Raw genomic sequence first — 48,975 nt, forward strand, 5'->3', positions numbered from 1 at the left:
GGATAATCGCTTGCCTCTTGCCCCACCGTCTCGCGGCCGGAAGATCAATATATCATGATCTCAAAACCAATACTGGTGGAATTCCACACAACAATCTACAACATACAACATTCGCTTTCACTCTTCTGTTTCTTCTGCCGATTCGAACACATTTTGCCGCGGTACCTGCGTCATCGCCATCTCCTGTCTAGTCCAATATTCGATATTCGAGTACAGCTCAGCATCATCTAACTCAACTTCAGCCGATGGATGATTCATTCCATCGCGTGTATCCGGGTTGTTATGGATCAATTCGCGTTCCCTCCATATGAGAAGTGTAATGCCCGTGTCCATTTATGTTGTCCATCTTATCGTTTTTATGAGCAGCAATACCCTAAGAACATCACAAAGCCATTTACACCAACAATCAACGACCGTAACCTCTAAAAATCAGGAATTTATACTCGTATTTAGTTATGGTTATCCTCCCCAATTATCCGAAATGGACAAAATCAGGTTGTGTGTAGACATGCGCTTGGGGAAATCCTATGCATGAAATCCTGCTTTTTTGCTGTATGCTATCGGGCAGGCAGGATGCGCGCTTAGAGGTTTGCATGGTCAATGAGGGAACGCGGACGGTAGCGGATTTCGGTTCTTTGTATATCGAAGGGGCTAAAGATGAGGGCACAACCATTCCTAGAGTGATCATACCATCCGATGCATGCGGGAGAATGGAACCATAAAAAAGCAGAAAACATGGCCGTCAGCCTGTCTCTGCCGCACAACTTACGTTTCCCGCATATCCTTCGCTATAAATCCTTGCTGCTTCAATGTCTTCGCAACATCCGGATAGCCGCCGTTGTAGTGAGAGCCTGCGTAAAAATCGGCAACACGCTTCGTCCAATCGGTTTCCGGCATGCCTTGCGCTGCCAGAAATGAGCGGTAAGCCGCATTATATTCCCGTAACCGGGAAGACAGATCATCCGAGCTGTACGTCTCTTCGTGGCGTACCAGCTCTATTGGCAAACGCGGCTTTTGGTCAGGTTTTTCGGATGGATAACCCAAACACAGACCCGCAATCGGGATAACATATGAAGGCAGCTCCAGGAAACGGGCAACCTCCAGCATCGAACGGCGAATGCCGCCGATCGGAATAATGCCGAGTCCGAGCGATTCGGCAGCCGCGATCGCATTGCCCATTCCGATGCCAACATCCGTGGCTCCTACTAACAGGACATCTACATCCTCGATTGCCGCAAAGGAGCCGCCTTCTATCTCGCTCGCCGCGAAAGCGCGCTGAAAATCAGCGCAAAAAACAAGAAAGACAGGCGCTGACGCAACATGAGCCTGATTGCCGGACAGCCTGGCCATCTCCTGTTTGCGAGCCTCATCCCGAATGACCACGACAGAAACTTGCTGACCATGAATCCACGATGGCGCTGCCTGTACCGCGCGCAGAACCGAGTCCAGCACTCGCTCAGGGACAGGTTTATCTGCATACTGTCTGTAGGAGCGATGATTCATTAATGTACGAATGACATCGTTCATGTGGTCATTCCCCCTCTTCGTCTGTAAACAAGCCAGGCAGGCTCATATACCGCTCGCCAGTATCCGGCGCGATGCAGAGCACTCGCTTGCCCGGACCAAGCTCCTTGGCAAGCTGCATGGCAGCCCAAACGGAGGCGCCTGAGGAAGGGCCTACCAAAATCCCTTCTTCACGAGCCAAGCGACGCGTTGTAGTCAATGCATCTTCATCCGTGACCTGAACGATACGATCGTATACGGCTGTGTTCAGAATCGGAGGAACGAATCCCGGGCTTGTCCCGACAAGCTTGTGCGGTCCGGGTTTTCCCCCGGACAACACGGGCGAGCCCTTAGGCTCGACCACATGAACAATTAATTCGGGCAAATGCTGCTTCAGCACTTCTCCCGTTCCGGTAATGGTTCCCCCTGTTCCCGAAGTGGCGACAAATCCATCCAATCTTCCGTCCATCTGTTCCATTATCTCCAGCGCGGTCGATTTGCGATGAACATCGGGGTTGGCCTTATTTTCGAATTGCTGCGGGATAAAGCTGCCCGGTATTTCATCGCGCAGTTCCATGGCCTTCGCGATCGCGCCAGGCATACGCTCTGCTGCCGGCGTAAGCACCACCTCTGCGCCGTAAGCCCGAAGCAAATTGATCCGCTCCATCGTCATGTTGTCAGGCATGACCAAAATCGCCTTGTACCCTTTCGCTGCGGCATTCATAGCCAAGCCGATCCCTGTATTTCCGCTCGTTGGCTCAATGATCGTCGATCCGGGTTGGAGCAAGCCGCGCTTCTCCGCTTCTGCAATCAAATTCGCTGCAGCGCGGTCCTTCACGCTTCCGCTAGGATTAAAGTATTCCAGCTTCACGTATATTTCGGCTGCCGGAGAAGCGATAATCCGGTTTAACCGCACAGCCGGCGTATCGCCAATCAACTCATGCACCGAACTTACCATGCGCGGACACATGCAGGCCAACTCCTTAGCTGTTGTTGTGGTTTCGAGACAACTTGTCCATGGAGAACTCATCGACAATCCCCTCAGGACCGTAAGCCAGTTCGCCGTCCCAGCTCAGCATGCCTCCCAGGAAATTGTGAACCTTTTCGAATCCATTCATTTGAAAATACTTGGCCACATTAAAGCTTCTCTGACCGCTGCGGCAAATAAACACATATTCCGCGTCTTTGTCAAAGTGTTCGACCAACTCCGGTATATGCCCCATAGGCACAAGCGGAACGCCCGGAATATGTCCGGAAATGAACTCCTCGGGCTCCCTGACATCTACCACATAAATATCGGATTTCTCCGGATCATCCAGCAGCTCCGCAAGCTCATTGCGATCCAGATGCGAAACACCTTGGATTTCAGTCGACATATATCTCCTCATCCTCCTGACTCCATTCTCATTAGCAGTATCGTAACATGATCGATTCCGAAACACAACGAACAAAAGCCGGGCAAAATCTCGGTTGATGTCCGTGTCTTTCGAGCGCATTTTTCTGCGCAATCTGATATGGAAACAACGAAAAACCGCAGTCCACATATACATGAAGCTGCGGTTACCTGTTCTATTAGAAAAAATCAGGGTTGCTATTTCTTCAACCACGCGATGGCTTCAACCATTTCTCCAGCTCACTTACTTGCCGATGCTCCCTTCTAATCAGCGCTTCCCATTCATCAGACAGGCGATCAAAACTATCCCGTTCATGACGCGAGATGGCCATCGCTATCCCATAACTGAATGCATCCCAAGCTTTAGCGAGCTCGTCAAAGCGTTGAGCATTCGGATAGCCAACCATTTCCGCAAAGTCCCCTATTTGTTCTCTCTGCTTGATCAAAATGCGCTGAAACCCGATGATCTTGTATATCTCGTTATGCAAATTTCGTCCATCGTCATGCAGATACAACTTGCGCAAAAGCGTCACGTACGAATGTCCTGCTTCCAGGTTCGACTCAAGCGGATAGTCCGCCGCAGCTTCAGCCAGCGATGCTAGCATAGTCATACGCGCCAGCTCGCTTCGGCTCTCCTCCGGATCGTGCACAACAATCGTAAGGAAGGGGGCAAACCCCTCACGCGTACGATAGTTAAACGGTGTGTCAATCATCAAGCGAAAACGCTCCGCATCTAACGGATAATCCTTGCCATGAAACGTGTCAAAAGCTAAAAACTGCCCGCTCGAAGCATCTCTTCCAAGCAAGAGCTGCATATTCCAATAGTCATTATCAATGGGAGCAGGGTCCAGAGCAGAATAACGCAAGTTGATAAAAAAAGGAAGAACTGCATGCTGGGCTAAATAGGTATCCGCATAGGCGGACGCATGATCGGGAGAGCCGATATCCGGATACACAGCTTCCGCGCCGATTCGGCTTAGCAAACGGACCATGGCTTGTTCCGGATGCTCCGACAGGAGAAGAGGTTCGTGAGGCAAGTGCTCAAGCTTGAAAAACTTTGGAGTCAGACAAAGGCAAGCAAAGGGAAAAGACACCTTTACATGATGCATCAACACATTATAGGCACAGGCTAACACGCAATTATAAGAGGATTGAAGCTTCGTCTTTAGCGGCAACATATCATCCCGACCTTTCGCTTTTCAGACTTGCAGCAAAAAAGTCCGCAATCGCGGCGGCTGCTTTATGCTCAAAGGCTAGCAGCTCAGTTAACTCCGATTCAAGCCTCCGCCAGTCTTCCAGCTTTCGCCTCACGAGTGCGAGTCCCAACGAACGCTTGAAGGCATAATGCCGATCCAGCCACTCTTCCAGTTCCCCGGTTGGCGGGTATCCAAACCGACGTGCCGTCTCACAGAACAGGAGTCGAATACGCACGACAATGTCTTGAAAATTCATATACTTGTACTTCTCTTCTGCTGTCGGTGCGGCTGCGGTAAATCGCTTCATCGCCATCATTGCTGCCTTGCCGTTTTGCAAATTTTGCTCGTACGGATAGCCGCAGGCAATAGCGGCCAGCATAGATGGCCGAACACGAAACCGCTGCAGCTGCTCCTGCACGAACAGCGGAGGGTGCGTAAATTCGATCTGCATAAAGGGCGTGAATCTTGACCGAAATCGTCTGTTATAAGCTGTATCTATGGCCTTCTTCAAATGAGCGGCGCTCATCTCGTAATGGACGTCTTCGAACTGGTCATACATTTTTAGCCGCTCGCCTTGTCCCCTGCCAGTGATCAAGTGATAATGCATCATGTCATTATCGAAGGAAAGCGGTGTTAGAATATCATATTTCAGATTAATGTTCACGGGCACGACAAATCCTTGTGCAAGCTTGCGGCAGGCGAAATCAAGCGCTTCCTCGGGATTGCCGACATCGGGATAGCACAATCGAATGCCGATGCGTTCAGCGAAACGCTCCGCTGTAACTTCTGGAGATTCAGGAAGCAAATAGAGATGATAGTGATATAAATGAAGCAAGGTTTCTTGCAAGACTATGGATTCGAACTCTAGCTGCAGCTTGTGGTTGTGCTTCAATAAATGATAAAGTGATGCCAGCATGCAGTTATAGGCGGACTTCCATTCCATACGCTCCTCCTTTCCCGCCGGCAGTCGCGGACACATAGTGCTCCATAATGGGCTTGACCTTGGCGTACCACTCATCCAATGTCCCGTCATAATGCGCGAAACTCGTGGGAATGAGGGAAAAAGGTGTTTCATCCAGCCAATCCAGCTTTTCCAGTCGATTGAGCCGATAGAAGTCCTCCATGCCGGACAAAGGCCGGTTCAGCAGCGATCCGGGACTGGCAGCCCCTGCCGTGCTTGCCTGCGCGGCATCCTTCAGCGCTTGTACGATGAGCGGAGTGGTTCGTTCATAGGAAAACGCAGCAGCCCGCTCCAGGGCCTGCGCGGCAAAAGTCTCATGCTTCTTCTTGTTCTGAAGCAGCTGAACACAGTACTCGACTACTTGACTGCGATCCATTTGGGGCAGACTGCCCTCCCAACTGCAATCTACCAAGTAGCCATCCTCGCCGTGGCTGACGATCTCTCTGAATCCGTTCCAACTCGTACAAACGACTGGCAAGCCCCAGGCTTTTGCCTCAATGAGATTGTAGCCGAATGTTTCTCCGATATCGGTAGACAGATTCAGCAGGACAGCCGCATGGCGAAAAAGAGCATCCTTCCTCTCCCCCACTACTGGTCCCGTCAACTCTACTGATGGAGCGAGCTGCAATTGCCGGATTAAAGCGTTCACTTTTCGTTCATACTGCTCCACCTGATCGTCTGAGTGACCGGTATATTCTCCGGCAACAATCAGCTTCGCATCCGGCACATGCTGCACAATGCGGGCGAAGCATTCCAGCATGATATGAATGTTCTTCACATCCTCCAGTCTACCGATGGACAATATCGTAGGTGTCCGTCCGATCTCCTCCATGCTCACCTCGTTCCGCACTGGCTGCCGAATGCCAAGCGGGATTTTGCGGGCAAGTTCGTACTTGGACGACAGATTCGTCAGCGCCTGCTTGCTGCTTTCCGAACTGACCATAACCACGTCGCGTTCTGTTAGCCAGGGAACAATGCTCACCCACAGCTTTAGCCAAAAGGCGGATCCAACGCAATGGGCGATGCAGCTGACACCTAGATCAAGCCCGGCATGATTTCGAGCCATCAGCACGACGGGGATCGTCGTCGGGAGATTCAGATAGAGCATATTAATCCCGTAGGTAGAACGTATTTGCTGCAGGACCGCTGCAGCATGATCCAGCGAACCTGGAAGCCCGTTCACCAAGCTCTCGAACGACGCTCCGAACAATTCACGCACATAACTAGGAGGAATGACGGTCACCGGCATATACTCGCGCAAATTGTCCAACCATTGCTTCTCGACTACCCGCTGGTTGATGCGCCTCCACTGTCTTCCCAAGTAACCGACAGCTGCTTCATTATTCATTTCATCTCACTTCCCGGTTATTCTAAATGCCAGAGCCTCTACCAAACGGGACAGCTGAGCCTGATCCGCAAGCAATATACTGTGGTGAAATACAATGCTATTGGCATACGCATACTCACAATTGGCCAGCGGTCCGCTTTGCCGCTGCAGCGCTTCCATGTACGCTGCGCCAATTGCATGGCGCCTCGGGTGCGGCCTGAACAATGGGTTGCGGTAAAGCGGCTTATACGCGGAATGCAGCAAAAAATCTCCCATTTGCAAATCCTGCTGCAAGTGCGCAATAAGGTCATGAGCGGATATTGGGCACTCTTGGGGGTCGAGCTGCAGCACGTAACCGTAATAGGTGCGCTGCTTGATTCGCGGATCCTTACGCATTACTTGGACTCCCTGAATTTGCGAGCATTGATGATCCAGCCAACCCGCATGTGCTTCACGCATCCGATTTTGCCGATCTAGCCTGGGCAGCTGGTCGAGCAGCACGGCTGCCTGAAATTCGGACAGGCAGCGATTCGTGCCGAATCTGGGCATGCCCTCGTCCAAAGACATCGGGAACAACAACTGTTCGGAAGGCGCAATGCGGGTGCGTGCATTCCAAGCCGAGGCCTCCAGCCGATCTTTAAGCTCATCCTCGTCTGTAATAGCCGCTCCCCCTTCCCCGCAAGTCAACACCTTTCCCTGCTGCATCGAAAATACGCCAATATGCCCCAAGCTGCCGGCCATTCTCCCGTTCCAGCTGGCTCCGTGGCTGTGTGCAGCGTCTTCTATCAGGTACAGCCCATGCTTCTCCGCCAGTGCCTGCATAGCGTCCATATCCGTCATATTGCCATACATATGTACAGCGAGAATGGCTCGGGTACGCTTCGTCATAACTTGTTCAACCGCGTGTACATCCATACAAAGCGTATCTCGTTCTACATCAGCGAACACCGGTACAGCATTGACCGAAATTACCGCCAAAGCAGGGGCGACCCAGGTAAGACCGGGCACGATTACTTCATCGCCGGCTCCTATATCGAGCGCTTCCAATGCAGCGATCAAAGCAGATGTCCCATGATCCAGCGTTACACACCAACGGACGCCGTTGTAGGCGGCAAATTGCTCGGCAAACTGCTGCTCCCTTGTAGGCTCACCGGTATAGGGCCCGCTGATCGCCCACCTGCCGCTTTCCAGAACCAGCCTAAGCTGCTCCAATGTCTCTTCATCCGCAATCGGCCACCGCGGCCACCCCTGCTGCTTAATCGACATGGCCATGCGCCTTCACCGCCTCTTGACTGCATGCCATGGCATGCACGGCTTCCCGAACTAGCGACTGGGGGACGAATGTTATGCTGGAGCCAGACTCCTTGTTCATTCGGCCAAGCCCATTCAGCAAGACGAAGCCAATGTGATCAGGCTGGCTTTGCCTGTAACCCCTCTTGTTGTCCTTAAGCCAATAAGCTTCCATTTCCGCCATCTGCTGCGCGGACACTTTGACCTTGACCCCGATCTGCCGCAACAAATCTTCGTGTAGCCGGACTTCATACTCGGAGAGCAAGCCGAAGCGCTCCGCAATGTAGGCAGCGCATCTCATGCCGAATCCCACGCACTCCCCATGAGAATAGCGCCCTTTGCAGGCTAATTCCAAAGCATGGCCTACAGTATGGCCATATTCCAGCACGAGCCCTTCGTTACGCTCGTATGGATCATGCCTCATGACTTCCGTTTTGGCATCGATGCAAAAATCAATAAACCGCTCCATCTCCTGATCCGTGTAGGGGCCAAGCGGGCGAAGCAAAGTTCGGAACTCAGGAATCCGTTCCGGCTTGATTGCCAGCAGATTCTTGACAAGCTCGCACAAACCAGAGCGAATTTCGCGCATCGGCAGCGTGCGGAGAAATGTCAGCTCTACACAGACGGCACGGGGCGTATAGTAGGTGCCTACGAGATTTTTGCCATGCCGCAGATTGACAGCTTGCTTCAAAGATAGAACAGAATCAGATGCAGCCATTAATGTAGTCGGAATATGAATGAGCGGCAAGCCGCGATACAACAAAGCTGCCGCCATGCCTGCCACATTGCCGGCCACCCCGCCGCCCAGCGCGACCACCGCTGTGCGGCGGTCCGCCCCCCATGCTACGGCTTGCTCGCAAATATGCTGCACGGTTTGCAGATGTTTGTTGGCTTCGCCAAACGCCGTTTCGATAAGGTGCACCTTCCCATGTTCTTCAAAGGCATGCAGCGTACGCGCTTTAATAAAAGGAGGCAGCTCCTTGTCCGCAATCAGGATAAACCGATCCGCTGATAATGCCGCGATGGCCGGACTAAATTGATCGAGCGCACCGTCTCCGCATAGAAAGGCATAAGCATGGGCACCGAACTGAATCGTCCTTTCTAGCATAATATCCCTCCCTTATTTGGATTTGCTGTGAATGATCATTTCAGCAATGCTGGTGACCAATCTCTCGCCAACCGTTGCTTTTCCACGTCCTTTCAAAAATGGCCCTTTGCTGCTGATTACCTCAAAGGAAAGCTCCAGGCAATCGCCGGGTACGACCGGATGGCGCCACTGTATTTCCTTCATGGATGCGATCATGCCGATTTTGCCGGGATGGGCGTTCTGCGGCGCCGCAAACGCCGCAATCTGCGCAATGGCCTCTGCAATCAGCACACCAGGCATGATCGGCTGATCCGGGAAATGGCCCGGGAAGAACCATTCGTTCCTCGTCACAAGCTTTATGCCTTTTGCAGCTTTCCCAGGCTCGCATAGCGTAACCCGATCAATAAAGAGAAACGGATACCGGTGGGGCAAAACTTGCAAAGGATCCATCAGGACACCTCCTGCTTATAGTTGGCTGTTAGTTCGCGAAGAAACTGAATTTCTGATTTCAGCAAGGTTCCATCAGGCAGGCCAAACCATTCCAGGGTTACGGCGTCTTTGTAGCGATAGCGGCATAACCCTTCCATTACAGTGCGGATGCATACCTGGCCTTCGCCTAGAGGACGGAGCTCATCGAAACAGCCAGACGGATGGTACACATTGGACATGGCGAATTGCTTTGTCCGTATAGCCGCATTTTTCACGTGCACATGACGAATATACGGATGCCATTCATCTAGAACAGACTGGGGGTTCACCCCGAATTCCCAGACATGGTAGGCGTCAAAATTGATGCCGATCTGCTGCCAACCGTTGCGGGAAATAGCTTGGCAGAAGCGGTCCACGCCGGCTGCCCGGTCGAGCAATGTGCCCGGATGCGTTTCGAATGCCACTTGTACGCCATAAGGCTCTGCGACACGATTGATGCCCTCGATCCGCCTGAACCACTGCTCCCAATCCCGTTCTACGGCCAAGCTCGAGGACAATGTGCCGCTGAACAGGCGAAGCACCGGAATCCCCAGCTCGCGGCACGCATCGAGCTTGTCGAGCAGACGCTGTTTCCATCCGAGCAGAGAAAAGTCTGTTAAATCCAAGTAAGCGCTCATCGCATGAATGGGGAATGCAGAGGCAAATTGGCGAATATCCGACCGATGCCGCAGCCAATGCGGCTCCCACAGCTCCAGTCCGTCGCTGCCGCATTCTTCGGCAAACCGGATGATCTCCCGATACGAATGCAGATGATAGCGAAACGTCACTGTGGCAATCGTCCATTTCACTTCAGGATCACCTTCCCTCCCTAACAATATGGCTTTCATCCAGCTTTGCGCGAATAAAGTGTTCCATTCGTTCCAAGGATTCGAAGTGGCGAAGGTCGACATGCCTATAGTCAATCGAAATCGCAAAGCGTTCTTCCAGCGCATCGATCAAAATAATCAGCGACATCGAATCCAGCACAAGCGGCTCGCTTGAACCCCACTCTTCCTGCATGCCGCTGAAGAAGCACGAGGAGGATACGATTTCCTTCAATTCCTGTCTAAGATCCGGCTGTTCCATTGCTGCACTCCTTCAACAATTCCGAGCGAATGATCTTGCCTGCCGCCGACAGGGGGATTCGCTCGACGGAATGAATTTGCTTGGGAATTTTATAATCGGATAAAAAGCGGCGCAGCCAATGCTGCAGCACGGAAGCGCGGACACTCCCCCGCTCGTTCCAGACTATGAACAGATGCAGCACCTGTCCTCTTGTTGAATGCTGCGTGGCTGCCGCACAACATGCATCAACATGCGGATGGCGCAAGGCCGCCTGCTCAACTTCCTGCAAACGAACTTTCAAGCCGCCAATGCTCACGACATCATTCGTACGGCCTCGAATATAGAGAAACCCTTGCTCATCCTGATCGACTAAATCCTCCGTCAGCAGCAGGCCGCCAGCCATGCCCTGCTCAGCATGCCAATTGGATTGAGCCTGCACATACGGACAGCAATCCAGTTCAATAACCCATTGCCCATCCTCTTCACGCCTCATTCCCTTCAAGTGAGCAGCAGGTCGGCCGACAGAGCCCGCAGCTGCACCGTAAAAGTCAACCGAAATATACCCTACTTCGCTCATCCCGTACTGCTGGCCAATCGACATGCCGAACCGGTCGCGATATTCGGCAAGCATCGATGGGGGCAGGCTGCCGCCGGACGACAGCAGAAGCGCTGACCGCAATACCTGGTCCCGATCCTGCCGGGAGGCTTCCAACCCTTGTGCAAGCAGCTGATAATGAAAGGCGACACCGTAGACGTGAGTGATAGGCCATTGCTGCATGGCGGCTGCGAGCGCTTTCGGCTGAAGAGCGGTTGGAAAAAGCACCGTTCCGCCTTGGCGCAGCGTGAATAATGCTGCCGAGATCAGCCCGAAAGAATGGCTGATGGGCACGAGACAGTACGTCACGGACGAAGCGGCAGGGGCCCCGGGCTCTTTGCTGTACTGCGTCCATTCGGCTTCCAGAGAAGCGAAGCTGCGGATGATTCCCTTTGGCATTCCTGTAGAGCCCGAGCTAAAGAGCATGATGGCGGCATGCTCCGCTGTTGCGGACTCCCGTGCTGCAGCCGCTTCCCTCTCTGCCAAACGCGGGCCTTCCTTCCAATGCCAAGGTACTTCCATTTGAAAGGCGTGCAGGCGATTGGCATTTCCCGGGGACACGATGAAAGCATGCGGTGAAAATTGATTCAGCCGCTTCTCCTTGTCCTGGTCAGTCAATCGCTGGTCGAGAATCATGATACAGCAATTCGACTGCCATGCAGCCAGAACCCATTCCAGCAATGCAACGGAATCCGGAATATCCAGGGCGATTCTCGAGATATGGGCTCCTGCCCGCTGCAGGATGCGAAGCTTGTCCGAGATTCCCGCTGAAAGCCGGCCATAGGTGACCCGATTCGTCCCGCATACCAGGGCAATTCGATCCTCTCCATATGCCGGAAGCTTCATGATTCGCCTTCCTCCCAGCAAGAGCCCAGCAATCCGCGATGCGCAGGCAATGCCGATTTATGGCCTACATAGCGCTGGCGAAACTGCTGCAATGACAGTGCGCCCTGCAATCGTCCACGGCCCAAGGCATGTTCAGTCCTCTCCAAAATGACTGTCATCGCTCCACCGATCCAGCCGTCAGCAGTTCCCTGTGCCTCTTCCCATGCGCGGCTTCGCAGTGAGGGAACGTCACATGCCGTCAGCACCACAATGTCCGCGTAATCGCTTGTGATCCAATCCGTTGCCATATCGAGCATGATGCTCCAATTGTTTCGGCTTGAACCCAGACAAGTCATCGGCCCGTGTATCGCCAGCTCTCTTGTCAGCAAGCCAATTATGGCGCTAGGCACCGATTGCGGGAACATGATCGGGCTCAGCTTCTTGCCCTGCAAAATATCATGCCAGCTCTCTTCCTCTGTCACCGCATCTACGAACATGCTTCCCAGAGCAATGCCGACTCGTGCAGGATCGGGCCAGCCCCCTTCTTCCCTGCCGGCTGCGCGCACAGCTTGCTGCACGCTGTGATAAACAAGCGGATTGAATGGGGACCGTACGAATCCTCTGATTTCCGGCAGCGGATCGCCGGCCCGTTGCTGATGAACCACAGGAATGACAGCGCCCTCATTTCGTGCATGCACTGGTTGCCCATTGTGCCAAGCCTGTTGCTGTGCCGCTATACGGTTCACCCTGTCCACCTCCTTCTGAACAGTAGACTGCAATTGTTGCCGCCAAATGCGCAGGAATTGGACAATACCGTATGCAGCATTTTGCGGCGCGGCCCCTCTGTTACATAATCGAGGTCCAATTCCTCGTCAGGTCCCAAGTAATTTGCAGTAGGCGGGATGATCCCGTGTTCCATCGCATAAAGGCTGATAACCGCCTCCACCGCTCCTGTTGCTTCCAGCATATGGCCAGTTGACGACTTCGTCGAACTGACGGGTATGCGAGCGGCTTGATCGCCGAAAACCTGCTTCATCGCCCGGGTTTCTGCTATATCATTCAGCGGCGTCCCCGTGCCGTGGGCATTGATATAGTCCACCTCTTCAACCGGACAGCACGCCTGTTTCATCGCCATGCGCATGGCGCGGGCCAGGCCGCTTCCGCTTGGATCCGGACGGGTGATGTGGTATCCGTCGGCGCTTATGCCCCATCCGCATAGTTCTGCGATCGGATCGGCCCCTCGGGCTTTCGCATGCTCCCATGATTCCAGGACCAGCATGGCTGCGCCGTCGCCGATCAGCAATCCGCTGCGCCCTTTCGAGAAAGGCCTGACTACATCCTCTGCCATGGCGCGACTTGAATCGAAGTTGTAGTAAACGAGCGGATGCAGGACATTAATGCCGCCGGCCAACACGAGCTCGGTCCGGCCGTTGCGAATCATGTCAAAACCGTATCCAATGGCGTTGGCCGAGGCTACGCAGGCATTGGTGAATGCCAGCCGACGCGCTTCCGAACCAATGTGCTTCGCGACAAGGTCCGCTTGAACGAATGGATTTCGCTCCATATTGTCGGGCGCCGGCTTGCCAGGTTGGTTCCGCATGAGGCAGGTCTGATAAAATTCCCTGGAATGCATGCCGTCCCCCAAATTGCCCACAGCGACTACAGCACGGTGCAACCTTTCCTGATCGCTCAGACTCTGTAGGTCAAAGCCAGCCATTTGCAAGGCATCATCTGTACATTGCAAGGCAAAGGTTCGATAGGACTTGTCCGGGACGGACGCCTCCGCACCGCGTTTCGCATATGTAGCTGTTACATCAAATCCTTGTATCTCGCGAAACCGGTGCTTCCCCGCAAAAATCGTGCTGGCGAAGCATGCAGTGCCGCGACCGAATGGCGTAACAACACCGTAGCCTGTGATGACTACCGTCTTACCCACTCGCTTGCCGCCTTTCCAGATAGCTCGCCAATTCAACGAGATTCATGTTCCCGACTTGCTCCACCTCTGCATCCGCAATCCGGATGCCATACTCCTCTTCCAGGTTGACAATCAGTTCAAACATCGAGATGGAATCCAGCTCAAATGCCTGCTCAATCGGATGGGACGGATCAACCCGATCCGGGACTTCGACATTCATCTTTTCCTTGCATACTTGCCTGATGAATGTCTCCACTGCAGCGCTCTTTGCATCAGTTTTGATTTCCATTCCTTCCTATACCTCCTTTGGATTCAATAGAAAAGGCTTTCCTGTCGGTTCCGTCGAGAATGCAGCCCATCACCTCCTTTCCAACATGTCGCGCGCTATGCCTTCCCTGCATGCCTTCTGCTTCCGGATTTCGGCGCATAAGCTGCAGCTTCGCTGGGGGGCAAAACGAGCCGTTCCCTGCCAATCCATAAGCCTGCCAATAGCGACAGGACCGCTGTCACTGCGCTTGCTTGAAATACCCATATGATCGAGTCAGCCAGGTACGAAGCAAGGTTCTGTACGCTCGGATCTGTACCCCCGCCTCTCTGCAGCCATTCATGGACAGCTTGAAGCTGCGACGGGGAGACTTTTCCCTCCTCCGCTGCTCGGTGAGCGAAACGCTGCATCTGAATAGAGCCAAACACACTGACGCCTATAACACCGCCAATACTGCGGAAGAACGGAACAAGCGCATTGATTGTGCCCCGGTGTTCCTGCTCCGCTCCATGCAAGGAAGTCGTAAACAAGACCGGAAACGACAAACCGAGACCGCCGCCTACAAGGATCAAACTGCAAATGGTCAGCCAGTTCGACGAATGGGCCTGCACCGAACCGAGCAAAACCGTTCCTAAGACAATATGGGCACCTGCAATTAGCAGCGCCTGTCGGTATGAAATTTTTTCTACTACCCTTCCCCCTACGACAGAACAAACCACCAAACCCAGCATCATGGGCATTAGCATATAGCCGGAGCCGGACACGCCATTTCCGGATACCAGCTGCATATAAAGAGGTATGTACATGATCGTTACCATCATGACGGCCCCCTGTAGCAAGCCAACAACCTGGCTGACCGAAAATCTTCTGCCGCCAAACAAGTGCAGCGGGATAAAGGGCTCGGTTGCCCTCCTCTCCACCCAGATGAAACTGGCGAACAGGACAAGAAATGCTAACAGGATGCCTGCCGTTGCCGGTGAATGCCAACCGAATGAAGAACCTGCCCATTCGAACACAAGCAGCAAAGCAGCAAGCGCGCCAAAGAGCAATAGCAAGCCTTGCCAATCGAGACTTGGTGAGTGCTGCCCCCGTTTTTCCGTATAAAACCGAATCAGCAGCAGGACAGACAGCAACCCGAGCGGCAAATTCATATAGAAAATCCAGCGCCAATGCAAGTATTCTGTGAGAACGGCCCCGATAATCGGACCAAACACACTGGCGATGCCGAACACCGTCGCCAGAAATGCCTGCATGCGCGCACGCTTGTCTACTGGAAAAATATCAAAAACAATGGCGAAGGCTACCGGCATGATGGCACCTGCGCCGATGCCTTGAATGCCGCGAAATAAAACTAAACCGGCCAAGGACTGCGCATATCCGCAGAGCGCGGAGCCGACGATAAAAACAATCAACCCGGTGAGAAACATGCGCTTGCGTCCGAACAGATCGCTCAGCTTGCCGAAAATCGGCATGGCAACCAGCTCTGCGATCATATAAATAGAAAAAATCCAAGAATAATATGTCATTTCCCCCATTTCTGTTACGATTTGCGGCATGGCTGTTGCTACAATAGTTTGGTCCAAAGCCGCAAGCAGCATGGCGACCATAAGAGCGGACAAGACGCCAAAGGATACTTTGGGTGTGTTCACAAAAGCTTCTCTTCCTCCTTTCCATACAAGCCAGTACAGCTTTCTTGCTTTTATAGTAAAACATTTTCCTTCGCAGTTATGCCCTGGATTCCCCCTAGGAGATTCCGAAAAACCCCTCCCTCACATACAGGAGTTTTGCAAAGCCTTCAGGCAATCGTCGAGCAGCTGCTTCCGCATCGCCTTATGAGCGGCTTCCTTGCGGTTCCTCGTCCGAAGCTTGCGATTAATCGAGGTAATGTAGTTGCTGATAGAATGCTCTTCAATCCGCAGCAGTTCCTGTATCTCTGACGTGTTTTTTCCCAAATACACATAAGCCAGCAGTTTTTTCTCTTGCGGGGTGAGCATTTTTTGAGTCCGTTCTTTAAGCAACCGGGAAAATTCGCTGCGCAGAGCCGCTGCTGCGGAAAAATGGATGGACGCCCGCTCGCGGGCCGCCTCGCGTATGACTTCCAAAATTTCTTCGTGCCCAGAGTCTTTGACTACATAGTTGGTTGCCCCGTACAGCAGCGAATTCCATACCGACTTGCCTTCCCTGGAATCTGACAGCACAATCACTTTGACATCCGCTTTCTGTTCGAGAATTTCCTGAATCCAGTCGAATTGTTCCTCCTTCCCTTGACAAGGGGCTGACCACAGCACGACATCCACATCCAGATGAGAGAAGACCGCCATCGCAGCTTGCAGTGTGGCAACGGCACCGACTAGCCACATATCATCTGTTTGTTCCATATACCCCTTTGTATGCTCTCTCCATTCCGCATCTTCGTCGATCAACAGGACGCGAATTTTCATAAATTTGTTTACCACCCCATTCATCAAAATAGCCGACACGCCGCCCCCCTTCCTAGTCTCTTTTACGATTGCATAAGAGCATTTCCTCTTTGCAGCGTATATATATTTTTCCGTCTTCCAACACCCGCATGAGGAGTCCATGTTGTCTGCTCGGCCAGAAGGGATTTGGCCGCAGGGTGGCGAATAGGTGATGCATGAAAACTTTAGTGATAGCAGAAAAACCGGATATGGGCCGCAACATTGCCGCCGTGATTGAACCGAAGGCTCGGAATAAACGAACGCATCTGGAAGGTGAGCAGTATATCATTACCTGGGCGATCGGGCATTTGATCAGCTTGGCCGAGCCGGATAAATATGATGTGAAATACAAGAAGTGGCAGTTGCATGACCTTCCGATCCTTCCGCGAACATTCAAGCTTGTCCCTTACAGCAAGACGAGAGATCAGCTCCAGGTAATAGCAGATCTCGCCAAACACTGCAATCGACTGGTGAACGCATGCGATGCGGGACGCGAAGGCCAGTATATCTTTTATTTGATCCAACAACATCTGAAGCTAAAGCAGCCTGTCCAGCGTCTGTGGATCTCGGATTTGACACCGGAGACAATTCGGAACGGATTTGCCCAGCTGCGGGATGGCGCAGCGTATGAACACTTGACGAAAGCGGCCAAGGCGCGAAGCGAAGCAGATTGGCTGATTGGCATGAACGGCACCAGGGCTTTCACCACGAAGCATCAAGTGCTGCTTTCCGTAGGGCGGGTACAAACTCCTGTACTAGCGCTGATCTATGATCGTCAGAAGCAAATGGAGAGCTTTGTCTCGCAAACCTTTTACAGTGTGATCGCGGCATTCCAGCAAGATGACAACATGTATAACGGCCACTGGCAAGGCGAACGCATTGAGGATCAGAAGCTGGCTCAGCGCATCGTGGAAGAAACAACCGGTCAACCCGGCCGCATTGAGCAGTACGACAAGAAAGAAAGCAAGGAGTATCCGCCCAAGCTCTATGATTTGACGCTTCTACAGCGGGATGCCAATGCGAAATTCGGCTTTTCTGCCAAGAAGACACTGGATGTAGCTCAGGCGCTTTACGAGAAGCATAAAGTGATCTCATATCCGAGGACAAATTCGAACTACGTGACAGAACAAAACATTCCCGAAATGCACCGCGCCTTGGAATGTATCCGAAAGTCTTCCTATAACGAGCTTGCGTCGACGGCTGACAAACGTTTCGTGCATCGGAATAATGCGCAAATATGCAACCCGGCGAGAGTAGAAGACCATCACGCAATCCTCCCTACTCATAAACAGCCAGGAAAGCTCGGAGCGGATGAAGCTAAGCTATACGAGCTGATTGTCCGCAGATTTCTCAGCCATTTTCATCCTCCCGCTGTGTATACTGTGCACACCATTCTAACCGTGGTGGGAAAGCATCCATTCAAAACCACAATCAAGGAACGGTTGCAGTTTGGATGGAAGATACTGGATCAAAAGGAGGAGGGAAAGAAGCGCTCACGTTCGCGCTCGGACAGCGAGGAAGAAGAAACAGAAATCGAAATCCCGTTCGTCTTGGATGCAAACAGCGGTGTCAGCTGCGTGAAAGCGGAAGCCAAGGAAAAGCAAACCCAGCCGCCCAAGCCCTATACGGAGGGCACCTTGCTGAAGGCCATGGAGAGTGCGGGTCGACAGGTGGAGGATGAACAGCTGCGAGATGCCATGAAGGATAGCGGATTAGGCACACCGGCCACACGCGCAGCTACCATTGAGAGACTGAAACAGGTGGGATATATTCAGATGAGCGGCAAGCGAATTGCCATCACTCAGAAGGGCAGGACTGCAATCGAGGTTATTCGCAGGGCAGGCATTCAGCTGTTGACTTCACCTGAAATGACGGGCATGTGGGAAAAGCGCCTGCACGACATTTCACGCGGACTCGCGTCCGATGAAGCCTTCATGGAAAAGGTTAGGCAATTTGCCACAATGATCGTGGACAAAGTACGTGTGCAGCAGCGCGCAGAGCGGTCAGCCTTCGGCGAAGATGCGGACAGCCGGGGGTCGGGGAGAAGGCGCAAGTCAAGCATTCCTCGCAAAACTGGGGATAAGAAAAACGGGTCAAAGCCCGTTCAACCGGCGGGACAGAATCGAATGATCGCTCCTTGCCCAAGGAGCGGCTGCGGCGGCAGCATCATTCTCGGCAGAAAAGGATATGGCTGCACACATTACAAGGCAGGCTGCGGCTTCGTCATCTGGAAGGAGAGCTTCGGCAAGACGTTAACCGAAGCGATGGTTCGTTCGCTGTTGACGAAAGGCCGAACCAGCTTGTTGAAGTTCAAGGATGCCGACAAGGGCGACATCAAAACCCGCATTGTCCTCGCTGATCCGAATACCGGTTCGTTGAGGCTGGAATAAAAAAATGGTTGGGCAGGAACTTCGTTCCCCCAACCATTTTTTTGCGTGTATCTCCATCTCAGGCTTTTCTCCTTGACAGATGAATAAAGGTTATGGACAAGGCCAGCACCAGAATCGTTCCCTTGACAATATCATGCGAGTAGTACGGAAGATTCATCATGGTCAAGCCATTGAGCAAAATGCCAATCAGTACCGCGCCGAAAAATGTGCCGATTACGTTCGGCTTGCCTGCGCCGAATACGGAATACCCTACGAACACAGCCGCTACCGATTCCATAAGCAGCGGAGCGCCAGCGTCGATTTGACCGGACCCAACCCGCGCCGCATACAGCACACCGGCAAATCCCGCCAATGAGCCGGAAAGCACATAGGCAGCCAACCGCACGCGATTGACCTTAATGCCGGACAATCGGGCAGCTTCGCGGTTGCCTCCGGTTATATACATCTGTCTTCCCCAACGGGTATAGCGGAGAAGAATATGCACGACCGCAACAGTCACAAGCAGCAAGATGACCGGGAATGGAATGCCCCACAGCTTGCCTTGGCCTATCCATAGAAAGCTGTCGTGGAAAGTGCCAGGCGCCTTATCTCCGTTCGGCATCAGCATTTGATTATAAATCGAGTAGCCTTTTGTGAACGTTTTTTGCACCCCTGCAATGATGTACATCATTGCAAGAGTGGCAAGCAGGTCGGGTATTCGGATGCGAACGATCAGCAAGGAATTCAGCATGCCGATGCAAGCCCCCAACACGACGGGAACGATCAAAACAATGTACAGCGGCTGCTCGTACCAAACCATCAAGGCTGCCGCCACGACTGTAGCCAGCGATGCGGTGGAGCCAACAGATAAATCAAATCCGTCAACGATTTGCGAGATCGTTACCCCGATTGCAATAAACGTGACAATCGCGATGGAACGCAAAATGTCCGTAATATTGCTGTAAGTCAGGAAGTGCTCCTCCGTCAGGGAGAAAAATACAAACACGCCGATGATGACTACGATAGCGCCATATTTGAATGTTAGATCAAGCAACCTGTTATTGTTCATTGTCCTCTGCCTCCGTTCCGCCGCTGGCATAATACATGATGGTATCCTGAGTCGCTTCGTCCCTCGTCAATTCTTTGACAATCCGCCCGTCGCACATGACGAGTATCCGATCCGCAATCCCGAGAATCTCCGCTAGTTCGGAAGAGAAATAAATAATTCCTTTGCCCTGCTCTGCCAATTCTCCGATCAGCTTGAACATATCGCTCTTGGCGCCGATATCGATTCCCTTGGTCGGTTCATCGAATAAATAAACATCCGCTTGAGTCGGCAGCCACTTGCCAACGACCACCTTCTGCTGATTGCCTCCGCTTAACAGCCCCACCTTCTGCTGAACATGCGGCGTCTTCACGCCCAGCTGCTCGACCATGCTGCGCGCGTGCTCGGTTTCCCGCTGCGTCTGCAGAAAGCCTGCTCGGCTAAATTGCTTCATCGTCGGGACAGTCAAATTGTCGCGCACGGATTCATCGACCAGGATGCCTTGCTTCCGCCTTTCCTCCGGCACTAATACAATCCCGTTTTGAATAGCCTCGAACGGCTCCGCAAAACGGTGGGATCGTCCATTCAGCCGGATGCTTCCCGTATCCGCACGATCTGCCCCGAATAGGACACGGGACAGCTCTGTCTTGCCGGCTCCGACCAGCCCGGCAATACCAAGAATCTCGCCTTCCCTGAGAGAGAAATTCACATTTCTAACCTTTTGCCCATACTGAAGGTTTTCAACCCGCAGCAATTCGTTCCCTATTGGCACACTCAGCTTCGGAAACTCTTCCTCAAAGGCTCTGCCAAGCATATTCTGAATAACAGCGGGAATCGTCGTTTCCTTCACGGACTGAACGGATACGACTTCTCCGTCACGCATAACCGTTATCCTGTCGCAAATGTTGAATACTTCAGGCAACCGATGAGAGATGAAGATGCATGCTACCCCGTCCGCTTTCAATTGGCGCATAATAGCGAACAATCTCTCCGCTTCGTCAGAGCTTAGCGGCGCGGTAGGCTCATCGAAAATCACCACCCGCGTCTGCTGTACGACTGCTCTTGCGATCAGCACGAGCTGCTTCTGTGAAATCGACAGTTCATCAACCTGCATCGTTACAGGAATTTCTGCGCCAAGCCGCTTCAGCACAGCTGTTGCTTCCCGCTTGATGCTTCCCCAGCGGAGCCAGCCGCTTCCACTTCTGCGGCTCATCCGATCCATAAAGATGTTCTCCGCGACTGACAAATTGCCGACAAGCGCCGTATCCACTTCCTGATAGATACAAATGATCCCGTGAAGCAGCGCATCTGAAGGAGAGTGAATCGCAATTTCCCTCCCTTCCAATTGTATCGTGCCTGAATCAGGGGTATATGCGCCGGATAAAATTTTCATTAACGTACTTTTGCCTGCTCCGTTAGCCCCAAGCAGTGCATGAATTTCCCCTGAATGAACGGAGAAATCTACGTTCTTCAGCGCCTGCACGCCCGGAAAGTTTTTCGTGATGCTGTTCATCGCCAATGCTGGCTGCATAGGGAACGGACCTCCTTGCAATCAATGGAAACCCCATCGGACGGGCCGATGGGGTCGGTTCAGCTCTATAGGGTTCACCAATTATTGTTCAATTTCCTTCATCCAGTCTGTGTAGCCTTGCTCGCTGCTTCCCCAGCCTTCTACATACTCGGAAAGCTCTTCAGTAGAAATCTGTTCTTCAGGCAGGTTGTCTGCCGACACAAAGACGGGCTCCAGAATAACCTTCTCAGGTGTTTCATCCCCATTGAACTTTTGGTACAGGTAGCGGACTTGTACGCGACCAATATCTGTCGGATCTACTGCAGCCGAAGCGATCCATGGATTAGAAGGATCTTGAATCATCTGCAGGTCTTCGTCGCTCATGTCAATGCCATACACTTTAATTTCTGTGCGGCCCGCTTGTTGAATGGCCAATGATGCGCCCTTGGCGAATTCATCCCAAGCTGCCCATACTGCGTCGATTTCGCCTTCCGGATATTTCTTCAGCAAGGCTTCCATCTGAGACTGGGAATCCAGCAACGGATTGGAGGCATTGCCGAACGAGGCGATTTCGGTAATGTTCGGATACTTCGCTTGGAACTCCTCATAAGCGATTTGTCTGCGTTCCATTGGTGCAAAGCCGGCAACCCATACTTTTACAATATTGCCCTCTTCCCCAATGTCCTGTGCCAGACGATCCAGCGTCAATTCCGCCATTTTCTGGTCGTCCTGCTGAAGGTCGGTTACGCCTTCCATTTCCATGGCAGCGTCAAAAGCGACTACCGCAATTCCATTGTCCAGCGCTTTTTGCACGCCTGCTTGCAGCGCATCCTTATTGCCATGGTCGATCAGGATGCCGTCAAACTTTTGGTTGACCGCTTGATCGAGGTTGGATGCCATCTTGGCAATGTCGTTGTCAGATGCGAAAACGGTCACTTCGCCGCCAAGCTTCTCTGCCTGTTCTTTCACACCGTTAATATATTGCGCGGAGAATGTACCCGTGTTGAACTGCATGATCAGTGCAATCTTCTTGCCGGCCAGATGATTCTCTGCTCCAGCATCCTGTGTCCCAGCATTGCTTTCTCCTTCGCTGTTTGCTTCATTGCCGACATTGCTTGCATTGCCGTTGCCGCCATTCGAGCCACAAGCTGCAAGCAAAGCTGCAGTCAGGACAGCGACGAGAAGCAGCATGATGATACGTTTGGTTTGTGCCATGTTCTGTTTCTCCCCCTGTGAATCTCTAAGTAGTAGTTTTAATTCCAACCTATTAGATTGGAATTAAGATAATAATAGGTATAGTAGCATTGATTGGAGGGTTCGTCAAGAGAAGGACGCATGCTGCATGAAGGGAGAATTGGCTTCAACTACTGCATTTGTTAGAATGGAAGGAACAGTGAAGGAGGAGCTCATCTATGGCACGCACACGCAAATTGTTGACCGACGACGATTTTCAAGAAGCCATGAACAAGCAGTTTGCCGTTCGCGTATTCGAACATGACCATCTTATAAGCGCAGGCGGACGGATCATCCGGTTTGACGATAATCAGGTAGTGATTCAACAAAGCATCAGCGATATCGCCTATCACGCCAGAGCGTCATGTGATTTCTTCGAAACCAGGTAAGATAGTCCGCGCGGATTAATCCGCGCGGTCGAAGTACTCGTAGAGAAATGACTCGCCATTTCGATAAAACCGGGGGTCGTAAATGCCAATTCGCTTGCCGTCGTCTTCCACGACAACGAACGGGGACCATTCAAACAAGGTTTTCGCCTTCGGATTTTCAGCGAATAGCGTATCCAGATCCGCCCCTTCTGCCGAAGTCAGCGTCGCTACTTCCTCCATTTCCTTCCACACCGTTCCCCGCTTAATCTCAACCTCGTGCTCTCTCTTGCCTATAACCGTGAAAAAACCTGGAATAAAGTCTGCAGACAAAGCAACCTGTTCGTATTGTTGTCTTGCCTCATGATGCAATACAGCCCCTTGTGCAGTTTGGATGGCCACATGCATGGCCAATAACAGCCAAACTGCTCGATATACATGATGCTTCTGCCAACGACGGCCATAACGGGCTACAAGAAATCCGATGCCCATGACAAGCCAGAATACGAGATCGACAATCGGAATCGTGCCGAACGTGATGCGCACCGAAGAGAAAGGCTCCAGGTAGCCTGTCCCCCATGCATTGAATAGATCGCTCGTATTATGAATGCATACCGCAATAAGCGCGGTCACATACCAAATCCATCCGCGCACGCCGAAGATCAGTCGAGCCAATCCGGCAATCAAAGCCGCCCAAACGGGAGCCAGGAAAATGGAATGCGTGATGCCTCGATGCCACATCTGATAGCGGCCGGCAGTGTCCCACCATGCCGAGATTACATCGATGTCCGGAATCTGCGAGCCCGTTACGGCAGTCAGCAACAGGACACGCTTTTCCTTTACGTTCATGTTGGATTTGTTGACTGCGCCATACAGCGTCAAGCCGAACAACGTGTGCGTAATGGTATCCAACGAATTGTACACCTCCACGTAAATCAGTCCTGCGCTATATTATACACATTTTTGCGTGCTATCGCGAAAATGCACGGATCAAACGAACCACTTGCCCGGTTTGTCTCGCTGCCCATTCCGGCGCATGCGCCATAGCCTCCGCCAAATCAACCGGACCCGGTACGATGGAAAACGCACTGGTTACACCTAGTTGGTTCAGCTCGTTAGAGGTCAGCTCTACTTTCCCGGTCAAGGCTACAACCGGAACACCCAGCTTGCGGGCGGGACCGCTTAATCCTTGGATGACCTTGCCCGAAAGTGTCTGACTGTCGAGCTTTCCTTCTCCCGTAATAATCAAATCAGCGTCCTGAATTTGCTCTTCCCATTTCACGACACGCATCATCGTCTCAATACCGGATTCGAACTGCGCTTGCAGAAATGCCATAATAGCCGCGCCAATGCCGCCAGCGGCGCCACCGCCCTTCCAGGCAAGCATGTTCAATCCCTTCTGCCGCAGCACCACTTCGGCAAAATGGTTGAGCGCGCTGTCGAGCAGACGAACCATTTCGGGAGTTGCCCCTTTTTGCGGACCAAATACAGCCGATGCGCCTTGGGGTCCGCACATGACATTATCCACATCACACGCTACTCGAAATACAGCCTCCTTGATTCCCGGATGAATAGCGGAATCATCAATTCGCTTCAAACCGATTAAGGCCGCCCCGCCTTCCGACAACGGAACGTCATCATGGCCGTAAAACTCCACGCCCAAGCCGCGCAGCAATCCCATACCGCCATCATTCGTCGCACTGCCGCCGAGACCGATAATGAACTCTCTATATCCTCGGTCTAGCGCTTTGGCAATCAACTCGCCTGTGCCTTTGGAAGTTGCATGGAGCGGATTTCGCTTTTCCTCTGGAACCAGATGCAAACCGGATGCTTGCGCGGTCTCGATCACTACGGTTTTTCCGTCAGCCAGTACGCCATAGGACGCTTCCACAGGACGGTTGTCCGGTCCGCTGACGATCTCGGTAACAAGCTCGCCTCCCGCGGCCAACACGATGCTTTCTACCGTGCCTTCCCCTCCGTCGGCAATCGGAATCTGCACGATTTCCGCTTCTGGCAACTCACGATGCACCGCTTCGGCCATCGCCTGGCAAAGTTGTTTGGAAGAAGCCGAACCTTTGAATGAATCTGGTGCCAATACAATCTTCACTGTAGTCCCCTCTTTTTTCTCATTTTTTTGGCGCTATGCACGATTAACGGCATGGAAAGGTTCCCCTTTCATAAATCTGCTGACATTCTCGACAGCTGTATGCAGCAGGCGTGTTCTGGCTTCCCTGCTTGCCCATGCGATATGCGGCGTAATGATGCAGTTGTCCAGACCGAACAGCGGACTGCCGGATTTCGGCGGTTCGGATTCCAGCACATCCAATGCGGCCCCTGCAATCACGCCCTCTCGCAAAGCGGCAGCAAGATCGGCCTCGATCACCAGCTTGCCTCTGGCCGTATTAATAAGCAGCGCATGATTTTTCATCTTGGCCAAATTCCCGCGATGCATCATGCCTGCCGTCTCTTCTGTCAGCGGACAGTGCAAGCTGACAACATCCGAGGTGCGCAGCAGCTCATCTAGGCCGCACTGCTCAATGCTGTGCAGATTGGGCTTGGGGGTTCTCGCATATCCCTTCACCTTCATGCCGAAAGCGGCCGCCAACTCAGCTGTTCGCAACCCAATTCTCCCGAGACCGATGATGCCCATCGTCTTGCCGGCCAGTTCCGTTAGCGGATAATGCCAGTAGCAAAAATCATTCCCTTCGCTCCACTCCCCACGATGAACCGATTGGCTGTGGCTGCCGATCCGGTGGCAGAGCTCCAGCAACAGCGCCATAACAAATTGGGCGACAGAGTCGGTTCCGTAAGTTGGCACATTGGAAACAGGAATGTTTCGGGCAGAAGCAGCCTCCACATCGACTACGTCGTACCCGGTGGCCAGCACGCCGATATACTTCAGCTTTGGCAGCAGCGCGATCGTGGCAGAAGTGAGCGGCGTTTTGTTCGTCAGCACGATGTCCGCCTCTTTCGCCCTCTCCACAATGAGCTCCGGAGATGTCCGTTCGTAGACATGAAGGGTTCCTAACGCCTGCAGGCCTTCCCACGACAAATCTCCCGGATTCAACGTATATCCGTCCAGCACTGTAATCTGCACAATCCATTCCTCCTTAAAATGCAGGCGCGTTATCTTTAGACTAAAGAGTAACGCGCCTGAATGCGAACGAGCAATGCTTTTGACTTAATTCAATAAAAAATTCACCGTCCAACATAGACAGCCTTGACTTGAGTGAAAAACTCCTGGTTCGTGTGCCCAATCGAATAGGCGCCGAAACCGGAATGCTTGACACCTCCGAAAGGAACATGGGCCTGGCTCGCGGTACCGTGATTGATATGCACCATGCCGCTATCCAGTTCCGCGGCCATTCGCTCGGCCGTGCGAATAGAAGAAGTAAAGACAGAGGCGGCCAAACCATAATCGGTAGCGTTGGCTATGGCAAGCGCCTCATCCGTATGTTCGGCCACCAGGATCGACAACACCGGACCGAATATTTCTTCCTGTGCAATGCGCATCTCCTTGGTCACATTTGCAAACAATGCGGGCTTCAAGAAATACCCCTGACGCTCTTCTGCAAAATACGGATCATTCACTTCTATTCTTTCCCCGCCACACAAAAGATCTGCCCCTTCTTGCTGACCAATCTCAATATATCGGTTCACTGTTTGAAACTGCCGCTCATTGATTACAGGGCCTACTTGCGCGCCGTCTGCCCACGCCGGAGCCATGCGGAGCGCTTCCATGCGCTCCCGGATCAATTCGGTCAGCCGCTCGGCCTGTGACGGCAGCACAATCACTCTGCTGATTGCCGTACATCGCTGGCCTGTGCAGGCAAATGCAGCGTTCACGATCTGATCCGCCGCGAAAGGAAGATTGTCATAGTCAAGCACAAGCGCAGCATTTTTGCCGCCCATCTCAAGCTGCGTTCTGGCTAGCCGTGCTGCTGCAATTTGGTTAATGCGCAGGCCCAGCTCAGTCGAACCGGTAAAGCTGATGCCCTGTACTAACGGATGCTCCGTTAATGCGTCGCCAACCTGACTTCCAGAACCGGTTACCAGATTCACGACGCCCTTCGGCAGCCCGGCTTCAGCCAACAGCTCGATGATCCGTACCGCAGACCAAGGTGTAGCCGATGCCGGCTTCAATACAGCCGTACAGCCGTATGCTATGGCTGGCGCAAGTTTGCGGACTGGCGTGACAACCGGAAAGTTCCAGGGAGCAATCGCGGCTATGACGCCAAGCGGGTAGCGGACAACCTCGCTTCGCACGAGCGGATTGTCGCTGGGCAGCGTTACGCCTTCCACGCGAAATGCTTCGCCTGCCGCAAAACGCGCTTCTGCCGCTGCACGCGCAACCTCGGCGAACGATTCCGTCAGCACCTTCCCTTGTTCAGCGGAAAGGATGTAGGCCAGTTCTTCTCTATGATGTTCCAGCAAATCTGCAAATTTGTACAGGATTGCCGCCTTTTCAGAAGGGGGCGCCAGCCTCCAGGTTTGGAACGCATGATGCGCGGCTGCTACAGCCTGATCGACGTCCGCTTGATCCGAACAGGCGAACTGGCCCAACAGCCGATCCGGCATCGCAGATTCATACAACGCTGATGTAGCTCCGCTTGAGCTGGAAATCCATTCACCGTCAATATAATTCCCATAGGTGCGGCCGCTGTTCCGATCCAGCCAGTCTCTCATCTTGCTAGTCATGGTTATCTACTTCCTTTCCGTTCCTCCTTATGGCCTACATCGCATTCCGGCATATTTGCTTCAAATCCTCCAGCGAAGGCTTGCGCGGGTTGACAGGCACATTGCCGGATATCATCGCTTCTTCGGCGATTTGCTGAAGCGCCTCTTCTGTTACGCCATAATCAGAAAGCTTATTCTGAATGCCTACATCTTCTTTTAATTGCTTGATAGCGGTTACTGAACACTTTGCTGCATCCCTTAAGGATAGTCCTTCAACAGGTGTTCCAAAAATACGGGCGATTTCCTTGTACTTCTCGAGATTTCCTATGAGGTTATAAGCCATAACCTCAGGAAGCAAAATCGCATTCACCATACCGTGCGGAATATGGAAATGGGCGCCAAGCGGTATAGCCAAAGCATGTGCAAGGCCGAGCCGGGTCGGATTGAAGGCCATCGCCGCTATCAGGCTGGCCAACAGCATATCGTAACGCGCCTGCACATTCTCCCCTTGCACGACAGCAGTGCGCAGGCTCGCGGCAATCATCTTCATGGCTTGCATGGACAACGCTTCCGAAATCGGCTGCGTTGCTTTATTGACATAGGATTCAAGGGCATGCGTTAATGCATCCATCCCCGTCGCTGCCGTAATTGATGCCGGCAATGTCAACGTAAGTTCCGGATCGCAAACCGCGATGTCAGGGCAATTATAGGCGCTGCCCACGCTCAGCTTCACCTTCGCCGACTTGTCAGACAGAACGGACCAGATTGTAATCTCGCTTCCGGTTCCCGCTGTAGTCGGTACAGCGATAACAGGCGCTCCTTTGCGCGGGACCCGGTTGATGCCAACATAATCGCGAATATGCCCCTTATTCGTCATCATCAATCCAATCGCCTTCGCCGTATCCAGCGCGCTGCCTCCGCCCAGTCCGACTACGATGTCGCATCCTTCGGATGCCGCAACATCTCGTCCTCGCATGACGCCTTCAATATCGGGATCTGGCTCAATATCGTTGTAGATGATGAATGGCAGATTGTCGCGCATCAGCACGGCCGTCAATTTATCGGTCACTCCTGCTTTCTGCACACCGGGATCGCTGACCAGCAGCACTTTGGTTCCGCCCAGCGCACGAACATGCTCGGCAAGCTGGCGAATGGCACCGTTTCCAAACTCAATTGCAGTGGGCAGCTCATAACGAAATATTCGGTTTAGCAGCATGTTGATCCCTCTTTTCCCCTGTGATTGGAACTAGCAATCATTCAATGATCGCATCGGACAAGTTCAGGTCAAACCGTTCTCCCCAGACTCTCAGTTCATCCTCGACCTTTGCCGGCAAAGCAATACCCTCGCGCATGCGGGCTAATGTGCAGCGATGCTCCAACTCTCCTGGAATCAAAATCTCCGGAACTCCCGGAGCGGTCGGTTCTGCTTTCATTTCATCCAGATACAAATCCATACGCGCTTTGAACCGTTCAAGCGGCATGAATCTGGGGATATCCAGCGCGATGAAGAAATGGCCGACATTTTGCGGGTCTTCCCAATTTTCATACATGTTGTTCACGTATCTCCCGAAACCGGCACCTGTTAGGACTCCGCTCATAATATCGATAAACATGGAAATGGCATACCCCTTCGCTCCGCCCAGCGGCAGCACGGAGCCCTCCAAAGCCGCATGCGCGTCCGTCGTCGGATTTCCATATTTATCTATAGCCCATCCAGCGGGAATGGGTTCTCCTTTCTGAGCAGCAGAAATAATCTTTCCGCGGGCCACAACGCTGGTTGCCATATCCAGAATAAAAGGCGGATGCGTGCCGGCCGGCACGCCTACGGAGAAAGGATTCGTCCCGATAAATGGACGGATTCCTCCTGTAGGCGGCATCGTCTGGGAAGCGTTGGACAGGATCAGCATGATTTGGTTCTGCCGCACCGCTTTCAACAAATAATACGCGCAAGTTCCGAAGTGATTCGAGCCTTTGACTCCTACCACGCCGCAGCCATATTTCCGGGAAGTTTCCATGGCCATAGCCAATGCCTTGCAGCCAACTACAGCGCCAAAATGATTTGCGCCGTCCAGTATCCGAATCGCGCCATCTTCTGTATAGGGCATGATTCCGCCGGTCTGGACCATTCCCGCTTCCAATCTGCGCAAATAAATGTCTGCACGTACGACACCGTGTGAATCGACGCCTCTTAGATCAGCTTGGACCAATGACTCCGCTACCAATTTGGCTTCCTCCATGGGGACACCAGCACGCTCAAACATACGGGCACAAAAATGCTCCAACCGTTGATAGTGGAATTTCTGGGTCACGGCAGCTCACAGCCTTTGCGCTTCAACGCTTCGTCAACCCAGCTTCGATCCAACGAGCCTTCGGCAATCTCTTCAAATGTTCGTTGCTCTCGCGCAAGCTGGCGCTGCGCTGCCTGAACAACTTCGGCTGCGTAATCCAGCGGAATTGCGACAATGCCATCTTCGTCGCCTACGATCAGATCCCCCGGCATAACCGGCATGCGGCCAATCGTGACGGGCACATTGATTTCGCCCGGCCCTTCCTTGTATGGTCCCCTGTGCGTTGTTCCTCTGGCAAAGCACGGATAATCCCGCTCGCGAAAAGCAGCCGAATCGCGTATGGCCCCGTCAATCACAAAACCGGCTATGCCTCTCTTCTCCGCCAACCGAAGCATAATTTCTCCCAGGATGGCTTGAGACAATTCGCCGCAAGCGTCAACCACGATGACATCACCCGGCTCAGCCATATCGATGGCTTTATGCACCATCAGGTTATCCCCGGGTCTCGTACGTACAGTAAAGGCCGCTCCCGCAAGTTTGGCGCTGCGATGATAAGGGACAAATCCGGCTATTGTACCTTGAACTCGATGCATATTGTCGCTTAGCAATGGTGTGGCAATGGACATGCATTGCTGTATTAAGCTTGAATCTGGCCTGCGGGTTAACGGCAATACGCGAAACCCATAGTTTACCATGTCACCATCCCTCATTTCTGCAAAATTTCTTCGCCCTGTACCTGTTGCGGCAACATACTGTCACACGAGGCTAAACTGCTTCCAGCCTAACTGCTCTGCCACCCGCAGGAGCGCCTGATGACCAGCTCCGGCTGGAGCACAACAGGGTCAGCAGCAGGATGGCCTCCATCGCGAATCGATTGGATCAATAAGTTTGCCGCAATTTTCCCCATCTCATAACCAGGCTGCCGGACCGTAGTGAGCGGGGGATCCATATGCTTGGCCCATACGGTGTCGTCATATCCCAAGACCGCCACATCTGCCGGAATGCGCAAGCCGAGTTCCTTCAACGCCTCTATCACCTCTAAAGTCATCATATTGTTTGTGGAGAACACTGCATCTGTATCCGGGTGTTTCTTCATCAACTCGAGCACAGCATGCTTAACCGCATTCGGGCTCTGCTCTGCCTCGACCACTCGCAGATCATGCTCTCCATATCCGTGAGACTTCATAGCTAATCGGTAGCCCTCCACACGATCCTGCCAGGTAGTCACGCCGGGATTGGCATAATAGCATACGGCTGGCCGGCGCTTTCCGCACCGAAGCAGATGCTCCACTGCCAGGCTGGCGCCTTTCACATTGTCTACGACTACGGATTGTGCGCCGAGATCATCCACTCGCCGATTCATCACCACGAGCGGGTAGGCATCCTCCACCAGCTTGCGATAAAGGTTCGGATTTCGCATAGTCGGATTCATCACGACACCGTCCACTTGCCTCATCTGCAGTTGACGAATCGCTTGAAACTCCAGTTCCGGGTCCTCATCCGAATTGCAGATCATCAAGTTGTAACCCGATGCTCGGCAAGCATCCTCTACCCCTTCCAATACAGTGGCCCAGAACGGGTTTTTCAAATTGGACAAGAGGATGCCAATGACGTCTGTCCTTAGCGACTTCAACCCTTTCGCCAAGGCGTTCGGCCGGTAATCCAATTCTTTCATCACCTGCAAGACGCGGTTGCGGGTTTTCTCGCTCGTGTGAGCATAATTCCCGTTCAAAATGCGGGATACAGTGGTCTTGGACACGCCAGCTTTTTGCGCGACGACATCAATTGTAATTTTCAATGGCTTCACCCGGCTTCTTCCAAAATAATCCCCGTGCTTCCACACGTTTTGGGAATCGGTTTCCTAAACCGTTACACCTATTATATTCATGAATTGAAAACGCTGTCAACTTGTTGTGGAATTTGGGCGGGGATACCCCCACCCTCCCGCATGCCTTCACACCCGGTTTTTGCTCGCAGCAATAATAAGAAACATGGGCCGTCGCAGCTCCTCCTTCATTTCCGGGTGCTGCCTGAGCATCTCATCGGACGGCATAGGCTCGATGACGGCGTCTATGCGAAAACCTGCATGAATCATGGTGTTCATATAAGTGGAAACCGTTCGATGGTATTTAATCACATTGGGTGTTAAAAACGCGGTATCGCGTCTGCCTTCCGATTGATAATGGTCAATCGGCCAATGAAGCCGATTTCCCTGTCCGTCATAATGCCAATCCTGTTCACTGCAGGATGTGAAGATCGGATGCTCCACGGAAAATACAAAGCGTCCCTCTTTTTCAAGAAACTGATGCACCTTTCTGCAAACCTCTTCAAAGTCGTCTATATAATGAAAGGCCAAGGAACTGAGCACCAAATCAAAGGAACACTCCGGAAACTGGACATCTTCGATAGCCGATTGCACATAGGAAATAGCCGGATCATTGGTCAACTCCCGGGCTTTGCCCAGCATGTTCGCGGAAATGTCTACCCCTGTCACGGAACGGGCCTGCTGCTCGCGCGCGTACCTGCAATGCCAGCCAAAGCCGCATCCCAAATCCAGCACCTGCTTGCCGCGCATATCCGGAAGCACTGATCGGAAGGCATGCCACTCTCCCGCGCCTTCCAGACCATGTACGGACCTCGGCATTTTTTCATACGCTGAAAAGAATGGATGTTCATCATACTTATTTTGCTTCATGGACGTCCCCTCCTTTCCTTACTATTGTCCGCATGTCTTTACTTTGTCAATACGATTTCTGCTGCAGCATATTCGTGAACCTAGCAGGCCCTCATGATAGTAGGAAAAGGGCTTTCTCCAGTTCCAAAATGGAGAAGCCCTTCTTGCTTCCAGCTATCCGCTCTCTTTCTTCTCGTGCTCTTTATGGTTGCTGGTCCTTCGGCATCCAAATTCTGAAACGCCCGCTTAACGCCAGCATGGCGAACATATAAAGACAATTGTCATAATACCTGCGATCTCCTGTTCGCACAGGCGTTTGCCAAAACCTCTCGACGCTAATCCGGGCGTTCGGATCCTCCGGATTCGCCAATGCGGACACCGCATTGGTCGCGGTCAAGCCGACCGGATGCAGCGATTTCTCTTCGAAAGGCTCCCCTTCGATCGTATAGCGGCGGTAATCATCCGGCTCTTTGTCCGCGAAGAATGCTTGAATGCGCGCCGCCTCTGTGCGCTGCCATTCATCCGCTGCAAACCATTCCGCATCCAGTCCAATATTCGCGGCTACTCGGTACGAATCGCTGAAGAAATGACCGTACCCCCGAATGTGGTTGGGCTGGCCGTCATAAAAGGAATATTCCGGTGACAGTCCCGTTACCGGATGGCACGCAGTCGGCAAAAATCGGCGGCTGGCGGCAGCTGCTTCTTTCCAGAATGTGCGATCCTCAGGAAATGACCACAAGGCGAACAGCTCATAGAAATGAGGCAGATGATAAGAGGGATCCGTAAATTCGCAATCCGGAACGAACTTGATGAGCTTATTGTCCAGATTCCACATCGGGTATCCTTCGCCATCTTCTCCTTTATGCACACATGTGCGCAGCAGTGTCCGGGCCTGTTCGCTATAATTGAACGGCTCCTCCCGATCGCCCCAGCGATGGGAAGCGAAAAACAGAGACAATGCAAAGTATTCCTCGCCATCCGGTGCCGGACCGTTCGAATTACGCTTCCCGTCCGGAAGACAGGACCAGGCAAAGTAACCGGCGTGTACACCTTCTGTCATATACATATAGGACTTCGTCCATTTCCACAGTCGGTCGAAGACATCTTGACGATCCATCTGTACAGCCATCATCATCCCGTAAGACATGCCCTCGGTGCGTACATCGTTGTTGCCGGTATCCAGCATATAGCCCATGTCATTCCCAACCGGGTAGTAGATGCGGGTCTCGTCCGCCCCCTCGAATAGCGCAGTCCACGTTTCATGCAGACGCGAATCAATTTCTTGTTCATCAAAGCCGTAGTCGAGCAGCAGATTGCGATATTGTCCAGTATAAAAAGCACCTTTCCTTGCACTCATTGGTCTTCCTCCTCTGTTCCCCCGCGATAGATAAGGCTGTCATCCAGCCCCCAATACGTATGTGACTCATTCCGAACAGGCGCCACTTCCAAAAGCGTAATCTCGTTTTTGCCCATCTTCCAGTTTAGTTCCAGAACACCATCAGCGGTGCGCGCGGCTTGCGTGGTTAGCTTCGGCACAGCCGCCTGCCGCAAAGTCTGTATTTGACCCTTGCTCGGAAAACGAGGGCGCCCCATCTGCTGCCAAGTCTTCCATGGATTCGCATAAGCCTCATTCACGATCTGTCGCTTCACGAACACTTCTTCAGTGGAAAACGGAAGCTTCGCCTGAATATGCTGTTCATCCCCTTCTTCTCCTTCTTCCAATACTGCGTTCCAGGATAGGAGCGCAAGCGTTCCGTCCTCCCGGCGCGTGACGAGCAGCGAATCATCCCGATACAACACTTCTTCTCCAAGCGCTTGGAAGAAAGCGAACAGATGGAAGGTTGGCTTTGGGATCCCATTCAGCGCAATCAAACCAAATCCGCCGTGGAATTGCGCCTTAGGCACATCCGACTCCTCGAACACATCGCTGAATGTCCAATAGGACATGACATCCGCATAATCGCCCGATTCGCTGAGAATTCTAGCCAAGTAGGCTGCATTCAGCGCGGTATCGTGCACCGGATTGATTGGACTGTAGGAGGTGTTGTATTCCGTAATGTGAAAAGGCAAATCAGGAAATGGCGACTGTCGAATCATCTCTCGCACTTCTTGAAGTTCATGCAGCATTTTTTCCGGATTAGCCAATTCCTGATAGTAATATTCCGGTGTTTTGCGATGCGGCTGCCGTGCTGTATAAGCATGGCGGCTTACAAAATCCACGGGCACATTCCGCGCATGACAGAATTCCAGGAAATCCGTGATCCAGTGATCTGAACCGCCGCATATCGCCGGTCCCCCCACTTGCAATTCCGGATGGACCCGCTTCACCGCTTCAGCCGTAACCTGATACAGCTTGAAATATTCAGCCTGGTCCGCATCTTTCCAAAAGTTGACCAAATTCGGTTCATTCCACACTTCAAACGGCCAGGTCAGCACCTCCTTCAACCCATACCGCTCGATAAAATGACGGATAACCGCCTCAATCAAGGCTGCCCATCGATCATAATCCTTTGGGGGCGTGACATTTCCCTTCCAATAAAAGACGGTTTGATCGCCAGAGGCCAAGGCTTCAGGCATAAAGCCCAGTTCTACATAAGGCTTTAGTCCTTTGGCCAGATATGCGTCGAAAATGCGATCAATATAAGTAAAATTATAAAAAACTCGGGTTTCGCCGTCCTGTGTCAGCTCGCGGTAAATGCCGACATCGTCATGCAGCAAGCCGTGTCCGCGTATATAGTCAAAGCCAATAGCTTCCTGAACCATCTCCAAGTGCTCCTGATATTCCTGCTGCAAAGCCAGGCCTAATCGCCCTGTGCCGATCGAACGCTTCCAGTGACGTTTCAGAACGCCTTGCGTTGCCCCGCTGACTGTTACTTGTTTGAACAATTTGGTTCTCTCCCTTTCCTCGCTTCTTTATCGATAAATTGTTCGACCCTTCTCATCTGCAATGCCCGACTTTCGATAAAAGTACGTATTAATCACATCACGCCATTCCTTCGCATGCTCTGCCTGTTCTTGCAGACGTTCAAGCACCTGCTCGTACCGCTCCGGATCAATTTTCCCTTCCAGTGAGGTCCATTGCTGAATCAGCCACTCTGCTCGTTCCGCTCCAGTGAAGCGGGTCTCATAAATGTGCTGAATCACGGTTTGACCGGATTGCAGCTTGTGCGTATAAGGGACATGGTGGAAGAACAGCAGCAGCTCATCTGGACAGCTGCTCAGTTGGTTGTACATCTCTCGATTCGGACTGAAATATTGGCCTGCATATCCTGTCCCCGATTTGTCCGTCCGGTCTACGCCAATGCCTTCCCGATCAGCGAAATGATAAGTTCCCCATCTTGAGTACTCATAACCGTCAACATCCGGTCCGTAATGATGGTTAGGCGCAACCATCCAGCCTACGCCTAACGGCGCCGTGTATTGTTCGTAAATATGCCATGACGCGAGCAGCATATCTGCTACGGTCCGCACAACTTGCTCCTCATTTCCGAACGTAAGTCGAATCCATTCCTCGGCAATTTCCTCTGCGGTCAAATCAGGATTCCATACAAGGCGTCCGTACCCATGAAGATTCGCCTGCGCAAGCGTATGTCCCGTCCAGTTCTCATCATCGCCAATGTTGGACACGGCCGCATACCCGCTGATTTTCATGCCGAACAGGGTACCGTCTCCGATATGCTTCACATATGAGCCCTTTCCCTTGGCGTGCGTGTCGAACTCCAGCACTTCTTTCCACTGCGGGATCAAATAACAAAGATGTCGCTGCTGCCCCGTATATTCCTGTGTAATTTGAAACTCAATCATCTGATTCGTCTGATTCATAGCGCCGAGCAGCGGAGAAACAGGTTCCCTCACCTGAAAATCCATCGGTCCGTTCTTGACCTGCAGCACAACATTATCATGGAAGCTGCCGTCAAGCGGCTTGAAATGATCATAAGCAGCGCGTGCACGATCCGTAGACCGGTCGCGCCAGTCCTGCATGCAGTTATAAACGAAGCATCGCCAAATGACAATGCCGCCGAATGGCTCAAGGGCTTCAGCAAGCATATTCGCACCTTCGGCATGATCACGTCCATATGCGAATGGACCCGGTCTGTGCTCGGAATCCGCTTTTACGAGAAATCCGCCGAAATCTGGGATATGATCATAGATGCAAGCTGCGGTCATCTTCCACCATTCACGCACCTCTGGCAGAAGCGGATCAGCAGAAGACAGGCCGCCAAGCTCCATGGGGCTGGCAAAATGAATGCTTATATAGAGCCTAATGCCATATGAACGGAATACATCAGCCAACTTCGCTACAGCAGGCAATTGCTCTTCCGAAATAAACGCTGTTTCCACCTCGTTCACGTTGACATTATTAATGGCAATCGCATTGATGCCTACAGATGCCAGCAGCCGGGCGTAGTCCTTAATCCGCGTCATATCTTCGACGATTTGGTTTTCGTTAAAAAAGATAGAGTGGCCGGCATACCCGCGCTCAATCGTGCCGTCCGCGTTGTCCCACTGGTTGATCATCCGCAGTTGATTGCGCGGCCGCTCGACTATGTGCAAATGCTCCAGCTGCACGCCCATATTCATCAATCGCAGCAGGTGAAAGACGCCATAAAGCGCTCCGCGATCGGTTTCACCAAGTACCGCTAGAATGGAATGCTGTTCACGCACGACATGCTTCAGAATATAACCTTCCTGACCTACTCTGGGTATCTCTGACTTATCCAGATAACCGAAAGATTTGTCCAGTTGGTCCGCGACTCCAACATAAATGAATGTTTCACTTTGCGGTACTTTTGAAACGGTTGGTTTCTCGCCGTAAAGTTGCTTGATCCCTAACGCCAGTTCCTTTACTGCAGTGTCAAGTACTTCTGTATGAACCGACGCGACGATTGAACCGCTCCAACGCGCCAAAGCCTCTCTCAGCTCTGGTTGTTCAACGTGGTGATTCTGCAGCCACGCCTTGTACATGGTGCTTGCCATCTTCCATAAACCTCCTTGCATGCTGTTGGCTTCAAGCTAAACGGGCCGCTGATCCCTTGCTTCGTATCTGCATGGATAGAAACAGGCATCAAGCCGAAGCCTGATGCCCCGTAAAGTATGGTGGCGTCGTAAGTTCGATAGCTGTTCAACGGCACTCAGAGCTCCTGCTTTGCCTCTTTCGAACAAGAGCAGCCTAAGAAATCCAGGCTCATCACCCTAAATGCCTTACCCTATAGAACCTTGCTCTTCCAGCCATAGAATACTGGTAACCCCTCGCGGATAATACTTGCTTCCTGTTATTTCACCTGCCAGAATCTGATCGCTCCAGCTCCAAACCGACAATGTCGGATGCGTAAGCCAAGCGACATGCGCAGCATCAGCGGCAGCGCCTTGCTCATCCCATGGCACGCCCAGAATCTGTCTGGCTACGAATTGACACAAATAGATCTTGCTTAACCAGGAGTTGCTGCTGGTCGAAGAAAGCTTCCATCCCCCATCAGGGAACAGACAAACGCCTTCCTTCAGCACAGCTGCCAAATGTCGCTTCAATGCTTGAATGTAAGCGCCGAATCTCCCTTCCGAGTCCAGTGCTTCGAGACAATTGGTGAAGTAGGGGAATACTAGACCTTCAATCGCCGGAATGATGCGTGAATCATTTCCTTCCCCCATGACAGCGGGAATATACCCTTCCTCTGTCATATGAGAGACGATTGTGGCCGCGCACTTTTCTGCTTGGCTTCCAGCTGCATCCGCCAGCATTTCCCGTCCGTTTTCCCGGAATATCTTCTCCAGCGCCACATAGGAAGCCCAGCACTTGCCCGCCATATACAGGTTGTTGCGCGCTTGGCCTAGAGATACATCCAAGCTGTCGTAAGTCGTAATTTCAGCGCCGCCCATCACCCGGGAGCTGTCCAGCCCCATCATGCCATTGCGCTTCGAAGGATCGGGATGGTCGCGATTCAGCATGCTTTCCAAACAGCGTTCCAATGTTCCAATATTCGCTTCCAGCCATTGCCGGTCGCCAGTTTGCTCCACGTAAACAGCAGCGCAGAGCACCCAATTCACTAACTGCTCATGCGTCATATGCGAGAAGCAGCCATCCAGCCCATACAGCTCATATGATGAATAATGCGGGCGTGAAAACGTATTGGCCACACCCATGTCATGCGTGAAGCTGATACCGCCCGGATATTCCTTGTCCTCTCCCGGAAAACGCACGCGATCCTCATAGCTGTAGCGCTTGGTAAAGAGATCCAATTCGTTCTTCACGGTCCAAGGGTTCATCCTGATTTCGAAAAACAGCTGGTCTACTGTCAGATCGAAAGTGTTCATCATTCGGTACTCGCCTTCGTTCACAACCCAGATCGGTTCTCCGTTCGCTTCCAGCAGCTGGGTATTTCCATAGTAGGAACGAATAGCATGAGCCATCATAAACGTCTGATCTTCAGACAGTTTTGTCTCATCCAGCATGCGGTTTGCCGTTTCTGCCAATGATTTCAAGCGGCCGGCATGTGCGGTTGCGTATTCACCGACTGCCTCGATATCCTTGAACAGCTTCGTATAGTAATAGACAGCGTCAATTCCTGTTGTCGCCACTCCTCCTCGGTAGAAACAAACCGCGAATTGGAACGTCTTTTTCTTGCCTGCAGGCACATCAACAATTAGAGCACCCACTTTGCCTAACCCGAATGTCCAATTCTCTTCCTTCGGGTTCAGCAAGATATCCTCCATACTGAAATGCAGTGCCGACTTGGCCGACGGGTCATTCGTTACGATAGCTGTCAGGCGCCCCTGGCCAACCCCAATCAAAGTGGATGTGTCGTCAATACGGCGCATGGAGCTGTAAGGGTCGCTCCCCTCATATCCAAAAAACGCGCGTCTCGGACGGTCCGAGCCGGTATTATCTACCGTTAACTCGGCAATAACGGCTGGCACCAACACTTCTTTTAATTTTGCCGCTTCAGCGGTACTCGGTTCCGGCACAGACTGAACGGGGGAATAGATGGCAAAGCTCAAATCCCCCGCAGTCCAGCGATCAGTAGAAAGCCGGAAGCTCCGTTCAATCCGATCCTCGCTGAAAGGGATGATAATATTCGGTTTATCCGGATTCGGGTCGGGATTCTCGATGTCATAACGTCTGGCCTCATCACTTTCGCCGCTGGCGAAAAACGGAAGCGCTTCATATATTCCGCCTTCAGCCGCTTCTAAGCCAATAAACACATTCGTTCTCGGCGATCTGCCCAATTCCAGATCCAGCCCTCCGCCTGCGCCCGGAAATCCAAGTGTGAAGCTGGAAAACGCGCCGATTGGAGAGTGGTGGGCGTTGAAGAATAACGGCTTAGACATGATGACCTCTCCCCTTTCTAATCTACCTGGATGTTAGCCCTTCACACCGCCCACAGTCATGCCTTTAACAAAATACTTTTGCAGGAATGGATAAACCATCATGATCGGCAAGCTGGCTACAATTGTCATGGTCGCTCGGACAGCCAGCGGTGAAACAAAGTTATCCGTAGACGCATTGGCGAAAGCGTCTGCCGCCGTCCTGGATGTTACCGCAGAGTTGGAGTTTTGCAAGATCTTTACCAATTCATACTGCAGCGTACTCAAATTAATGTTCGAAGAATTGAACAGGAAGACATCAAACCAAGAGTTCCACTGGTACACGGCAGCAAACAAGGAAATCGTAGCCAAAGCCGGTACTGTCAGCGGCAATACGATGCGGACGAAAGTTGTAAATTCCCCGGCACCGTCCATTTTGGCTGATTCCAGAATGCCATCGGGCAACCCCTGAATGAACGAGCGAATAACGATCAGATTGAACACCCCGATCAATCCAGGGAAAATATAAACCCAGAAGCTATTAAGCAAATTCAGATCTTTAATAAGCAGAAACGTCGGGATCAAACCGCCGTTAAAATACAGCGTAAGCACAAAAGCAATTGTAACGAACTTGCGGAGCACGTATTCAGGCTTGCTGATCGTATAAGCGACCATTGCAGAGCAGAATACAGTCAATGCTGTTCCGATCACCGTACGCAAGATGGAGATCAATGTTGCGTGAAAGATCGTAGACTGTTGAAACACATATTCGTAATTTTTCAAAGTAAATTCCCGCGGCCACAAATGAATGCCTCCGCGAATGGAATCATTGGCGTCATTGAACGATAATGCCAGCTGATTCAACATTGGATACAGGGTCACTGTAACCAAAAACAGCATAAACAACACATTGCATATATCGAATATCCGATCACCCAAAGACGGGCGAAGGGCTCCTTTTCTGTAGGAAGCCATGGTTCTCCTCTCCTTTGATGGTCATTAGAATAGTCGATCCTGTCCCAGTCGTTTTGCTAAAGAGTTCGCAGCAAACAACAAGGTAAAGCTAATTACAGTCTTGAATATACCCGCAGCCGTGGCAAAGGAATAATTCCCGAAATTGATCCCCCACCGAATGACGAATAGCTCCAAGGTTTCTGCGTAATCCATATTCGCAGGATTTTTCAGCAAGTATTGCGCTTCAAATCCTGTTTCCAATACTTGCCCAATATTCAGGATCAACAGCACTATGATAACCGGTCTCATCCCAGGCAGCGTAATGTGCCAGATTTTGCGAAAGCGGTTGGCACCGTCGATATCAGCTGCCTCGTATTGCGACGGATCGATCACAGTAATGGCTGCCAAATACACAATCGTATTCCATCCAAGGTTTTTCCAAGTTTCGGATGCGGCGAAAATCCCCCAGAAATATGAGCCTTCTCCTAACCACATCACAGGCTTGTCAATAATGCCAAGTCCCATCAATACTTGATTGACGACACCGTCTTCCGGAGATAAAGCAACCATGACAATACTTGCCGCAACTACCCAGGAAAGGAAATACGGCATATAACTGATTGTTTGTACTACGCGTTTGAATACAATATTCTTCAATTCATTCAACAAGATAGCCAATGTAATGGCCAATACGAATCCAAGTATCAGATTGATAAAGCTCATTGCGAACGTATTGCGCATGACGCGATAGAAAGAATCATCTTGGAACAAAAATGCAAAGTGCTTAAATCCTACCCATTCCTGTTCTGAGAAACTGCGTCCTGGCCGGTAGTCCTGAAAGGCCAACGTCCAGCCCCAAACTGGCAAATATCGAAAAATAAACAACCAGATCACAAATGGCACTGACATCATGACGAGTGCTCTTTGCTTCATTAGCGTTTTGAAAAAAAGCTTGGTCCCCGATGGTGCCTTTGGAGACTTCGGCGGTGTAACAGCCGGCGCAGCGCTAGCGGACTGCTGCATGGTTCATTCGCCTCCTATCTGAATTCTCCGAAACTTCTCTTGCAGCGTAATCAAGGAACCGGCTTGACGCTGCGTATAAAAGTCGGAAGGAAGGACAACAAGTGCCCCTTCCTTCCGCGCAAACAACGTTCGTCCCGCTACTTACTCGCCACTGACCGCAGCTACTTTCTCTTTCAGCTTTGTGCTCAGGTATTCTTCATACTGGGCAGTATAACCCAGCTTTTCGAATTCAGAGAGATAAGTTTCCCATTCACTGTCGAACTTACCTGCATCAGCCAACGTCAGTCTCGGCAGGAAGCGCTTGACTAAATCTTCTCTGCGCTGCTCATAAATCTGCTCTTGCGATCCTTGTTCAAATGCGATACTCCAAGCTGGGAACCAAGGTCTTGGGTCAGATTCGGAAAACATTTCGGAGAAGGTTTGAACCCCGTAAGCTTCGAGAGCCGCACGTTCAGCATCAGTAAAGTCCAGCTGCGCCACTTCAGGCTGTCTGCCAGGAGAGTGAGCGTTGCCGTCTGACAAGGTAGACGATTGGGCCCACATTGGCCAATAGTATTCGAAGTATGTCAGACCGACATCTTGCTTGTATTGGTTATCACGCAGTTTTTCAATTTGCTCTGGAGTCCGGTAGAAACGACCGTTCTCATCCACTTCATAGGTCAGTCCTTGGATGCCCCACTGATTGCGGATTTGGTTTTCCTCAGTAAGCATGTAATCGAAGAATTTGATAATGCGTTCTGGGTCTTTAGCACTCTTCGTAATACCGATACCGCGGTTATGAACGAATGACTCAGGATCCAGATACTGATCCTTGATATTAGCATCAAATACGATTGGAAGCGGGAAGTACTCTAGATCCGAATCGCCGGCAATTTTCAGGTTCTGCGAAGCCTGGTTAACCTGCCAGCCGTAATCGAAGTATCCAAGTACTTTACCAGATGTAAGCTTAGCCAAATATTGATCGTAGTTGTTAACGAAAGAAGTTTCATCAAACAATCCGTCATGATACAAGTCATTCAATGATTTGAGCCAACGCTTCATTTCATCGTTGTTGTGCCAGTCATCTGCTTCAAGCGTATTCATGTCTACCATAACCGGGCCATCATTCGGATAACCAGCCAGGTGGTTAGCCGGGTTCGTCATGGCAAAGTATCTCCAGTCATGCGTCAGTGAAGTAAAGCCAACCAAATCTTCATTCGGATACTTAGCTGCATACTGGCGAATCAGGTCAAAGTATTCGTCCAGTGTCTTAATTTTCGGATAGTTGAATTCCTTCAATACTCGTTGTTGAATCCAGAAGGCGCCTTGGTCAATGACCGGGCTCGGAATATACTCGCCAACTTGCGGGCTGAACGGCAGGAAGTAAATGCTTCCATCCCGATGCGTGATCAGATCGAAATACGGTCCGTATACTTTTTTGATATTCGGTCCATACTGTTCGATCAAGTCAGTCAGATCGATGAAGCCTCCGGCTTCTACTACTTTGTCTATTTCTGTATCCGCAACAAGAACATCCGGATACTCGCCGCCGGCAATCATCGTACCGATCTTCGTTTGCACGTCACCGACAAGATGTTCGATTTGGAAGGATACTCCTGTTTCTTCGGCATACAGTGCGCCGATATCAGTATCGCTTGTCAGTACATCCTGCCTAGAGGAACCAGCGTTAAAAAATGTAAACGTTACCGGTTCCAGCGTTTCCTCCCCGCCAGCATTTCCTCCTGTGTTGCCAGATGAGTTGTTTCCTGACGATTGCTGATTGCCTCCATTATTGCCGCTGCACGCAGTCACGATAGACAAAAGCATGACCACAGAAAGCAGCAATAACAGGATTCTCTTTTTTGCCATGTTGATTCATACCCCTTTCATCAATTTTGTAAGCACTTTCATTATAAAAATCTTTCTGCCTGTTGATTACCCGTAAAACTATAGTTCCTACTTCGAAATCTAAATATATTCAACAAAAAACGCGTCATGGACGAAAATTATTCGCCCTGGACGCGTCCACCTTCTTGTCCTGCAATCGGGATTCGCAGTAAAACGCGTGTCCCAATTTCTGGTATACTGTCCAATCTGATATCGAATTCCTTCCCATAGTACAATTTTAGTCGATAGATGACATTCGGGATGCCAATCCGATCTCCCATTTCCGGCTCGCTTTCTATATATTTCTGCAGTTGTTCCAGTTTTTGATCGTCCATCCCCACCCCGTTGTCTTTAAGGGTAAAGACAATGTGCTCGGATTCCTTAAAAATATGGATATCAATCAGTCCTCCGCTCTTCAGCGGCTCAATTCCATGAATACTTGCGTTTTCTACAAACGGCAGGAAGGTTAGTTTGGGAATCATACAGGAGAGCGCTTCGTCATCTGCCTGCACGTGATAAGTTAATCGGTCGCCAAACCGGTATTTTTGAATCTCGAGAAAACAGTGAATGAATTCCATTTCCTCCCGAACACTTGTCATATCCTTGCTCCACACAAGCGAATTGCGGAAGATTTTGGCCATATGATGAATGATCTTGGCGGTTTCCGTCTCCTTTTTCATCAAGCTTCGCATGCGGATCGTCTCAAGCGCATTGAAGAGAAAGTGCGGATTGATCTGGCTTTGCAGAGCATGCAGCTGCGCCTGTCTCCTCTTCAACTCCAAACTCTTCTTCTGGATATCGGCTACATATACATCATTAATCAGATTTTTGATCTGCTCGGTCATGCGATTGAATTCACCCGTCAATTGTCCGATCTCATCGCGGGTTTCCGCTTGTTTAATGAGTGCAAAGTTTTGAATCTTCACCTTCTTCATATGACGCAATATTAATCCAAGCCGCACATGCAGAGAGCGTGTAATCCAGACGATCATGGCTGTCGGAATGATGCTGTTGATGCATGCCAGTACAATGACCAGCCCCCGGGACTTTCGCACCTCTTCAAATACTTCGCTTTCCTCGACAATGCCAATGACTCTCCACTTATCCAAAAATCCTACTGTAAACGCATCTGTTTGAAACTCAATGGCATCCTTGGCATGAATAATATTGTCGTAAAAAACATGTCCTTCCTCCCAATTCACGGTATGATCTGTTGTATACTCCACCCTTCCCTGATCGTTCAGAAGATAAATATCTCCCTGCAGATTCAGGTTTCCAAAAATTCTGCGGATTGCAGAGCTGTCCAAATCGATTTTGAGTATTTTTTCCCGCTCATTATAGGGAACATAGTTGTCCATCTTTCGGACAACACTGTACGTATCCTGCATGCCGTCTGATCCGGTGCGAATGAATATGGGACGAGAAGAGGGGTTCTCTTGAATGGCTTTATACCAATCGGTCTCCTTTGTCTCCGGCGTAATCATCGCGATTCCGCCTGCGTACAGCATGGTCGGATTGTCCACATACACTGTAATCGCTTTCAATGAATAGTAAATCGGGCCGTAGCTGTTCAACACACGCCTTAAGTACGAATCGTAGGCTTCTATATAATCAACGGGATTATCGTATTTCGTCTCAAGAATCTCATTCAACAGATGATCGGTGTTAAAAACCGTGGATACACTGACTGCATCCTCCACCTCGTTAAGAAATTCATTTTTCATTTGCTCTACGGCTCTCATAATATCCTGTGTACGCTGTCGTTGAACGTTACCTGTTGTCACATTATAGAAAATAATATTCGTTAAGACAATCGGCAGGAATACACAAGAAAAATATAAAATGAGCATCTTGTCCCGTAGTCGGATGTGATTCCAATTGAATAGCACTGCAGCATCCTCCCAGCTGTCATGAATGATGTAACAACTTGTTCCTATACTCTGTAGGCGTCATGTCCTCCAATTTTTCGAATTGGGTAACGAAATAGTCAGCATTGCTGAATCCGACAGCATCCGCCACTTCATAGATGCGCATATCGGTTTGACGAAGCAGCCTCTTCGCCTCTTCAATACGAAGCCGGAGCAAATAATCGTTAAAGTATAGGCCATATGTTTTTTTGAACAGCTGCCCGAGATAGACCGGATTCATGTAAAAATGAGCGGCAATGCTTTTCAAGCTGATATTTTCCCTGTAATGGTCTTCAATGTAGCATTTGATCTTGTGAATCCCGCCCTTGCTTGTCTCTTTACGCTGCGTGCCTATCGCTTTCATGCTATCGGTTATAAATGCCTGGAAAAGGTTCTTCAGAGCGAGAAACGAAATATTCAAATCCTGCCATGTCAAGATCGGTCCCAGTGAAGGCAAGCTTCTGAAATCGACCTCCATCCGCTCCATAATCCGAATAATATTGGATACGCAGCGATGTATGGTTACCTTTACCGCTTCAGGCGCACAACGTCTTTTTGTGAAGGAATCGAAAATTTCATTTATCGTCTTGTTGACACCGCTTTCATGATTCTCCTCAACATAATTCGTCAATTTCGTATAAAGCTCCGCTTCCATGTCAACATAATTCAATGGAAATTTCTTTATATCTTCATAGAGCACGATCTGCTCTCTCTCATTCAGATATTTGTATTGCAGCGAATCCTTGGCGCTTTCAAACGATTCCCGCAGGGCTTTCAAGCTTTTGACCACCTTGCCTGCATAAAGATAAATGACTTGCCCGGTATCTCTTGTCAACCGTATCTGAAGCTCCCGGATAAACCGAGACAATTCGGTTTGCCTGCTCTCAACAACAGACAGCGGCAGAAGCCAGCCTAGCCTGTTGCGATGTTCATAAAAGTTGAGCTCGACATTCCCGTTCGTGAAACTTTGGACAAAGCCGGCAATGCCGGATTTCAATTGTGCGTTCAATGCCTCATACGACATATGCGAACTTGCTGACCAAGGAAATCGATCATTCACTTCAATAAAGACATAAATGACACGCTCCTCCGTCTGCAAACCAAGCGTTTCTGCCACCTGGAACAGTGTCTCTTCACTTTCAATCTCGCCTTTGATCAATTTTGCAATACATTCCGTCTTCTGCTGTTCTTCGCGCTTCCTCTGTGTAATTTTGTCTGCCGACAATTTATGATTCAGCTTTATCAGTGTATCTTGCAGCATCACTTCATCAATCGGTTTCAGAATAAAGTCATGCACACCGTAACGAACAGCTTGTTGGGCGTATGAAAAGTCATTGTACCCGCTGATGATGATAAATCCGGGCTTGTGTGTGTCTTTTTCGATAGTCATGCGAATCAGCTCCAGACCATCCACTACAGGCATGCGAATATCCGTAATGACCAATTCCGGTTTCAGACGCTCGATCATTTCAAAACCATCTTCGCCATTGTCAGCCTCGCCTACAACCTCAAACCCGCAAGCATGCCAATCGATCAAATTCCGCAATCCCGTTCTGGCAAATATCTCATCGTCAATAAGCAGTACCGAGTGCATGCTTAGCCCCTCCTTCTACGATTGATGCTTGTTGCCCATTCTTTGGATATTCATTAGCATGTGCTCCTTTATTTTACTTGCTTTGTAGACATCCTGCAATGGAAAAACGCCCTTTATTACGTAAAGGGCGTTTTTGTTATTGCTGGGTGATACAGGATTCGATTGTTAGAAGTTGAAGTTATCTGGATCCGGGCCAAAACGCTTATTCTGATTCAACGCATCCAGCCGATCCATATCTTCAGCCGAGAGCTGGAAATCAAAAATATCTGCATTTTCTATAATACGATGTTCTTTCACGGATTTGGGAATGGTAACAATTTCATGCTGCAAATCCCAGCGCAGAACGATTTGCGCTTTCGTCTTGTTGTACTTCCCTGCAAGCTCGTCCAGCAACGGAAGATCCAAATTCCCCTGCATTAATGGACTCCAAGCTTCCGGTTGAATATTGTGTTCCCGGCAAAATTGCAGCAACGGTTTTTGCGTGAGCATCGGATGGCATTCAATCTGATTGACAGCTGGCACAACATCGGCAGCATCAAGAATATCCTTGATATGGTGAATTTGGAAATTGCTTAAGCCGATTGCGCGAATCAGCCCTTCCTTGTAGAGCTTGACCATGGCCTTCCACGTATCCACGTACTTGCCTTTAACTGGCCAATGAATCAAATACAAATCAATCACTTCGATTCCAAGCTTCTTCCGACTTTCTTCAAAAGCTTGCAGCGTGGATTCATACCCTTGGTTCTTGTTCCAAAGCTTCGTTGTGATGAACAGCTCTTCGCGGGGAATACCGCTTTCCTTAATAGCTTGGCCGACGCCTTCCTCGTTCTGATAAGCTGCTGCAGTATCGATATGTCTATACCCGGCTTTCAGTGCAGCCTTGACAGACGAAATGACTTCATTGCCGTCTTCGACCTTCCATACTCCCAATCCTACCCATGGCATGGTAACACCGTTATTCAGGGTTACACGATCTTGAATGTGGTTCATGTTCTCTTCCTCCTTATTTGTAGTCTGCACAAGCTGTGGTCTTCTCACCACTTTTCATTATAGGATGATTCTTCCTGTATTTCGAGAGCCTCACACCGAATGCAAATAAAAACAAACACTTTTCATAATTCTTCAGCACTGCCTTCCTTGTGATCGGGATGCCTATGAGTTCAAGCCGCGCAGTCCAAAAAAACAAAACAGCCCACTGAAGGAACAGTGGACTGTTGATTGCTCGCTCGATGCGAAATTACATCTTGATTTGGTCAATTTGTCTCTCAGCTATATCTCCGATATAAGGAAGCTTGAACCAGCTCCCCTGATAAGCTTTTAGCATCAGAACAAGCCACAGAATGAGAGTAAGCGGGCCTAGTACCAGGCTAATGAGCCAACCTAGGAATGGGAGCAAGCTCAATACAAAATTTACAAGCAGCAAGCCGCCAAATACAATCGTCGACTGCATGGCATGAAACCGGACCAGCCTGCTCTTCTTCTCCACTATCAAAAAGACAATGCCAGTGACAAAACCTAGTACGTAACAGAGCAAACTTGCAACCTTCTCATCCAAACCGGTCGAAGTAGCCTGATTGCGGTTGGAAGGATCGAACGAACTCAATCGGGACGCCTCCTTTAATAAAAAAACTGAGACTTACCATATCAACTCAAATAAATTCATCTTGATTATAGAACCAATTTTCTGAAATGTCTACAATGCGAGTCAGGGCAGCAAGTGGATAATCATAAACCCAGTTCGCTTGACTTTTCGCCATTCAAATAAACTCAACCCCCTATGAGAAACAGCACAAGCAAAACGAGCGAACCAATCGAGTAGGAG

At 51.0% G+C, this 48,975-nt stretch carries 43 protein-coding genes; 2 read left to right on the forward strand and 41 right to left on the reverse strand.

Features of this window, described 5'->3' with window-relative positions:
• Positions 1-117: 117 nt before the first annotated feature.
• The 18 genes from XYCOK13_RS08340 to XYCOK13_RS08425 form a co-directional block, all read right to left on the reverse strand.
• Positions 118-291: a hypothetical protein gene (locus tag XYCOK13_RS08340; RefSeq protein ID WP_213411638.1), complete on the reverse strand. Its 174-nt coding sequence runs from the start codon at positions 289-291 to the stop codon at positions 118-120.
• A 474-nt stretch (positions 292-765) separates the two neighbouring features.
• A complete protein-coding gene (locus XYCOK13_RS08345) occupies positions 766-1,527 on the reverse strand; it encodes a nitroreductase family protein (protein ID WP_213411640.1) in 762 nt (253 codons plus the stop codon).
• A gap of 4 nt (positions 1,528-1,531) precedes the next feature.
• On the reverse strand, positions 1,532-2,473 hold the full coding sequence (gene cysK, locus XYCOK13_RS08350; protein WP_213411642.1) for a cysteine synthase A: 942 nt from the start codon (positions 2,471-2,473) through the stop codon (positions 1,532-1,534).
• A gap of 13 nt (positions 2,474-2,486) precedes the next feature.
• Positions 2,487-2,879 carry a rhodanese-like domain-containing protein gene (locus tag XYCOK13_RS08355; RefSeq protein ID WP_213411644.1) on the reverse strand — a complete coding sequence of 131 codons (393 nt, stop codon included), beginning with the start codon at positions 2,877-2,879 and terminating at the stop codon, positions 2,487-2,489.
• Between the two features lie 223 nt (positions 2,880-3,102).
• Complete coding sequence (locus XYCOK13_RS08360) at positions 3,103-3,888, reverse strand: hypothetical protein (protein ID WP_213411646.1); 786 nt, start codon at positions 3,886-3,888, stop codon at positions 3,103-3,105.
• 187 nt (positions 3,889-4,075) lie between these two features.
• Entirely contained in the window at positions 4,076-5,035 is a 960-nt protein-coding gene (locus XYCOK13_RS08365) for a hypothetical protein (protein WP_213411648.1), read from the reverse strand.
• Positions 5,013-6,401 (reverse strand): glycosyltransferase family 4 protein, encoded by a 1,389-nt coding sequence (locus tag XYCOK13_RS08370; RefSeq protein WP_213411649.1) that lies wholly within the window; start codon positions 6,399-6,401, stop codon positions 5,013-5,015. Before XYCOK13_RS08370 ends, XYCOK13_RS08365 begins: the two co-directional genes overlap by 23 nt.
• 6 nt (positions 6,402-6,407) lie before the next feature.
• Positions 6,408-7,652: a DegT/DnrJ/EryC1/StrS family aminotransferase gene (locus XYCOK13_RS08375; RefSeq protein WP_213411650.1), complete on the reverse strand. Its 1,245-nt coding sequence runs from the start codon at positions 7,650-7,652 to the stop codon at positions 6,408-6,410.
• Complete coding sequence (locus tag XYCOK13_RS08380) at positions 7,636-8,778, reverse strand: 2-deoxy-scyllo-inosose synthase (RefSeq protein WP_213411651.1); 1,143 nt, start codon at positions 8,776-8,778, stop codon at positions 7,636-7,638. The genes XYCOK13_RS08375 and XYCOK13_RS08380 overlap by 17 nt, the downstream gene beginning before the upstream one ends.
• A 12-nt stretch (positions 8,779-8,790) precedes the next feature.
• Positions 8,791-9,207: a 3-hydroxyacyl-ACP dehydratase FabZ gene (gene fabZ, locus XYCOK13_RS08385; protein ID WP_213411652.1), complete on the reverse strand. Its 417-nt coding sequence runs from the start codon at positions 9,205-9,207 to the stop codon at positions 8,791-8,793.
• Positions 9,207-10,034 (reverse strand): sugar phosphate isomerase/epimerase family protein, encoded by an 828-nt coding sequence (locus XYCOK13_RS08390; protein ID WP_213411653.1) that lies wholly within the window; start codon positions 10,032-10,034, stop codon positions 9,207-9,209. Before XYCOK13_RS08390 ends, fabZ begins: the two co-directional genes overlap by 1 nt.
• A gap of 7 nt (positions 10,035-10,041) precedes the next feature.
• On the reverse strand, positions 10,042-10,311 hold the full coding sequence (locus tag XYCOK13_RS08395) for an acyl carrier protein (RefSeq protein WP_213411654.1): 270 nt from the start codon (positions 10,309-10,311) through the stop codon (positions 10,042-10,044).
• A complete protein-coding gene (locus tag XYCOK13_RS08400) occupies positions 10,292-11,731 on the reverse strand; it encodes a class I adenylate-forming enzyme family protein (RefSeq protein ID WP_213411656.1) in 1,440 nt (479 codons plus the stop codon). Before XYCOK13_RS08400 ends, XYCOK13_RS08395 begins: the two co-directional genes overlap by 20 nt.
• The gene (locus XYCOK13_RS08405) at positions 11,728-12,456 is read right to left on the reverse strand and encodes a beta-ketoacyl-[acyl-carrier-protein] synthase family protein (RefSeq protein WP_213411658.1); all 729 of its coding nucleotides are present in this window, start codon (positions 12,454-12,456) and stop codon (positions 11,728-11,730) included. Before XYCOK13_RS08405 ends, XYCOK13_RS08400 begins: the two co-directional genes overlap by 4 nt.
• Entirely contained in the window at positions 12,453-13,646 is a 1,194-nt protein-coding gene (locus XYCOK13_RS08410) for a beta-ketoacyl-[acyl-carrier-protein] synthase family protein (RefSeq protein ID WP_213411659.1), read from the reverse strand. The genes XYCOK13_RS08405 and XYCOK13_RS08410 overlap by 4 nt, the downstream gene beginning before the upstream one ends.
• Complete coding sequence (locus tag XYCOK13_RS08415; protein ID WP_213411660.1) at positions 13,639-13,914, reverse strand: acyl carrier protein; 276 nt, start codon at positions 13,912-13,914, stop codon at positions 13,639-13,641. Before XYCOK13_RS08415 ends, XYCOK13_RS08410 begins: the two co-directional genes overlap by 8 nt.
• A gap of 95 nt (positions 13,915-14,009) precedes the next feature.
• The gene (locus tag XYCOK13_RS08420) at positions 14,010-15,539 is read right to left on the reverse strand and encodes an MDR family MFS transporter (protein ID WP_213411661.1); all 1,530 of its coding nucleotides are present in this window, start codon (positions 15,537-15,539) and stop codon (positions 14,010-14,012) included.
• 120 nt (positions 15,540-15,659) lie between these two features.
• Positions 15,660-16,331 carry a response regulator transcription factor gene (locus XYCOK13_RS08425; protein ID WP_213411663.1) on the reverse strand — a complete coding sequence of 224 codons (672 nt, stop codon included), beginning with the start codon at positions 16,329-16,331 and terminating at the stop codon, positions 15,660-15,662.
• A 194-nt stretch (positions 16,332-16,525) separates the two neighbouring features.
• Between XYCOK13_RS08425 and XYCOK13_RS08430 the strand changes: the two genes are divergently transcribed.
• Positions 16,526-18,739 (forward strand): type IA DNA topoisomerase, encoded by a 2,214-nt coding sequence (locus tag XYCOK13_RS08430; protein ID WP_213411665.1) that lies wholly within the window; start codon positions 16,526-16,528, stop codon positions 18,737-18,739.
• A 58-nt stretch (positions 18,740-18,797) separates the two neighbouring features.
• On the opposite strand, the gene XYCOK13_RS08435 is transcribed toward XYCOK13_RS08430, so the two are convergent.
• The 3 genes from XYCOK13_RS08435 to XYCOK13_RS08445 form a co-directional block, all read right to left on the reverse strand.
• Positions 18,798-19,787 (reverse strand): ABC transporter permease, encoded by a 990-nt coding sequence (locus tag XYCOK13_RS08435; protein WP_213411667.1) that lies wholly within the window; start codon positions 19,785-19,787, stop codon positions 18,798-18,800.
• The gene (locus XYCOK13_RS08440) at positions 19,777-21,294 is read right to left on the reverse strand and encodes a sugar ABC transporter ATP-binding protein (RefSeq protein WP_244865070.1); all 1,518 of its coding nucleotides are present in this window, start codon (positions 21,292-21,294) and stop codon (positions 19,777-19,779) included. The genes XYCOK13_RS08435 and XYCOK13_RS08440 overlap by 11 nt, the downstream gene beginning before the upstream one ends.
• 81 nt (positions 21,295-21,375) lie before the next feature.
• Complete coding sequence (locus XYCOK13_RS08445) at positions 21,376-22,488, reverse strand: sugar ABC transporter substrate-binding protein (protein ID WP_213411669.1); 1,113 nt, start codon at positions 22,486-22,488, stop codon at positions 21,376-21,378.
• A gap of 197 nt (positions 22,489-22,685) precedes the next feature.
• On the opposite strand from XYCOK13_RS08445, the gene XYCOK13_RS08450 reads away from it, so the two are divergent.
• Positions 22,686-22,895, forward strand: a complete 210-nt coding sequence (locus XYCOK13_RS08450; protein ID WP_213411671.1) for a hypothetical protein — start codon at positions 22,686-22,688, stop codon at positions 22,893-22,895.
• A gap of 15 nt (positions 22,896-22,910) precedes the next feature.
• Here the strand turns inward: XYCOK13_RS08450 and XYCOK13_RS08455 are convergent, their stop codons facing one another.
• From XYCOK13_RS08455 to XYCOK13_RS08550, 20 genes are all read right to left on the reverse strand, one after another.
• A complete protein-coding gene (locus tag XYCOK13_RS08455; RefSeq protein ID WP_213411672.1) occupies positions 22,911-23,783 on the reverse strand; it encodes a metal-dependent hydrolase in 873 nt (290 codons plus the stop codon).
• A gap of 58 nt (positions 23,784-23,841) precedes the next feature.
• A complete protein-coding gene (locus tag XYCOK13_RS08460; protein ID WP_213411673.1) occupies positions 23,842-24,978 on the reverse strand; it encodes a glycerate kinase in 1,137 nt (378 codons plus the stop codon).
• Positions 24,979-25,011: 33 nt separating this feature from the next.
• Positions 25,012-25,968 carry a D-2-hydroxyacid dehydrogenase gene (locus XYCOK13_RS08465; protein ID WP_213411675.1) on the reverse strand — a complete coding sequence of 319 codons (957 nt, stop codon included), beginning with the start codon at positions 25,966-25,968 and terminating at the stop codon, positions 25,012-25,014.
• 101 nt (positions 25,969-26,069) lie between these two features.
• Positions 26,070-27,569: an aldehyde dehydrogenase family protein gene (locus tag XYCOK13_RS08470; protein ID WP_213411677.1), complete on the reverse strand. Its 1,500-nt coding sequence runs from the start codon at positions 27,567-27,569 to the stop codon at positions 26,070-26,072.
• A gap of 34 nt (positions 27,570-27,603) precedes the next feature.
• Complete coding sequence (locus tag XYCOK13_RS08475) at positions 27,604-28,764, reverse strand: iron-containing alcohol dehydrogenase (RefSeq protein WP_213411678.1); 1,161 nt, start codon at positions 28,762-28,764, stop codon at positions 27,604-27,606.
• A 37-nt stretch (positions 28,765-28,801) separates the two neighbouring features.
• Entirely contained in the window at positions 28,802-29,857 is a 1,056-nt protein-coding gene (locus XYCOK13_RS08480; protein ID WP_213411680.1) for an Ldh family oxidoreductase, read from the reverse strand.
• Positions 29,854-30,531: an RraA family protein gene (locus XYCOK13_RS08485; RefSeq protein ID WP_213411681.1), complete on the reverse strand. Its 678-nt coding sequence runs from the start codon at positions 30,529-30,531 to the stop codon at positions 29,854-29,856. Before XYCOK13_RS08485 ends, XYCOK13_RS08480 begins: the two co-directional genes overlap by 4 nt.
• An 86-nt stretch (positions 30,532-30,617) precedes the next feature.
• Positions 30,618-31,643, reverse strand: a complete 1,026-nt coding sequence (locus XYCOK13_RS08490) for a LacI family DNA-binding transcriptional regulator (protein ID WP_244865071.1) — start codon at positions 31,641-31,643, stop codon at positions 30,618-30,620.
• Positions 31,644-31,790: 147 nt separating this feature from the next.
• Complete coding sequence (locus tag XYCOK13_RS08495) at positions 31,791-32,531, reverse strand: class I SAM-dependent methyltransferase (RefSeq protein WP_213411683.1); 741 nt, start codon at positions 32,529-32,531, stop codon at positions 31,791-31,793.
• 181 nt (positions 32,532-32,712) lie between these two features.
• A complete protein-coding gene (locus XYCOK13_RS08500; protein WP_213411684.1) occupies positions 32,713-33,867 on the reverse strand; it encodes a family 8 glycosyl hydrolase in 1,155 nt (384 codons plus the stop codon).
• Positions 33,864-35,396, reverse strand: a complete 1,533-nt coding sequence (locus tag XYCOK13_RS08505) for a GH39 family glycosyl hydrolase (RefSeq protein ID WP_213411685.1) — start codon at positions 35,394-35,396, stop codon at positions 33,864-33,866. The genes XYCOK13_RS08500 and XYCOK13_RS08505 overlap by 4 nt, the downstream gene beginning before the upstream one ends.
• A gap of 27 nt (positions 35,397-35,423) precedes the next feature.
• Positions 35,424-37,487: an alpha-glucuronidase family glycosyl hydrolase gene (locus XYCOK13_RS08510; protein WP_213411687.1), complete on the reverse strand. Its 2,064-nt coding sequence runs from the start codon at positions 37,485-37,487 to the stop codon at positions 35,424-35,426.
• A gap of 225 nt (positions 37,488-37,712) precedes the next feature.
• Positions 37,713-39,833 carry a glycoside hydrolase family 52 protein gene (locus tag XYCOK13_RS08515; protein ID WP_213411688.1) on the reverse strand — a complete coding sequence of 707 codons (2,121 nt, stop codon included), beginning with the start codon at positions 39,831-39,833 and terminating at the stop codon, positions 37,713-37,715.
• A gap of 33 nt (positions 39,834-39,866) precedes the next feature.
• Positions 39,867-40,784 (reverse strand): carbohydrate ABC transporter permease, encoded by a 918-nt coding sequence (locus tag XYCOK13_RS08520; protein WP_213411689.1) that lies wholly within the window; start codon positions 40,782-40,784, stop codon positions 39,867-39,869.
• Between the two features lie 24 nt (positions 40,785-40,808).
• The gene (locus tag XYCOK13_RS08525; RefSeq protein WP_213411690.1) at positions 40,809-41,786 is read right to left on the reverse strand and encodes an ABC transporter permease; all 978 of its coding nucleotides are present in this window, start codon (positions 41,784-41,786) and stop codon (positions 40,809-40,811) included.
• Between the two features lie 141 nt (positions 41,787-41,927).
• On the reverse strand, positions 41,928-43,634 hold the full coding sequence (locus tag XYCOK13_RS08530) for an ABC transporter substrate-binding protein (protein ID WP_213411692.1): 1,707 nt from the start codon (positions 43,632-43,634) through the stop codon (positions 41,928-41,930).
• Positions 43,635-43,771: 137 nt separating this feature from the next.
• Entirely contained in the window at positions 43,772-45,376 is a 1,605-nt protein-coding gene (locus XYCOK13_RS08535) for a sensor histidine kinase (protein WP_244865072.1), read from the reverse strand.
• A 184-nt stretch (positions 45,377-45,560) separates the two neighbouring features.
• Complete coding sequence (locus XYCOK13_RS08540; RefSeq protein ID WP_213411694.1) at positions 45,561-47,153, reverse strand: response regulator transcription factor; 1,593 nt, start codon at positions 47,151-47,153, stop codon at positions 45,561-45,563.
• A 165-nt stretch (positions 47,154-47,318) separates the two neighbouring features.
• Positions 47,319-48,143, reverse strand: a complete 825-nt coding sequence (locus XYCOK13_RS08545; protein ID WP_213411695.1) for an aldo/keto reductase — start codon at positions 48,141-48,143, stop codon at positions 47,319-47,321.
• A 247-nt stretch (positions 48,144-48,390) separates the two neighbouring features.
• A complete protein-coding gene (locus XYCOK13_RS08550) occupies positions 48,391-48,756 on the reverse strand; it encodes a DUF4870 domain-containing protein (RefSeq protein WP_213411697.1) in 366 nt (121 codons plus the stop codon).
• Between the last annotated feature and the right edge of the window lie 219 nt (positions 48,757-48,975).

This window comes from Xylanibacillus composti (assembly GCF_018403685.1).
Lineage (GTDB): Bacteria > Bacillota > Bacilli > Paenibacillales > K13 > Xylanibacillus > Xylanibacillus composti.

Bases quoted from the DNA above. Each gene is read 5' to 3' on its own strand.
- XYCOK13_RS08345 (WP_213411640.1), bottom strand. From the start codon at position 1,527: ATGAACGATGTCATTCGTACATTAATGAATCATCGCTCCTACAGACAG.
- cysK (WP_213411642.1), bottom strand. From the start codon at position 2,473: ATGTGTCCGCGCATGGTAAGTTCGGTGCATGAGTTGATTGGCGATACG.
- XYCOK13_RS08355 (WP_213411644.1), bottom strand. From the start codon at position 2,879: ATGTCGACTGAAATCCAAGGTGTTTCGCATCTGGATCGCAATGAGCTT.
- XYCOK13_RS08360 (WP_213411646.1), bottom strand. From the start codon at position 3,888: ATGGTCCGTTTGCTAAGCCGAATCGGCGCGGAAGCTGTGTATCCGGAT.
- XYCOK13_RS08365 (WP_213411648.1), bottom strand. From the start codon at position 5,035: ATGGAATGGAAGTCCGCCTATAACTGCATGCTGGCATCACTTTATCAT.
- XYCOK13_RS08370 (WP_213411649.1), bottom strand. From the start codon at position 6,401: ATGAATAATGAAGCAGCTGTCGGTTACTTGGGAAGACAGTGGAGGCGC.
- XYCOK13_RS08375 (WP_213411650.1), bottom strand. From the start codon at position 7,652: ATGGCCATGTCGATTAAGCAGCAGGGGTGGCCGCGGTGGCCGATTGCG.
- XYCOK13_RS08380 (WP_213411651.1), bottom strand. From the start codon at position 8,778: ATGCTAGAAAGGACGATTCAGTTCGGTGCCCATGCTTATGCCTTTCTA.
- fabZ (WP_213411652.1), bottom strand. From the start codon at position 9,207: ATGGATCCTTTGCAAGTTTTGCCCCACCGGTATCCGTTTCTCTTTATT.
- XYCOK13_RS08395 (WP_213411654.1), bottom strand. From the start codon at position 10,311: ATGGAACAGCCGGATCTTAGACAGGAATTGAAGGAAATCGTATCCTCC.
- XYCOK13_RS08400 (WP_213411656.1), bottom strand. From the start codon at position 11,731: ATGAAGCTTCCGGCATATGGAGAGGATCGAATTGCCCTGGTATGCGGG.
- XYCOK13_RS08415 (WP_213411660.1), bottom strand. From the start codon at position 13,914: ATGGAAATCAAAACTGATGCAAAGAGCGCTGCAGTGGAGACATTCATC.
- XYCOK13_RS08425 (WP_213411663.1), bottom strand. From the start codon at position 16,331: ATGAAAATTCGCGTCCTGTTGATCGACGAAGATGCGGAATGGAGAGAG.
- XYCOK13_RS08430 (WP_213411665.1), top strand. From the start codon at position 16,526: ATGAAAACTTTAGTGATAGCAGAAAAACCGGATATGGGCCGCAACATT.
- XYCOK13_RS08435 (WP_213411667.1), bottom strand. From the start codon at position 19,787: ATGAACAATAACAGGTTGCTTGATCTAACATTCAAATATGGCGCTATC.
- XYCOK13_RS08440 (WP_244865070.1), bottom strand. From the start codon at position 21,294: ATGCAGCCAGCATTGGCGATGAACAGCATCACGAAAAACTTTCCGGGC.
- XYCOK13_RS08445 (WP_213411669.1), bottom strand. From the start codon at position 22,488: ATGGCACAAACCAAACGTATCATCATGCTGCTTCTCGTCGCTGTCCTG.
- XYCOK13_RS08450 (WP_213411671.1), top strand. From the start codon at position 22,686: ATGGCACGCACACGCAAATTGTTGACCGACGACGATTTTCAAGAAGCC.
- XYCOK13_RS08470 (WP_213411677.1), bottom strand. From the start codon at position 27,569: ATGACTAGCAAGATGAGAGACTGGCTGGATCGGAACAGCGGCCGCACC.
- XYCOK13_RS08475 (WP_213411678.1), bottom strand. From the start codon at position 28,764: ATGCTGCTAAACCGAATATTTCGTTATGAGCTGCCCACTGCAATTGAG.
- XYCOK13_RS08485 (WP_213411681.1), bottom strand. From the start codon at position 30,531: ATGGTAAACTATGGGTTTCGCGTATTGCCGTTAACCCGCAGGCCAGAT.
- XYCOK13_RS08495 (WP_213411683.1), bottom strand. From the start codon at position 32,531: ATGAAGCAAAATAAGTATGATGAACATCCATTCTTTTCAGCGTATGAA.
- XYCOK13_RS08500 (WP_213411684.1), bottom strand. From the start codon at position 33,867: ATGAGTGCAAGGAAAGGTGCTTTTTATACTGGACAATATCGCAATCTG.
- XYCOK13_RS08510 (WP_213411687.1), bottom strand. From the start codon at position 37,487: ATGGCAAGCACCATGTACAAGGCGTGGCTGCAGAATCACCACGTTGAA.
- XYCOK13_RS08515 (WP_213411688.1), bottom strand. From the start codon at position 39,833: ATGTCTAAGCCGTTATTCTTCAACGCCCACCACTCTCCAATCGGCGCG.
- XYCOK13_RS08520 (WP_213411689.1), bottom strand. From the start codon at position 40,784: ATGGCTTCCTACAGAAAAGGAGCCCTTCGCCCGTCTTTGGGTGATCGG.
- XYCOK13_RS08525 (WP_213411690.1), bottom strand. From the start codon at position 41,786: ATGCAGCAGTCCGCTAGCGCTGCGCCGGCTGTTACACCGCCGAAGTCT.
- XYCOK13_RS08530 (WP_213411692.1), bottom strand. From the start codon at position 43,634: ATGGCAAAAAAGAGAATCCTGTTATTGCTGCTTTCTGTGGTCATGCTT.
- XYCOK13_RS08535 (WP_244865072.1), bottom strand. From the start codon at position 45,376: ATGAAAAATGAATTTCTTAACGAGGTGGAGGATGCAGTCAGTGTATCC.
- XYCOK13_RS08540 (WP_213411694.1), bottom strand. From the start codon at position 47,153: ATGCACTCGGTACTGCTTATTGACGATGAGATATTTGCCAGAACGGGA.
- XYCOK13_RS08545 (WP_213411695.1), bottom strand. From the start codon at position 48,143: ATGAACCACATTCAAGATCGTGTAACCCTGAATAACGGTGTTACCATG.